Consider the following 57296-nt stretch of genomic DNA (forward strand, 5'->3'; position numbering starts at 1 on the left):
GTCATAGCCATAGCGCACGTCGCGCAGGCCGACCGCGCCCGCCTGTTCCTGCAACTCGCAATCGCCATTGGCCGGGCAGGTCAGGCAATCGAGCGGATGGTCGGAGATGTACAGTTCCATCACGCCGCGCCGAAGCTGCTTCAACCGCTCGCTCTGCGTGCGCACCACCATGCCCTCGGCGATCGGCGTGGTGCAGGAAGCGGGATAGCCACCCCGTCCCTCCACCTCGACCAGGCAGAGGCGGCAGGAACCGAAACTCTCCACATTGTCGGTCGCGCACAGCTTGGGGATCGAGCAGCCGGTCAGCGAGGCCGCCCGCATGATCGACGTTCCCTCCGGCATCGTCACCGGCTGTCCATCGATGGTCAGGGTCACGCTTTTGCCCGTCGCGATGGCGGGGGGCGTTCCATGGTCGGTTTCGCGTGTGTAGCTCATTCCGCAGCTTCCTTGATCGGGGCGGGGGCGCCGAAATCCTCAGGGAAATAGTCAAGCGCGCTCAGCACCGGATAGGGCGTGAAACCGCCCAGCGCGCAGAGCGAGCCATATTTCATCGTGTCGCACAGGTCGCGCAGCAGCCCCGTCTGCGCCTCCAGCCCGACATCGATCCGGTCAGGCGTCCGGGAGTTGAGCGCCTTTTGAAGATATCCCTCCCAGCCGCGGTCCGGCGGCGACGCGGCGGCACCATCGCGCGCCGCAATGATCCGGTCCATCACTTCGATCCCGCGCGTCGATCCGATCCGGCAGGGCGTGCATTTGCCGCAGCTTTCGACCGAGCAGAACTCCATGGCGAAACGGGCCATATGGGCCATGTCGACGCTATCGTCGAACACCGTGATCCCGGCATGGCCGATCAGCCCGCCCGCCTGGGCAAAAGCCTCATAGTCGAATGGCAGGTGGAACATGCTGGCCGGGAAGTAGGCGCCCAGGGGTCCGCCGACCTGCACGGCGCGAACGGGCCTTCCACTCGCCGTGCCGCCGCCGATGCCGTTCACCAGTTCGCCAAGGGTGATGCCGAAGCCAATCTCATAGAGGCCGCCATGCTTCACATTACCCGCAAGCTGCACGGCGATGGTGCCCCGCGACCGGCCGAAGCCGACCGCCGCATAGGCCTCTGCCCCCTCCGTCACGATGAAGGGGACGGCGGCGAGGCTGAGCACATTGTTGATCACCGTCGGCTGACCGAACAGCCCGGCCAGCGCCGGAAGTGGCGGCTTTGCCCTCACCTGCCCCCGCTTGCCCTCCAAGCTGTCGAGCAGCGCAGTCTCCTCCCCGCAGACATAGGCGCCGGCGCCGACGCGCACTTCGAGCGTGAAGGGCGCGATCCGATCGGCCGACAGCGCGATCGCATCCTGCATGGTGGCAATGGCGAAGGGATATTCGCTGCGGATATAGATATAGCCCCGGCTCGCCTGCACGGCATGACCCGCAATCGCCATGGCTTCGATCAGGCAGAAGGGGTCGCCCTCCATCAGCATCCGGTCGGCAAAGGTGCCGCTGTCGCCCTCATCGGCGTTGCAGACGATGAACTTGGTGTCGGACGCCGCATCCAGAACGGTCTGCCATTTGATCCCGGTGGGAAAGCCCGCGCCGCCCCGTCCGCGCAGCCCGGATGCCTTGACCATGTCCACCACCGCCTGGGACGGCATCGCCCGCGCCGCGTCCAGACCGCGCCAGCCGCCCAGAGCGGCATAGTCGGCCAGGCTGAGCGGATCGATGATGCCGCAGCGCGCGAAGGTGAAGCGCTGCTGTCCGGCGAAGAAAGGCAGGGCCGCCAGCTCACCCAGCCGGGAGGCATGGCTGCCATCCAGCACGGCCGCCACCTCTTCGGGCCCTACGGGGCCGAAGCCGATCCGCTTCCCCTCGCTCTCCACCTCGACCAGCGGTTCGATGGAGAAGAAGCCTCGGCTGCCGGTGCGCACCACATCGCATCCAGCCGCTTCGAAGGCGCGCGCGACTTCGTCAGCGCCCAGGGCGACCGAGGCCATGTCCCGGCTGATGTAGACGCGCGTCATGCCGCGATCTCCTGCGCGATCCGGTCAAGCGCGGCGGCGTCGATCCGGGCGACGGGCCTGCCGTCGACCAGGGCATTGGGTCCGATGGCGCACAGGCCCAGGCAATAGACAGGTTCCAGCGTCACCTGACCGTCGCGCCGCGTTTCGCCCATGGCGACGCCCAGCCGATCGGCCGCCGCCCTTTCCATCGCTGCGCCGCCGCGGGCCTGGCAGCTTTCGGCGCGGCAGAGCTTCACCACATGGCGGCCGGCCGGGGTGCGGCGGAAATCATGGTAGAAGGTCACGACTCCATGAACGTCCGCGCGAGAGAGGTTGAGTGCGGCGGCGATGGCGGGAATGGCCGCGTCATCGACAAAGCCTATCTCTTCCTGCAGCATGTGCAGCAGCGGCAGCAGGCGGTCGCGGGTGCGGCCATGAACCTGCGTCCATTCCTCTATCAGCCTTGTCGTCTCTTCCTGCTGCATCTTCCTCGCCTTTCCGGGGCGCCATGCTGCGCCCTGGAAGAGGCTGCGTCAAATTGAAGAGGATCATGTTTGATAGAAATTATCTATCAAACTCCTGGAAGGGTGCTCATGGATCAGCATCGGGCTGGACCGAGGGATGGGCGGCCACGAAGGGAGCCAGGGCCCGCGCCTTCTCTCCTGCCGCGACGAGCGCGGGAAAGGGCGACAGGTCGACCTTGAACCGCTCCGCCGAATAGAGCTGCGGCACCAGATAGCAGTCCGCCAGTCCCGGCCGGTCGCCAAATGCGAAACCCCGGCCGTGGCGCGCCACCCATATTTCCAGCGCGGCGAAACCCTCGGTGATCCAGCGGGCCATCCACCTGTCGATCGCGCCCTGATCCGCGCCGAGATCGGCCTTGAGGGCCTTCAGCACGCGCAGATTGTTGAGGGGATGGATGTCGCAGCCGATCAGCGCCGCCATGGAGCGCACGATCGCCCGCTGGTCCCGGTCGGACGGCAGCAGGGGCGGCCGGGGCCAGCGTTCCTCGATCCATTCCAATATCGCCGGGCTCTGCGCGAGGATGAGGCCGTCCGCCTCGATCACCGGGACCAGCCCCTGGGGCGACAGCGCCTGATAGCCCGCATCCCGCTGGGCGCCGACGCGCAGGTCATGGGCCACCTGGTCATAGGCCACGGCCTTCAGGTTGAGCGCGATCCGTACGCGATAGGCGGCGCTGGACCGCCAATAGCCATGGAGCGTCAGCGCGCTCATCGCGCAGGCCCGACCAGGGCGCGGCATTCGCCAAAGCCGATGGATATATGGCCCGGCGCCCGCGCCACCGCGGTCAGCGCCAGTTCGTCGCCATCCTCCAGGAAGGCGCGTTCCTCGCCGGTCGGCAGGGTGATCCGCACCTTGCCGCCTTCGGTCAGTTCCATGAGGCTGCCATAGCTGTCCGGGGTCGGGCCGGAAAGCGTGCCGGTGCCCAGCAGGTCGCCGGGATTGAGATTGCAGCCGTTGGAGGCGTGGTGGGCGACGATCTGCTGCGCGGTCCAGTACATGGACGAGGCAGGCCCGCGCGAAAGTCGCATCGGCGCCATGCCGGCCGCCCGCATCCTTGCGCTCGACAGATGGACCTCCAGGTCGAGGGCCAGCGCGCCGCCGGCCTGATCGGCCTCGTCCCACAAATAGGGCAAAGGCCGGGGATCGCCCTGCGGCCGGGGAGGCTGGGCGATGCGGAAGGGGGCCATCGCCTCCGCCGTCACCACCCAGGGGGAGATGGTCGAGTGGAAATTCTTGGCAAGGAACGGACCCAGCGGCACATATTCCCAGGCCTGGAAGTCGCGCGCCGACCAGTCGTTGAGCAGGCAGAAGCCGGCAATATGGTCCGCCGCCTCAGCGATCGGCACGGTTTCGCCCAGCGCATTGCCGGCGCCGATCCAGATGCCCAGTTCCAGTTCATAGTCGAGCCTTTGGCTGGGTCCGACGACAGGCACGTCGGCATCGGGGGCCTTGCGCTGGCCCTGGGGGCGGATCACCGGCACGCCGGACGGGCGGATGGAGGATGCCCGTCCATGATAGCCGATCGGCACATATTTATAATTGGGCAGCAAGGGATTGTCGGGGCGGAACAGCCTGCCGATATTGGTCGCGTGGTGAATGCCGACATAGAAATCGGTATAATCGCCGATCGCGGCGGGCAGATGCAGCGCGCAATCCGTCGCCCGGTGCAGCAGGGGTTCGACCGCCTGCCGCTGTTCCTCATCGCTGAAAAGCGCGCTCAACCAGCGACGCAGCGCCAGCCGGTCCGCCGCCGGGAGCGCCATCAGGGCGTTGAGGGTGGTTCCGCCCAGCACGGCGGCGGCCGAGGCGGGAAGCAGGCCCGCCTCGGCAGCGACACGCAGGTCGAATATCCGGTCCCCTATCGCCACGCCCGCCCGCGCTTCCCCGCCGGGGGGCGAGAAAATGCCGTAGGGCAGGTTCTGCACCGGGAAGTCGGTATGGCCATTGGCCCCCTCCACCCAGCTCGACCGGGCAGGATCATGGGTTTCATCGATCTGCGGAAAGCTCATGCCCCCTCCTCTTCTGTCGAACCATCCCCCTGCGGCAGTTGCGCCTTGGCAAAGCCGGACCAGCAATCGTCATAATCCAGTTGACCGAGGGGCGTTTCCATCGCGAAACGGGTCGGGCGGAAAGGGAAGCGGCTTTCGAACATGAAGGCCATGGTGTCGCTGATCCGGTGCGGCTTCAACTGCGCGGCGAGCGCGCCTTCATAGCTGGCCCTGTCCGGACCATGCCCGGCCATGCAATTGTGCAGCGAGGCGCCGCCGGGCGCGAAACCGCCCGCCTTCGCATCATAGGCGCCGTGGACCAGCCCCATGAACTCGCTCATCACATTGCGGTGAAACCATGGCGGGCGGAATGTATCTTCCGCCACCATCCAGCGCGGCGGGAAGATCACGAAGTCGCAATTGGCGGTTCCGGCGCGATCGCTGGGGGAGGTCAGCACGGTGAAGATCGACGGATCGGGATGGTCGTAGCTGACCGTGTTCATCGTGTTGAACCGCCGCAGATCGTAGCGGCAGGGGGCGAGATTGCCGTGCCAGGCCACCACGTCGAAGGGAGAATGGTCCTGCGTCGTGGCCCACAGGCTTCCGCCGTATTTCTGGACGATTTCATGAGGGCTATCGTCATCCTCATAGCAGGCGACGGGCGTTTCGAAATCGCGGGCGTTGGCAAGGCCGTTGGCGCCGATCGGGCCGAGATCGGGCAGGCGAAACAAGGCCCCGTAATTTTCGCAGACATAGCCGCGCGCCGTCCCGTCGGGCAGGTCCACGCTGAACCGGACGCCACGGGGGATCAGCGCGACCTGTTCCGGCGCGACCTCCATCACGCCCAATTCGGTGGTGAGGCGCAGCCTGCCCTGCTGCGGCACGATCAGCATTTCGCCGTCGGCATTGGTGAAGGCGCGCTTTTCCATCGGGCGGTTGGCGGCGTAGAGATGGACGGCCAGCCCCTCGCCCGCCGCCGGATCACCCGCGCCGCAATAGCTGACCAGCCCGTCGAGGAAATCGACCGGATGTCCGGGCAGCGGCATCGGATCCCAGCGCAGGCGGTTGGGCGTGGGCGGCACTTCATCGAAGGGGCCGCTGCGCAGCAGCGTATCGCGGGCATAGGGCCGATAGGGCGGATGGTTGGCCGCCGGCCGCAGGCGGTAGAGCCAGCTTCGCCGGTTCTCGCCACGCGGGGCGGTGAAGGCGGTGCCCGAAAATTGCTCGGCAAAAAGGCCATAGGGCGCATGTTGCGGCGAGTTGCGGCCCACCGGCAGCGCGCCGGGCACGGCCTCCGTCGCGAAATGATTGCCGAAGCCGGACATCATGCCTGTCATGCCGGCGGCGTCCTGCCCGGCGTTCCGTGCCATCCCATCCTGCCTCACTTGACCGAACTCCTGGCCGATTCCCCGGCCGCTATCTGGTATCAATTGTTACCATCATAGCGCTTTGCCAGGGAAGTATCAAATGTTACCAGATGGCAATGACCGGGAAAACGCTGCGCCTTGACGATTTCATCCCCTATCGCCTGTCCTTCACGGCGGCGTTGCTGAGCGACAGCATCGCACAAAGCTATGAACGGCTGTTCGGCATCAGCATCGCCGAATGGCGTGTCATCGCCTGGGTGGCGGAGCGGGGGACGATCACGCAGCAGCAGATCTGCGCGCAGAGCCGCATGGACAAGGTGACGGTCAGCCGGGCCGCCATCGCGCTCATCGAACGCGGGATTGTCCAGCGCCTGCCCCATGCGCAGGACCGGCGATCGCATCTGCTGGCGCTGACGGAGGAAGGGCAGCGTCTGCATGGCGCCATCGCCCCCAAGGCACTGGAACTGGAAGGCCGGGTCTTTTCGCATTTCAGCGCCGAGGAAGTGGAGACGTTCGTCGCCATGTTGCGGCGGATCGATGGGATCGTGCTGGGTGATGCGGGATGAGGAGCGGAGGGGGAGATGCTCCTTAAATCCCGTCGATCCGCCCCGAAATGTCCCGCGCCACGGCCAGTACCGCCTGGGCTAGCGGCCCCAGCGGCGCACGGTCCGAGACGATCACGCCGATGCGGCTGCCGTCCTCCGCGTCGGGCAGGGCGAAGGTGCGTACCCAGTCCAGCCCGTCCAGCAGCATCGCATGGCTGTCGGGCACGATCGAGCAGAGCCGCCCCTGCCGGACCAGCGCGAACAGGGCGACATAACTGTCCGCCGTTACCACCGGACGCAGCGCGAGGCCCCGCTCGCCCAGGCGCGCGTCCAATATGCGCCGGTTCTGCATGCCCTGGTGCAGCAGGCACAGCGGCAGGGCGGCCACATCCTCCCATTCGGGCGGATGCTTTTCATCCAGCACGCCCCGCGCCGCCACGAGCATGTAGCGTTCGACATAAAGCGGAGCGGCCAGCATGTGGGAGGGCGGCTCGAAATCCAGATAGGTGAGGCCCGCATCCAGTTCGAAGGCGGACAATTCCCGCTCGATCTGGCGCGAGGTCAGCGCCCGCACCGAGATGTTGAGGCCAGGATGCCGTTCCAGCAGCGACTCGACCAGCGGGCCGACGGCCGGCATCGCCGCGGGGATCGCGCCCAGCCGCAATTCGCCCTGCAACGGCCCCTTGGCGACGGCAGCCGCCTGCATCAGATTGTCGGTCGCCGCGACAAGCTGCTGCGCCCAGGGGAGGATCGCCCGGCCTTCCTCCGTCAGGCCCGCATAGCGGCGGTTGCGCAGGATCAGCCTTTTGCCCAGTTGCGCCTCCAGCGCGGAAATGCCGGCGGAAAGCGTGGGTTGCGACACATGGCATGCGGCCGCCGCCCGCGCGAAATGCCCCTCCCTCTCCAGAGCCAGGAAATATTGAAGGAGACGGGTCTGCATGCGTTTTACTCGCTGTTTTCCGGCTGATAGGACAAAGTGGCGCGCGGTAGAAGCCGGGTCTGGACGATGGGCGCCATCCGCACTATATACCGCTCGGTATGGAAACACAGACTCAGACAGCGAGGGGAAGGCCGAGGGAGTTCGATCCCGAACAGGCGCTTAGCGCTGCACTCACCGTTTTCTGGCGGCGCGGCTATGAAGGCGCGTCCATGGCCGAGCTGACCGAGGCGATGGGCATCACCAAGCCCAGCCTCTACGCCTGTTTCGGCAACAAGGAGTCGCTGTTCCGCAAGGCGCTCGACCTCTATGAGCGCGACAAGCTGTGCTACATCAGGTCGGCGCTGGACGAACCCACGGCGAAGGGCGTGGTCGAGCGGCTGCTGCGCGGTTCGCTGGCGATCCAGACCGGGGCGACCGATCCGCATGGCTGCCTGGGCGTGATCAGCGCGGTCGCCTGCGCCACCCAGGCCGAGTCGATCCGCGACGAGGTCATTGCGCGGCGCGCCTCATCCGACGCGGCCCTGGTCGCCCGGCTGGAACGGGCGCGCAAGGAAGGCGACTTCCCCGAGACGATCGAGCCGCAGGCGCTGGCCACCTATCTCACCGCCGTGATGCAGGGCATGGCCGTGCATGCCAGCGCCGGAATGTCGCGGGAGCTGCTGGAGCAGCTTGTGGAGACGACCCTGGCCGTCTGGCCGGGCAAGTGACGGAAAAGCAAGCCTTTCGGAATTAGATACCGAAAAATTACCAATCGGTATAAAAGTCCCTTGACCCTGCTGCTGCAGTGCATTATATACCATTCAGTATTGAATGGACCTGCCACCGCAAAGGGGTCATAGGATGCGGACATTTCTGAAACTCTGTCGTCGCTGACGACCTGACGCGTGCAGCCCACCGGGGCAGCGCGACCTGACCATCATTTCATCGTTCGACGCGTGGCCCGACGGTCGCGCGGCGGAGAGGTTTTTTTCCACGTTCGGCCGGGATGGCTTGCAGCGGACGACGACTTGTCGGCCCGGACATCCCGCCCTTGCGTCCTTTACAGGGGAATTGCCATGGCATTTCTGCAACTTGCCACGCTTGGCGAAGATGGCGGGACGATCGGTGCGGCAGCGGCGTCGAATGCCGGTTTCGCACCCGTCGAATGGCAGATCATCCAGCTTGCGCGGCGGGACGGGCTGGCGTCGCTGCGCGCGCCGAACCGTTGGGACCGGCTGATAAGCTGGATCTTTGGAGAGCGGGCCAATCCGCGCCTTGCCAACGGGCGGCTGGAAAGCCTGCGCCGCCTGGCGGTCGACGCCTGGCATCGCGGCTATACGGTGCGCCCGTCCTTCCTGAAGGCGTTTCTCAAGGCTGGCTTCAGCGAAGGCCAGCTTGAGACGCTGCTCGCCAATATCAGCGCGCAAAGACGCGCCGCCTTTTGATCAGGGCGCCTGCCGCCCCAAGGTTCCCGGAGTTGACACTATGAACATGCACAGCCCCATCGACATCGACACCCGGTCGGCAAGCCCCCTTGTCCGCTGGCGAAAGCGTCATGTTTCGCTGGGCGTCATCGCGCTGGCCCTGGTCGGGGGCGTGACGTGGAAGCTGCTCGACAGGCCGGAGGCGCAGGCCGCCGCCACCCCGCTGGTCACCGTGGGCATATCCGCCCCGCTGACCCGCGCGGTGACGCAATGGGACGAATATGTCGGTCGCTTCGCCCCCAGCCAGACGGTGGAGATCCGCCCGCGCGTCTCGGGGTCGGTGACCGCCATTCATTTCAGGGACGGCGACTATGTGAAGGCCGGGCAACTGCTCTTCACCATCGACCAGCGGCCCTTCCTGGCGGCCCTGGCGGAGGCGAAGGCCAGCACCGCCAGCGCCCGCAGCGCGCTGCTGCTGGCGCAGAATGACTATAGCCGCGTCCAGCGCCTGACCGGGGACGAGGCGGTTTCGGCCAGCGAGGTGGATTCGCTGAGGTCCCGCCTGCAGGCGGCGCAGGCCGCGCTGGCGGGCGCGCAGGCGCGCGAGCGGCAGCGGGCGCTGGACGTAGAGTTCACGCAGGTCCGCGCGCCGATTTCGGGGCGCGTTTCGGACCGGCGGGTGGATATCGGCAATCTCGTCTCGGCGGGCGAAGGCACCGGCGCGACGCTGCTGACGACGGTCAACAAGCTGGACCCCATCTACTTCAACTTCGACGCGTCGGAGGCGCTTTACCTGAAGTCGCAGCGTGACAAAGGCGCGGGCGGCGCGGTCGAGGTCCGGTTGCAGGACGAAGCCGACTACCGGCACAAGGGCCGGCTCGACTTCACCGACAATGGGCTGGACCCGCGTTCGGGGACGATCCGGGTGCGCGCCGTGTTCGACAATGCGGACATGTTCCTGACGCCGGGGATGTTCGGCAATATGCGGCTGGCCAATGGCGGCAAGGTCAATGCCCTGCTGGTGCCTGACGAGGCCATCCAATCCGATCAGGCGCGCAAGACCGTGCTGGTGGTCGGGCGGGACGACAGCGTCGCGGCCAAGCCGGTGGAACTGGGGCCCGTGGTCGACGGGCTGCGTATCATCCGGTCGGGGCTGACGCCCGGCGACCGGGTCATCGTGTCGAACATCCAGGCGGCCATGCCCGGCGCGAAGGTCGCGACCAGGCCGGTGGTCATCACGGCCAGCCCGGCGCCGGTTGCGCCGACGGATAGCGCCGCGCCGATAGCTGCCCAGGCAACCTTCGCGCGATAGCCCCCGGAACAGCGTGCTCCTGCCTTCGCAGGGGCACCGAGACTATAGCCGATCCGTCCCCCCGGATCGCAAACCCCTTTTCACGCCATCGAGGAATTCGTCCGATGCGCCTCTCCCGTTTCTTCATCGACCGGCCGATCTTCGCCGCCGTGATCGCGGTGGTCATCACCGTGATCGGCGGACTCGCCTTTGTCGGCCTGCCCGTTTCGCAATATCCCGACATCGTGCCGCCCACGGTCACGGTTTCGGCCCAATATCCCGGCGCCTCCGCCGAAACCGTCGCGTCGACCGTTGCCGCGCCGATCGAGCAGGAGATCAACGGCGTCGACGACATGCTTTACCAGAGCAGCCAGTCGACCGGCGACGGCAAGGTCACGATCACCGTCACCTTCAAGGTCGGCACCGACCTGGACGCCGCGCAGGTGCTGGTCCAGAACCGCGTCGCCGTCGCCATTCCGCGCCTGCCGGAAGAGGTGCAGCGGCTGGGCGTCGTCACGCGCAAGACGACGCCGGAATTCCTGATGGTCGTCAACCTGCAGTCGCCCGACGGGACGTTCGACCGCAATTATATCTCCAACTATGCGCTGACGCAGGTGCGCGACCGGCTGGCGCGGCTGGACGGCGTGGGCGATGTGCAGCTTTTCGGATCGCGCGACTATGCCATGCGCATCTGGATCGACCCCGATCGCGCCGCCGCGCTCAACCTGACGGCGGGCGAGATCGTGCAGGCCCTGCGCGCCCAGAATGTGCAGGTCTCCGCCGGGGCCATCGGCCAGCCCCCCTATGACGCCGGTTCGCATGGGAGTGAAGCCTTCCAGCTTGGCGTCGAGATGCAGGGCCGCCTGACCGAGCCACAGCAATTTGCCGACATCGTCATCCGCAGCGATGCGGACGGCCGCCAGGTGCGCGTGGGCGACGTCGCCCGCGTCGAGCTGGGCGCGCAGGATTATGGCATCAACACCTATCTGTCGAACAAGCCCACCGTCGTCATCGCGGCGATGCAGCGTCCCGGCTCCAACGCGCTGGACGCGGCGGAGAAGGTGAAGGCGGAGATGGAGCAGCTGTCCAGGCGCTTCCCCAAGGGGCTGGAATACAGCGTCATCTACAATCCGACCGAATTCATCAGCCAGTCCATCGACGCCGTCTATCACACGCTGTTCGAAGCCGTGATCCTAGTCGTCATCGTCATCCTGGTCTTCCTCCAGAACTGGCGCGCCGCGGTCATCCCGATCATCGCCATTCCGGTTTCGCTGATCGGGACGGCGGCGGTCCTGGCCGCCCTGGGCTATTCGCTGAACAACCTCTCCCTGTTCGGGCTGGTGCTGGCCATCGGCATCGTCGTCGACGACGCCATCGTCGTGGTGGAGAATGTGGAACGCAATATCGAGCGGGGCATGTCGCCGCTGGAGGCCGCCCGCATCTCCATGGACGAGGTCTCGACGGCCCTGATCGCCATCGTCCTCGTCCTGTGCGCGGTGTTCGTGCCCACGCTGTTCATCACCGGCATTTCGGGCGCCTTCTACAAGCAGTTCGCCGTCACCATTTCGACCGCGACGATCATTTCGCTGATCCTGTCGCTGACGCTGTCTCCGGCGGCGGCCGCGCTGCTGCTGAAGTCGAAGCATGACGGACATGACCTGCGCGATGCGCCGCGCTGGCGCCGGCTGGCGGCGCGGGCCGCCGACCGCTTCAATCGCGGCTTCGACCGGCTGAGCGCGGGCTATGGGCGGCTGACCCGCTTCCTCGTCGCGCGGCCCAAAAAGATGCTGCTGACCTATTCGGGGCTGATCGCCGCCACCATCGCCCTGTTCTGGGTGACGCCCGGCGGCTTCATCCCGGCGCAGGACCAGGGCTATTTCCTGGCGGTGGTGCAGCTTCCCTCCGGCGCGTCGCTGGAGCGCACCGACAAGGTGACGCGGGACGTCGCGGCGAGGATCCTGCCCATCAAGGGGCTGCGCGGCGCGGTGATGTTCGCCGGGTTCCACGGGCCGTCCCAGACGCAGGCGCCCAACAGCGCCGCCATCTACTTCCCGTTCAAGACCTTCGCCGAGCGGAAGGCGGAAGGCGTCACCTATGCCGGGATCATGGAGCAGGCGAGCAAGGCAGTCGCCGGTTATGACAAGGCCCGCATCCTGTTGCTGCCGCCGCCGACCATCACCGGCCTGGTGCCGCCGGGCGGTTTCCGCATGATGATCCAGGACCGCGAGGATCATGGCTATGCCGAACTGAACAGGCAGGCGCAGGACTTCATCGCCAAGGCCAACCAGACCCCCGGACTCAAGATGGTCTACACCCTGTTCGACGTCGGCACGCCCCGCATCTATGCCGATGTGGATCGCCGCAAGGCCGACCTGCTGGGCGTACCGCCGGAACGCGTGTTCGAAGCGATGCAGGTCTATCTGGGTTCGGCCTTCGTCAACGACTTCAACCTGCTGGGCCGCACCTATCGCGTGACGGCGCAGGCCGATGCCGGCCATCGCGACACGGTGGCGGACATCGCCAACCTGAAGACCCGGTCGAACAGCGGGCAGATGGTGCCGATCGGTTCGGTCTCGACCTTCAGGGACAAGACCGGCCCCTATCGCGTGGTCCGCTACAACCTGCTTCCCGCGGTGGAGATCGACGGCGATACGGCGCCCGGCTACAGCAGCGGCCAGTCGCTGACGACGATGGAGAAGCTCGCCTCCACCACCCTTCCCGCCGGTTATGGCAGGGAGTGGACGGGCGTCGCCTATCAGCAGGTGATCGCCGGCAACACCGCCGGGATCGTCTTCGCCATGGCGGTCTTCTTCGTCTTCCTGGTGCTGGCGGCGCAATATGAAAGCCTGACCCTGCCGCTGTCGATCATCCTGATCGTGCCGATGTGCCTGTTCGCGGCCATGCTGGGCGTGAACCTGCGCGGGATGGACAACAACATCCTGACGCAGATCGGGCTGGTCGTGCTGATCGCGCTGGCGGCGAAGAACGCCATCCTGGTGGTCGAGTTCGCAAAGCAGGCCGAGGAGGAACAGGGGCTGTCACCCGTCGACGCCGCGGTGCAGGCCGCCCAGACCCGCCTGCGGCCGATCCTGATGACCAGCTTCGCCTTCATCCTGGGCGCGGTGCCGCTGGTGATCGCGAGCGGGGCCGGCGCGGAACTGCGGCAGGCCTTGGGTACGGCGGTCTTCTTCGGCATGACCGGCGTGACGGCGTTCGGCCTGCTCTTCACCCCCACTTTCTATGTCGTGTGCCGCGCATTGGGCGACCGCTTTTCCCGCAAGGGCAAGGGTCAGGCCCCCGCCGCGCTGCAACCCGCCGAATAAGGAACGGCACGATGATCAAGACTCTCCTCCCCCTCCTGCTGGGCGCGTCCGCCCTGACGGCCTGCGCCGCGGGGCCGGACTACAAGGCGCCGGCAACACCCACCGCCGCTGCGGGCGCGTTCATCGGCGCGACCGGCCCGGCAGTCAGCACGGCGCAGGCCGACGACCATTGGTGGCGGCTCTACAGCGATCCGGTGCTGGACGGGCTGGTGCAGGATGCGCTGAAGGCCAACACCGACATCCGCGTGGCGGTCGCCCGGCTGGAAAAGGCCCGCGCCCAGTTGCGCGGCGCCCGTTCCGACAGATTGCCGCAGACGAGGTTGAGCGGTTCGCCCAGCTATGGCCGGGCGTCGGCCGCACAGACGCTGCCTGGTGCGGACCGCGAAAACTGGACCATCGATGCGGGGCTGAACGTCGCCTATGAGGTCGATCTGTTCGGGCGCGTGAAGCGCAGCATCGAGGCAGCCAGGGGCGACGTCAACGCGGCGTCGGCCGATGCCGACGCCGTGCGCGTGGCGGTGGTCGCCGACACGGTGCGCGCCTATGTCGACGCCACCAGCTCGGCGGAGCGCATCGCCGTGGCGCAGCGCACGGTCGCCCTGCTCGACAACAGCATCCGCATCACCAACGCCCGGTTCGAGGTCGGCCGGTCGGACCGGCTGGACGTGATCCGCGTGACGGCGCTGCGCGACCAGCAGGCGGCGATCATCCCCAGCCTGATCGCGGACCGGGACGGCGCGCTGTTCCGGCTGGCGACGCTGACGGGCCGGGCGCCGCAGCAATTGCCCGCCCCCATCCGCGACCAGGAGAAGACGCCCGACCTCAGCCAGCCCATCCCGGTCGGCGACGGCCGCGCATTGCTGGCCCGCCGGCCGGACGTGCGCGCGGCGGAACAGAGGCTGGCCGCCGATACCGCACGGATCGGCGTGGCGACGGCGGATCTCTATCCGCGCATCACGCTGGGCGGATCGATCGGCACGACGGCCATTGGCGGCGGCGATATTCTGGGCGGCGGCCCCTTTCGCTGGCTACTGGGGCCGCTGATCAACTGGGCCTTTCCCAACCAGGAAGCCAATCGCGCCCGGATCGCGGCGGCCAGGGCCGATGCCGACGGATCGCTGGCGAGCTTTGACGGGACAGTCCTGCAGGCGCTGGAGGAAACGGAAACGGCGCTGTCGGTCTATGCCCATGCGCTGGAGCGCCGCGATACGTTGAAGGCGGCGCGGGAGGCGGCGGACAGGGCCGCGCGCATCAGCCTCGCCCGGCAGCGGGAGGGGCAGATCGACTTTCTGACCGTGCTGGATGCGCAGCGGACGCTGGCGGCGGCGGAAGGCGACCTTGCGGCGGCCAACCGCGCCGTGGCCTTCGCGCAGGTCGACCTGTTCAGGGCATTGGGCGGAGGGTGGACGACGGGCTGACCGTTTGGGACTTGGCGCGGAACGCTCTATGCCGACTCCACCCGCCAATAGGTCGCATAGCGTTCATGCGCGATGCGGTGATAGGGGATGAGCCGGACCGGCGTGCCGTCCTTCGCCGCGATGGTGAATTCCAGCGGGGCTGCGCCGGGCCTGATCTGTTGCGCCAGCGCCTTCGGATCGCCCGCAAGGGTCGGCACGGCGACGTCGCCCCCATTATATTCGCCATATTTTCGTTCGTTGACGATGATGTCGGCGCCCGGGGCCAGGCCCTGCCTGCCAAGCGCGCCCGCCAGGACGATCGGTCCATAGGTGAAGGCGATGATGTCCGGCGCGGCGGGTGCGCTTTCGACCGCAGCTTCCATGGCGAGGCGCAGCTCCACCCGGTCGCCGTCCTGCCACAGGCGGTCGACCTCGACATAGCTGCCGGGCGTCGAGGAGCGCAGCACCTCCTGTCCGTTGACCGACACCGTGGCGGTGCGGCTCCAGCGGGGATGGCGCAGGCGCAGCGCGATCTGCGCTGGGGCGCGGAGTTTCCATTGCAGGCTGGTCACGGGTGCGTCGGGGAAGGCGGTGCGCTGGACCAGGTCCGCGCCCTTTTCCCGCCACAGCACCGAGGATGGCAGGAACAGATTGACATAGAGCGCGCGGTCATCGTGAAAATAGATGGAATCCCGGTATTTCACGTGATTTTCCATGCCGGTCCCGGTACAGCACCAGAAGCTGTCCTCCGGCGTGTGGTAGAGCTTCATATAGCCGGGCCGTGCGCCCTGGAAATAGGTCGTCATGCCGCTGTCCGGATCCTGCGAGGCGAGGATGCCGTTATAGAGCGTGCGTTCATGATAATCGGCGTAATCCGCCTGCGGATCCTGCATGAAGAGCAGCCGCGCCAGTTTCAGCATATTGTGCTGGCAGCAGGTTTCCGATCCCTTGGCCGAGAAGACGTGCCGGTCGAAATCCGCCATGGCGAAGAAATGTTCATTGTCGCCATGGCCGCCCGTCGCGAAGGAACGGGTGTGGGCGACCGTGCGGAAGAAGAAGGCGGCCGCCCTGGCGTAGCGATCATCGCCGGTTACTTCATAGACGCGCTGGAAGCCGACGACCTTGGGCACATTGGTGTTGGCGTGCATGCCGTCCAGCAGGTCGCGGCCCTCCGCCAGGGGTTCCATCACCGCCTGGTGGGAGAAGCGCCGGGAGAGATGCCGATATTCCTCCCTGCCGGTCATGGCGAAAAGGTCGGCATAGATTTCGTTCATGCCGCCATGTTCGGTGGCCAGCATCGCTTCGAACTGCGCGGCGGAAAGCGGGCGGGTGGCGGCCACGCCCCAGTCGGCCAGCCGGATCAGCACGTCGCGCGCCGCTGCGCTGTCGGCCAGCAGCGCGCCGTCGCGAAGGCCCGCATAGACCTTGTGCAGCGTGTACCAGGGAACGCCGGTGATCCTTTCCCCGCGGATGTGCGCAGCCACCAGCGCCGGGCCGTCGGGAAAGGCACAGACCAGCCCCGATCCCGCCGCCTTCTGACAGGCCGCCAGTTCGCCCGCTATATAGTCGACGCGCTGCCTGAAACGCCGGTCCTTGGTGGAGCGATAGGCAAGCGCGCAGGCGGAAAGATAATGGCCCAGCGTGTGGCCGTGGCAGTTTATGTCAGCCCAGGTCGGTTCCGATTCCCATCCGCCATAGACCGGCGCCTTTGGCTTCAGCCCCGCATTGACGCGGAAATTATGCAGCATCCGGTCGGGCCGGAGCCGCAGCAGATAGGCCTCCGTCATGCGCTGGGCGTGGAGGAACGGCCCCTCCCCCAGGGCCACGTCCGCCATGTCGAAGGCTTTGAGCCGGGGCGGCCGCGCCACGCTGTCCGCCGCACCCGCCTGCGCCGCGAAGGATGGCTGCACGCCGCCGAAGCCGGCGGCGATCGCGGCCGCACCCGCGCCGCCGAGCAGCCCCCGACGCGTGGGTTGGATGCTGGGCAGTTGGTGGGACACGCGCTTCTCTCCTGGCCGGGCATGGGTCGCCATGCCGCTGCCGAGATTTGGTAGCGCTATACTCCGACAAAATACAAGGCCGATGATCGGCAGGGCGGTGACGACGGCGCCGGCCGGACCAGCCGTCGCGGCACGATCCGGCGGCGGTCAGGATGCGATCGCGGCGTGCCGGAAAAGATGGGATCGCTCCTTCTCCATCCACTCCGCTGTCTGGGACGCGCCCTCCGTCTGTCGATCGAATGTGAAATCAGGCAGGTGGATGTCGATGGCGAAGCGCAACCGGCAGCGCCTGCCGCCCACCCGCCGCGAGAGCAGGACGCTTCCGTCCGGCTGAAGCGCGAACGTCCCCGACGCGATCTGCCGGCCGATCCTGCCGCCTTGCGTACTGTGCGTGATGGTCCGGCCGTCCAGCGCCACCGACACCTCATAGCTTTCGATCTCTTCCGGCGTGAGCAGCCGGTCCGTCAGCGCCTGGCCCAGACCGGCGGCATTGCGCAGGGCCGCGTCCAGTCGCGGCAATCGGGATTGCGCATAGGCGACATGGTTTCCCGCGATGATCAACCCGCCGTCCATCGGCAGGTCCTGCCCCATATCCTCGTCATGCAGGCTCAGGAGCCGCAGGCCAAGGAGAGGGCCGCGAAAGGATTGTTGCCGCCAATCCTCGACATAGGCACCCGATGGGGCGAATTCGAGCACGCTGTTGCCCATGAAGCGCAGCTCCGCCGGTTCCGGCCACTGGTTGCGCGGCTGGTAGCTTCTGGCGATCGACCAGGACATTTGCTGCCTTTCCTCATCCCACAGCGTGTCGCCGACCCAGCCCTGCCGGTCGGACACCGATGTGGCGGCGCCGTCGGGCAGCCGCAGGTCGAGCGTGAAGCTGCGCGACTGGAACCAGTAGACCACGGTCGCCTCATCCGTCACGCCGGTGCAGAAGGTGATGCTCTTGCGCCGGAAAGCCCCCAGCAGGCGGCGCGGAAAGGCCGGCTGGGCCGGAACCACCGGGGGCAGCGCATCGGGCAGGTCGGCCAGCCTCATGCGCCCGGCTTTCCCGGACGCCGCCCGAAGGAATCGAGCGGCATGGCGTTGGCCAGCACCAGTTCCCCCTTCGCGATCCGGCGCTTGAGATAGGCGAAGGTCTGCGCCGTCTGGTTGAACAGATGTTCACCACCCCTGAGCGGCGGATAGCGGGGTGTTTCGCCCGGCACCAGCGGGGCCACGACATAGTCATAGTCGCAGGCGTGGAAGAAGGGGAAGGAGTAGCGCTGCTGCGCCACTTTCTTCACGCGATGGGTCGTCGCGACATAGCGCCCGTTGGACAGGATCTCCATCATGTCGCCAATGTTCATGATCATCGCGCCGTCCATCAGCGGCACGTCCACCCAGTCGCCGTTCCGGTCGAGAATCTGCAGGCCCCCCGCCGTGGCGAAGAGCAGGGTGAAGCATTCATAGTCGGTATGGGCGCCTATGCCCGGCCTGTCCTGCGCGCTGGAATCGAACGGATAGTGGATGAGCCGCAACTGGCTGGGCGGGTTCCGGCGATGCGCGTCGAAATGATCCTCCTCCAGCCCCAGCGCCAGCGCGAAGGCGCGGAAGATCTGGCCGCCAATGTCCGACAGGTGCCGGTAATATGCCGACACGTCCTCGCGAAATCCGGGCATTTCGGGCCAGTTGTTCGGGCCCAGCAGCGGCCGGCGATCGTCAGGCCGCAGATAGTCGCGGTTGATGTCATAGGCTTCCTTGAGATCGCTGGTGCCCGTGCCGAACTGCTCCTCCCCCACGGGCACATAGCCGCTGTGGTTCTGCGAATGGCCGATATAGCTGGCCATCTTCGCCTCATGGTCCAGCGCGAAATACGCCTTGGCCCGCGCGACAAGGCGGCGAAACAGCGCCCAGTCCAGCTGCGCCCCGCCAATATAGAGAAAGCCCGCATCGGTGCAGGCGCAGTCCAGCGCGCGGGCTACGTCAAGCCTGTCCTCGCGGGAAGCGCTTGCCAGCCTGGATATGTCGACAAAGGGAAGGACAGCCATGGCGCAATGCTAGGCGAAGCGGGGCATAGGCATAGATGGGACGATTCGATGATTTCCATTGATTTGATCTATGACCACGTCATTCTGGCGAAGGAGGCGGAACATGAGTGATCGATCGATCCTAGTCGACAAGAGGTTCGCAAGCCGTGTCGACTGGAACCTGATGCGCACCTTCGTCGACATCGTCCGCGCCGGCGGGATCGGTGCGGCGGCGCGGCAGCTCAACCGGCAGCAGCCGAGCATCAGCGCCGCGCTCAAGCGGCTGGAGGATCATGTCGGCGTGACGCTGCTCCACCGCACGGCGACCGGCGTGGAGATGACGGCGGCCGGCAAGGCGATGATGGCGCTTTGCGAGGACATGCTCGAATCGGCGCAGATGATGCCGCACCAGATCGCCCAGGCGACCAAGCGGGTCGAGGGCATCGTTCGCATCCAGATCATATCCGGTCTGGTTTCGCCGGAATTCGACGAGGCGATCGCAAGCCTGCACCGGCGCAACCCGGCCATCCACATCGAGATCCGGGTGTCGCCCTGGCGTCAGGTGCTCGACGCGCTGGAACAGGGGGAGGTCGAGATCGGCGTCGGCTATGACAGCAGCGTTCGCGGCAGCCTGATGTACGAGCCGCTGCTGGTGGAGCGCCAACAGCTCTATTGTTCCCGCTACAGCCCCTATTTCGGATATCGGCTGAACCGCCTCCACGACCTCAGGGACGAGGGATTCGTCCTTACCGGAGACGATGAGATCGAGTTGATCACCCATCTGCGCCGCCGATACCGGCTGGGAACGAAGGTGAACGGCCTGGCCGAGGACATCAACGAGGCGAAGCGGCTGATCGTCCAGGGGGTCGGCATCGGCTTCCTGCCGGTGCTGGCGGCCGAGGATGATGTGGCGCGCGAAAGGCTGTGGCCGATCCTGGATGTGGATGCCGAGCCGTCCTACGACATCTTCCTCCTGTCCCGTTCCGAACGCGCCCGCGACACGGCCACGCAGCTTTTCTGGGACGAGGTGATCCGCAGGTTGCGGGCAAAGACCAGGACATAGATCTGATCTATGCATTGCATCAAAACTTTGCGTCTGCCCGATTGACGCAGCGCAGCACAGCCTTCCCATCCGAATGAAAGCCACGCCTGTCCGACGGAATCGCCTGTCGGCGCAAGCGGGCGGGAAACGGCCGGGGAACGGGAAGCGCGATGAAGGACAGGATCTTCAACTCCATGCCGCCCGCGATGATCGCTGCGGTGTTGCTGTTCTGGGCCTATGGTCCGAAGGCCTTGCTGGATCACCCGTGGACGTTCGTGGTGATGTCGCCCCTCATCACCATCATCGTCCTGCTCCTGGAGCTGGTCCATGAACGCCATTCGGGCTGGCGGATGAACAGGCAGGAATTCTTCACTGACCTGTTCTACAATATTCTGAGCGCAACCGTCATATCCTGGGTTTCGACGAAGCTTGCCGAAGATCCGCTCAAGGCGGCCAAGGCTTCGCTGGGCATCACCACGGAATGGGCCATGCACATGCCATGGCTGCTGCAGGTGGCGCTGGTGGTGTTCCTGATCGAATTCGGCCAATATTGGATGCATCGGTTGATGCACAACAGCACGCCCTTCTGGCTGACGCATGCCCCGCATCACCACCTGACCCAGTTGAACGCCGCGAAGGGCGCGGTGGGCAACCCCATAGAGCTGGTGCTGATCAGCCTGAGCGTGGTGGCGCTGTTCGACCTCGACAACAGCGCCGTGTTCGCGGCGATCAACGTGCTGGGGGTGATCTCCACCTTCGCCCACGCCAATGTCCGCGCCGATCCGCCGATCTGGTACGCCTTCTTCTTCACGACGATCCGCCACCACAGCCTGCACCATTCGACGGATTATGAAAGCACGCGCTGCAATTACGGCAATTCGCTGATCCTGCTGGACCGCATCTTCGGCACCTATCGGGAAGGCGAGTCCGCGCTGGTCGGCCAGGATGACCGCCGCCGCCTGTCGATCTGGGAACAGACCCTATTCCCCTTCCAGCCCCTGATCGACAGGGCCCGGGCCGGCAAGGGCGCGGCGCGGGTCCGGGGGAGCATGGCCGACGGCCAGATCGAGGCCGATGCCGCCGTCCAGAACGCCGTGGAAGGCGCGGCACCGGCATGACGACGATGTTCGCCCGGCAGGTCAGCGCCGCGCGAAACGCGCTGATGCGGGGCGACATCCAGGCGACGCGCCAGATTGCCGCCACAATGGTGGCGAACAATCCCACGGAGGCCGAAGGCCATTTCCTGCTTGGCGTCGCGGAGTCGAATGCCGGGCACATCCAGGCCGGGCTCCGCCATCTGGATCAGGCGGTGGCGATCGACCCCAGGGGGGAATATCGCGCGCAGCTCGCCAGGCTGCTGATCATGACCCGCCGGGACGGCGATGCCGCAGCGACGCTACGGGAGGCCGAAGCGGCGCCGCCCGCCGATGCGTTCAGCCGCGATACCATCGGTTGCGTCTATGCCCGGCTGGGGAACCATGCCGCCGCGCTGGCGCATTTCAACGAAGCGGTCCGGCTGGAGCCGCAGAACGGCAATTATCGCTACAATCAGGCCGTCACGCTCAACTTCCTGGGCCGGGCGGAAGAGGCCGATGCCGCGCTGGAGGCGCTGATCGCCCTCGCGCCCGGCGATGCCCGCGCCCACCATCTGCTGGCCGGCATCCGCAAGCAGACGCCGGCATGCAATCATGTCGAGCGGCTGGAACGGACGCTGGGCGGCACCGGCGACGGTCGAGGGCGGCTGCTGCTCAGCTATGCGCTGGCGAAGGAGCTGGAGGACATCGGGCGGCCGGACGACGCGCTGGCGCGGCTTTGCGTCGCGAACGCCGAACATCGCCGGACCTTGCCCTATGCCTTCGCGCGTGACGCCGCGCTGTTCGACGCGATCGAGGCAGCCTGGCCGCTGCCGCAGGCGATCGGGCCATCCACGGCCGATCCGATCTTCATCATCGGCATGCCGCGCACCGGCACGACGCTGGTCGACCGCATCCTCTCCTCCCATCCGCAGGTCGAAAGCGCGGGCGAACTGCAGGCCATGCCGCTGACCGTGAAGAAGGCTGGCGGCACGCGCACGTCCACGGTGATGGATGCGGAAACGATCGCAGCCGCGGCGCAGGCCGACATGGGGGCGATCGGGCGCGACTATCTGGAACGGGCCAGCCACCATCGGCGCGACGCAACCCTTCGGTTCATCGACAAGTTTCCCGGCAATTTCTTCTACGCCGGTTTCATTGCGCGGGCGCTGCCCTCGGCCAGGATCATCTGCCTGCGCCGCGATCCCATGGATACGGTGCTCAGCAATTTCCGGAACCTGTTTGCCGTCGGCTCTCCCTATTATGACTATAGCTACGACCTTCTGGATACCGCCGCTTATCATGTCCGCTTCGATCGGCTGATGGCCCGGTGGCGCCAGGCCCTGCCCGGCCAGCTGATCGAGCTGCGCTACGAGGATCTCGTTGCCGATCTGGAGGGTGAGACGCGCCGGCTTCTTGCCCATTGCGGGCTGGACTGGTCGGAGGATTGCCTGTCCTTCCACAGCAATAATGCCCCGGTTTCCACCCCTAGCGCCGCCCAGGTGCGACAGCCGATCTACACCGGATCGGTCGGGCGGTGGAAACGGCATGCGGCGGTGCTGGAGCCGGTGCGCCGCTATTTCGAGCAGGCCGGGATCGACATCCCATGAAGCAAGGGACGCCAATGCCATGACCCCTTTCGGCAAATTGATGCTGGGCGCGGTGCTTGCCGCTGCCGCAACGCCCGCCCTGGCGACCGGAGAGGCGGGCACCCGGCTGGTCCATTGCCGATCCGGCAGTTGCCTGCTGGTGTCGGGTCGCCGTGAGGATGCGGAAGCGCCGGTCATGATCAACGGCCATGCGGTATCGGTGGACGGCGCGCGCAAATGGCGGGTGCGGCTGCCTGTCGATACTGTCCGCCAATGGTCGCTTCCCCATGCCCGGACGATCACGGTTGCCGTTGGCGGTGGCGAGAGCGAGGTCCGCCTGCCAACAGGCCTGTTGGGCCGGAGTGAAAGGCTGACGATGCTGGTCGTTCACGCCAAGTAATAAAACACTTCGCCGTCAGTAATAAAATAACGATTTGAAGTCTTGTATTGAAAGTTTCATCTCCCGGAACTATGTGATCCGCAGTCGCCGGAGAGCGGCATTGGTTCAAGACACAGGAGATGATGATGAAGATTGGCCTTGCCGCCCTTGCCGCTGTCGCATGCGCCATCCCGGCGATTGCCAGCGCCGCCGACAATCCCTTTGCGCAGGATCAGGCGATATTGGACCTGAGGGGTCTGGACCTGTCGTCCGCGCAGGGACAGCAGCGTCTTGCCATCCGCATGGAGCAGGCGGCCAATGCGGTCTGCGGTGACCGGCTGGCTGGCATCCACCTCGCCCTGGAAGCCAAGGCCCGCGCCTGCCGCGCATCCGTGGTGGCCGATATCCACGCCCAGGTCGAAGCGCAACTGGCAATGACTCCGGCGCCGGTGCGCGTCGCGGCGCTCCGCTAGAGCATTTCCACCATGAGCGGAAACGCTCTGGTCTTTTGATACCGCATTTTCAAGTGATCGGAACCGATCGCTGGTCAAGAAATCGCGGCAAACAAGGAAACCAGAGCGGCGATCTGATTCAATCAGATCGAAATCCAGAAGGACGGTCTGGAAATGCGCCTTTGACGTATTTCCAGACAAACGCCGGAAGAACAAGCGCGCGACATGATCAGGGCAGCGCCCCGGTCATTTCGCCAGCCTGGCCGGATGGGGCCACCAGCTCAGCGTATGCACGTCATGCGCCGATGTCCAAAGGCCCTTGCGGGTATAGCGCAGCGCGCCGCTGCCTTCGACCTTGCCGACGCGAGCCTTGATCGCCAGCGTTTCGGGATCAATCGCCACGAAGGTCTGCCCTTCGGTCGTGCGCAGCCATATGACGCCGCCGCCCGTGTCGATATCGCCATATTGCAGCACTTCGCCCACCTTGACGCGGCCGGTCACCTCGCCGCTGACCGGATCGACGCGGGCGACCGTCCCGTCGCCCTGTTCCTGAACCCAGACGGCGCCTTCGCCGGCCGCCAGAAAACCCGGCTGCTTGCCCAGCGCCGTGGTCTTGACCACGCTGTTGGTCGCCGGGTCGATGCGCTGGATCGTCGCGCCGTCGCTGCTCACTGCCCAGACCGAGCCGAAGCCGGAGGCGAGATAATAGGTTCCCGCATTGACCGGGACGGTCGCCGTCACCTGGTTGCTCGCGGGATCGACGCGAGAGACGACACCCTTCTGGTCGCTGGCGACCCAGATCGATCCGGCTTCGGCGACGATGTTGAGTTCGCCCTTCGGATTGGCGATGCCGGTGGCTATGGTCGCCGTCTTTTCGGCGGTGGCGGTGTCGATCCGGACCAGTGCATTTTGCGCGCAATCGGCCACCCATAAGGATCCGGCCAATATCGCCATGGCGCCGCAGGGGCGCCCCATGGCGACTTCCGCCTTCTTGCCCTTGCGGGTCCAGCGTTCGACGCGGCCGGCGTTGGTCACCCAGACGCCGTCGCCATCGACCGCCAGGAAATCAGCAAAGCCCGGCACCTGGATCACCTGCTCGGCGCTTGCGGGGGAAGCGAACAGGAAGGTGGCGCAGCTTACCGTCAGCGCGGCGGCCAGCGCGGATTTCCTGGCCAGCGATCGGCGCCGATCGCCGGGAAATCGCCCCATGATGCGGAGCTTCGGCATCGCTAGGCCCTTCCGTCCATATAGGCGCGCCAGCCGCCCAGCGCCGTAATGTCCTCCGCGCCCGTCAGCGCGCGCGGCTCTGCGACAAAGCCCTTGACGCTGCTGCCGTCCGCCAGCGTCACCGTGCCGATTGCCAGCGGCGCAGGCACTTCGGCCACGAAACTTCCGAACTCCGCCACACCCAGCTCGTAAACCTCAAGCGCGATCGGGCCGCCATCCTCGCTGTGCACGAGCGCCGGCTTGGGCGGGACGCTGTTCGCCATGGCATAGAGCCGGTAGGTCGGCGCCGTTTCAAAGGCGCCGACGAACTTCGCCTCGCGCGATGTCAGTTGCCAGTGAAGCGGCATGTCCTTGAGATGAGCGCCCACGACGGCGAGTTTCACGGTCTGCATTTTGCCCTCCAGATCAAGCGGGGGTGGGGAAGGAAGATCAGCCTTGGCGAGATAGGCGTCCGCCGCGTCGAGCAGGGCGCGGTCGCTGTCGGCGGGGCCGATCAGGGTGATGCCAAACCCGGTGCCATTGGCCCTGATGCCGGCTGGAACAGCCACGGCAGCCATGTCGAGCAGGTTCACGAAATTGGTGTAATAGCCAAGCGCGCTGTTGAGCGCGACCGGCGCGGCGAGCAGTTCGGCAACGCGGAAGGTGGTGCCTGTGGTCGGGAAGGCCATCAGGTCGATATCGGCCCATTGCTGGTCGGAATGCCGCTTGAGTTCGGCCAGGCGATAGATGCCGTTGAACAATTCCACCGCGCCAATCGTCAGCCCGGGTTCCACGACCTCCCGCACGGTGGGGTCGATCGCGTCGGGATCGTCGGCGAGCAGCGTCGCCATGGCCGCGGCCCGCTCCGCCACCCAGGGTCCGCCGTAGAGAAGTTGCGCCGCTTCGAGGAGCGGTGCGATGTCGATCTCCACAATATCGGCCAGCCCTGCCAGCCGCTGCAATGCGCGATCGTACAGATATTCGGATTCCACGTCGCCGAACCAGGCGCGCTGGTCCCGGCGGGGCACGCCGATGGTCCTGCACCGGCGCGGGAGGTCCGACAGCGGCTTCGAATAGGGGTCCGCCGGATCGAAGCCGGCAATGATCCCGTCGAGCAAGCCGGCGTCAGCGGTATCGCCGGTGAAGACGGTGATGCAATCCAGCGTGCGGCAGGCGGGCACCAGTCCGCGATTGCTCCATCTCCCCTTGCTCGGCTTGAACCCGACCAGATGCTGGAAGGCGGCGGGCACGCGGCCCGAACCGGCCGTGTCCGTCCCCAGCGCGAAGGGGACCAGCCCGGCCGCCACCGCCACCGAGGAACCCGAACTGGACCCGCCACTGACATAGGCGAGATCATAGGCGTTGCGCGGACTGCCATAGGGGCTGCGCGTGCCGTTGAGGCCGGTGGCGAACTGGTCGAGATTGGTCTTGCCGACGCAGATCGCGCCGGCCGCGGCCAGGCGTTCGACGACCGTCGCCGACCGTCCCGGACGATAGGCGAAGGCCGGGCAGGCGGCGGTCGTGTCGAACCCGGCGGCGTCGATATTGTCCTTGACCGCGAACGGAACGCCGGCCAGCGGCAGGTCCTCTCCTGCGGCGAGGCGGGCGTCGATAGCCCGCGCGGCCGCGATCAGGTCGTCGGGCCTTGCCCGGCTGATCCAGATCTGCGGCTGCACGGCGTCATAGGCGGCGATCCGGGCAACCGTCTCCTCCATCACGGCAACCGCACTGGCATGGCCCGCCCTGATGTCTCCCGCGATTGTCGCAGCGCTGCGCCGGTCGAATGCGGTCATGCCCCGGCCCTCAACGCCAGCACCGGTGCGCCGGGCTGCAATGCCTGCCGCTCCTGCACATAGACGGCCGCGACCGTGCCGGTGATGGGGCTCTGCACCGCGCATTCCATCTTCATGGCCTCGATGACGGCAATCGTATCGCCCGCCTTCACTTCGTCGCCAACCGCAACCAGCAATTTCCAGATACTGCCGCCAAAGGGCGTTTCGACCAGATCGGCCCCCTCCGGCACGTCGATCGCGTCCGGCTCGGCCGCGTCGGCCTCCGTCAGGCTGGTGATGCGGTCGAACTCGCCGCTGCGCTGCCATTCGGCACGCTCCTCGTCGAAGGCGTCCTGCCGGTGCGCCTCGAAGGCGGCGATGGCATCGGCATTTTCAGCCAGGAAGGCGCGATAGTCGGCCAGCCGGAACTCCGACGGCTCGATCCGGATGGAACGCCGCCCGCTCGGGAAATCGCGGCGCCATTCGGCCAGTTCCTCCGCGCTGACCGGATAGAATCGGATCTGATCGAAGAAGCGCAGCAGCCAGGGCTTCCCCTCGACAAAGACATCGGTCTGGCGATGCGTGTTCCACACCTGGATGGTCCGGCCGAACAGTTGATAGCCGCCCGGTCCTTCCATCCCGTAGATGCACATATAGGCGCCGCCGATGCCCACGACATTGGGCGGCGTCCAGGTGCGGGCGGGGTTGTATTTGGTGGTGACGAGCCGGTGCCGCGGATCGACCGGGGTCGCGACCGGCGCGCCCAGATAGACGTCGCCCAGCCCCAGGACGAGGTAATTCGCCTCGAAGATCAGTTGCTCCACCGCCGCCGCGTCGGGAAGGCCGTTGACGCGACGGATGAATTCGATGTTGTCCGGGCACCAGGGCGCGTCGGCGCGCACGCCGCCCATATATTTCTCGATCGTCTCGATCGTCGCCGGATCGCGCCAGCTGAGCGGCATATGGACCACGCGAGAAGGAATGGTGAAATCCTCAAGGTCGCCCAGGCGCTCCTCCGCAGAGATCAGCGCTGCCAGCGCGGCACGCTGATCCAGTTGTTCGCCGTCGAAATGCAGTTGCAGCGAACGGATGCCCGGAACGACATCGATTATGCCGGGCAGGGCGATCCGTTCCAGCTCCGTCATCAGTGCGTGGACCCGGATCCGCAATTCGATGTCGAGTATGATGGGACCATATTCGACCAGGATGTTGCGATCACCCTGCTGGCGATAGACAGTCCGTGGACGGCCGGGCTGCTCCGGCATCTCTGCAAGGATGGGCGAGAGCATTTCGATCGGCCGCACCGGCGCGGCATCCTCCACCGATCCGGAGGCGAGCAGCCGCCGCTGCAACGCATCCGCCACGGCCGCATCGTCGATGTTGACGGGGGCGAAACGCAGCTTGTCGCCCGGCGCAAGCTGGCCGATTTTCCACCGATCGGCCGCGATCACCACGAAGGGGCAGACGAAACCCCCAAGCGAAGGGCCGTCAGGGCCCAGGATGATCGGCATGTCGCCGGTAAAGTCGACGGCGCCGATGGCATAGGGATTGTCGTGAATGTTGGATGGGTGCAACCCGGCCTCGCCGCCGTCGGCGCGGGCCCATTGCGGCTTGGGTCCGATCAGGCGGACGCCGGTGCGATTGCTGTTGTAATGGACCTGCCATTCGGCGGCGATGATGGCCTCTATATCGGCATCGGTGAAGAAATCCGGCGCGCCGTGGGGACCATAGAGGACGCGCAACGTCCATTGCGTCGAAAGAACCGGCAGGTCGGCGGAAGCAAGTGGTGCGCCTGTTCGATCGCGCGCGAAGTGCAGGGTATCGCCAGCCAGCAGCCGGCGAGCGGCATGCCCGCCGAACTGGCCGAGTTCGAAGGTGCTGCGGCTGCCGAGATAAGGCGCGATGTCGAGACCGCCGGCGACCAGGATATAGGCCCGCAGGCCGCCGCCGGACGCGCGGCCAAGGGCAAGCGTCTGGCCGGCCACCACGTCGATCGCGACGCCCCGTGCCACGGCCTGGCCATCCAGCGTCGCCCCGAAATCAGCGCCCATGAGGCAGATGCGCGCCGGCGCGGTGAAGTCCAGCGTCGGGCCGGTCACCGTGACTTCCAGTCCGGCGGTCCCTTCGGGATTGCCCAGCAGCCGGTTGCCCATGCGGAAGGACTGATCGTCCATCGGCCCCGAAGGAGGGACGCCGACCGCCCATAATTTCTGCCGGCCCGGCCAGTCCTGAACGGTGGTGGCGGTGCCGCCGCTGATCACGCGGATGCTGCTGGGATGGGAAACGACGCCGTCAAGAGCGCGGGTGGACACCTCGCCGCTGACGAAGGCGTCGGACCGGACCACATCGCGCAGCCAGCGCAGATTTGTCTCTATGCCATCGACGCGGCTCTGGTCGAGCGCGGCCTGCATCTTTGCGATCGCCTCATCACGCGTCGGGGCATGGACGATCAGCTTGGCCAGCATCGGATCGTACCAGATGCTGACGTCGCTGCCTGCCATGCACCAGGTTTCGGCGCGGATGTCGGGGGGGAACTGAACCGCCGTCAGCGTTCCGGAAGTCGGACGATAGTCGAGCGTCGGATCTTCGGCATAGAGCCGCACCTCCACCGAATGGCCGCGCGGCTGGGGCGGCGGCGCGTCGAGAAAGGCGAAGTCGCCCGCGCCGCCGCGGATCATCCATTCGACCAGATCAATGCCCATCACCTCTTCGGTGACGCCATGTTCGACCTGCAGGCGCGTGTTCATCTCAAGAAAGAAGAATTGCTGGCGTTCGGCGTCGTAGAGGAATTCCACCGTCCCGGCGGAGCGGTAGACGGCGGCCTGGCCCAGGCGGGTGGCGGCGGCGATCAACTCGCGGCGGACGGCGGGCGGCAACAGGGGCGCGGGCGATTCCTCTACCACCTTCTGGTTGCGGCGCTGGAGCGAACAGTCGCGCTCTCCCAGCGGCATGACGCGGCCTTCGCCATCGCCGAAAAGCTGGACTTCAATGTGCCGCGCCCTGCGGATATAGCGTTCAAGGAATATGCCCGCGTCGCCGAAATTGCTCTGGCCCTGGCGCGCCACGGCGGCAAAGCCCTCCCGAACGTCGCTTTCCTCCTCGCAGATGCGCATGCCGATGCCGCCGCCGCCGGCCGTTGCCTTCAGGATGACGGGGAACCCGATATCCCGCGCCGCCGCCACGGCCTCCTCCTCATCGGTCAGCAGGCCGGTGCCCGGCGCCAGCGGCACGCCATGGGCCGCCGCCAGGGCGCGCGCGCTGTGCTTCAGGCCAAAGGTGCGGATATTGTCGGTCGTCGGGCCGATGAAGACGATGCCGGCTGCGGCGCAGGCTTCGGCAAACTCCACATTTTCGGCAAGGAAGCCATAGCCCGGATGGATCGCGCCGGCGCCCGTGGCGCGGGCGGCGCTCAATATGGCATCGATGTCGAGATAGCTGTCCGACGCCCGCGCCGGGCCGATGCAGACCGCCTCGTCCGCCTGCGCGACGTGCAGGGAATTTTCGTCCGCTTCGGAATAGACCGCGACCGAGCGCAGGCCCATGCGCCGCAAGGTGCGAATGATGCGCGTGGCGATAGCGCCGCGATTGGCGATGAGGACCGTATCGAAGCTCATGCGGTCACGATCATGCGGACGGGGGTTGGGTTGAAGCCGTTGCAGGGATTGTTGATCTGCGGGCAGTTCGACACGACGACGATCACGTCCATTTCCGCCTTCAGGTCCACGGTCAGGCCGGGCGCGGAGATCCCGTCGACGATGCCGAGCGAACCGTCTTCCTCGACCGGCACGTTCATGAAGAAGTTGATGTTGGAAACGATGTCGCGCTTGCCGCGCCCTTCCAGCAGATTGGCCTCCAGGAAGTTTTCCACGCAGGCATGTTCGGCCTTGGTGTGGTGGCCGTAGCGCAGCGTGTTGGATTCGCACGAACAGGCGCCGCCGATGGTATCGTGATAGTCGACCGACGTCGCCGCGATGGTCATCATCGCGCGCCCCTCATTGGATCGCAGCACCGTGCCCTCGCGCAGGAACAGATTGCCCTGCGCGGCCACGGTATCCTGCGCGCTGTACCGTTCAGCGTCGTCCGCCGCCGAATAGAGGAGGAAGTCGACGGCCTGATTGCCTTCCAGGTCGACGATGCGCAGCGTCTGGCCGGCATAGACATGATGCAGCCACGGCGCCCGTGCGGGCACCACGACATCATGGACAATGGCCCCCGAAAGGCCCGTCAAATGGGGATCAAAGCTCATGCGGAAACCCGTTCTTTCCTGGGCATTTTTCCAGTTGGCCCCTGATGGTCGACAATCCGGAAGATGCGGGATCAAAAGACAGAGCGTTTTCGCTCAAAGGCAAAGGCGCTCTAGCGGCGATAATAATCTTCGACATTCAGGAAGGCGCGCAGTCCCTCCGGCGTGGCATTGCGGATGACGTCGTCCTCCGGCGTCACGGGGCCGCGCCAGGCGCTGACCCGCAGCGGCGTCACGGTCCACCGCTCCCGCGGGTCCAGGACATGGGGGCAGTTGGCGATGACCAGGGTCACGTCCATCTCGGCGCGCAGCACGACGCTGCGGCCGGCGGGAAAGGGTCCGATCAGCGGCGTGATCGCGCCATCCACCTCGATCTTCGCGCCCTTGAACAGCGTCACGCAGGGATGGACGTCGCGCCGCTGCAACCCGTGCTTCGCCGCGCCCAGCAGGAAACGGTCGCGTCCGTTGGGACAAGGCCCGCTATTGGCGCCATTGCCGTAGCGGGCGGCATTGGTCGCGGCGTTGGAAGTCCCGCAGAAGCTGTCATGCGTGCCCGCGCTGTCCTCCAGAAAGCTCATGAGCACCCTGCCCATGTCCGACAGCAGCAGCTTGCCCTGGCCCAGATAGGCGTTCCATTGCACCTTCACCGTATCGGCCACGTTGAGCCGCTCGGTCGGCATGTCCGCGTTGAACAGCAGCATCGATGCGCAGGCATCGCCCCTGAGGTCGATCAGGCGCAGGCGCGCGCCGCGCGGCAGGCGGCGCGTGGCATAACCGCCGGCCGCGATCGTTTCTTCCCACAACAGGTCCTGGGCAGGCACGCCGGCCGGAAGGTCATCCGCCGCCGGCGGCAACAGCGGCATCGCCTCCACCACCGTCCCCGCCATGCTGCGGGCGTGATCACGGGCGGCCAAGGGATTGGCGAGAGATCCGGTCATGCGGCATTCCCCTTCTGGCTGCCGTTTTCCTGCTCATAGAGCGGCGGCAGCAGCGCGGTGGTCGTGACGAGCTGAAGCTGGTGGACCCCCCGGACCCGGCGCAGCGCGTCGCACAATTCCTTCAACAGGGACGCAGGCCCCTGCACCAGCAGCACTTCAAGCGACTGGTCCCCTTCCAGGAACACATGCTGGGACGAGATCACCTCCTTGAGATAATCCGCCTGCGTCTGGGCAAGCTGATGCCGCACCCGCCCCCGATCGCCGCGATAGACGATCGTGATGGTACCCGCGAGCATCTCGTCCGGGCGGGTGAAGGCCTCATGCTCGGCCAGCGCGTGGCGGATCAGTTCGGCAATGAGCTGGGACCGCGACGGCAGCCCGCGTTCCTCCACCATGGCGTCGAGTTGCCGGAACAGATCGCCCGGCAGGCTCATGCTGAGCCGCGCCAGAGTTCCGGTGTCGCTACTCATGATCCGTCCTTTCCTCTTCATTCCGTTCGCTCTCGTCCGGAGCGTCGGATTCTTCGCTCGCCGCCGGTTCTGACCGGTCGCGCAGCGGCAGGTCGTAAACCGCGGTCGCGCCGAACCGATGGGGCGCGTGCGGGTCATGGCGGCGCTTGTCGAGCGCAAGCACCCGCGTGCCGAGCGAAAAGGCTTCCCTGATGTCGTGGGTCACCATGATGATCGTCAGCGAATAATCCCGCCAAAGCCGCGTGATCAGCACATGCATGTCCGCGCGGATGCCGGGATCCAGGGCGCCGAACGGCTCGTCGAGAAGCAGGATGCGAGGCTGTTTGATGAGGGCCTGGGCGATGGCAAGACGTTGCTGCATGCCGCCCGACATCTGCGCGGGATAGAGATGCATCGAATCGCGCAGGCCGACCGCGTCCAGCATCTCCTCCGCCTCCGCCCTGGCTGCGCGGCGCGCATGGCCGAACAGCCGGCCCGCGAAGGGAGCCTTGGCGCATTCCAGCCCGAAGATCGTGTTCTGCAGGGCGGAAAGGTGCGGGAACACCGAATAGCGCTGGAACACGACGCCGCGATCGGGCCCGCATTCCGGCGTCAGCGGCGTTCCGTCCAGCAATATGGTCCCGCGGCTGGGCACTTCCTGGCCCAGGACGACGCGCAGCAGGCTGCTCTTTCCGGCGCCGGAGGGCCCTATGATCGAAACGAAGGAACCCGTTTCGATGTCGAGGTTCACCTTCTCCAGGACGATCTTGTCGCCATATTCGACCCAGATGTCGCGAAGGGACAGCAGCGCGCTCAATGCCGCTCTCCATGTGCCCAGGGGTAAAGCCATTGGCTGGCGAGGGTCAGCGCCACGTCCATCAGGATCGCAAGGATCGCGATCCAGGCGACATAGGGTATGATCACGTCCATCGAGAGATAGCGGCGGACCAGGAATATCCGGTAGCCAAGACCCACGTCAGACGCGATCGCCTCCGCTGAGATCAGGAACACCCAGGCCGGACCAAGCGACAGGCGGACCGCGTGCAGCAGGCGCGGCATGGCCTGCGGCAGGGCGATGCGGATCATGATCTGCCAGGAACTGGCACCCAGCGTCTGCGCCTTGATGATCTGCTCCCGCGGGAGGGCTGCCACATGGGCGGCGATGTCGCGCATCATGACCGGCGCGATGCCGATCACGATGAGCGCAACCTTCGCCGTCTCCCCCAGGCCCAGCGCGATGAACAATATCGGCAGCAGCGCAATGGGGGGGATGACCGCGACCGCCGTCACCAGGGGTCCGAAGGTCGCGCGCACCGGCGGCAGGACGCCGAGCACAAGCCCCGCCACCAGCGCCGAGAGCGTGGCGATGCCCAGGCCCAGCCCTAGGCGCTGAAGGCTGGCCAGCGTGTCGGCCCAGAAGACAAGCTGGCCGGTCAGCGGGTCCGGCTGAAAGAGCAGCGCGGCCATCGCCGTTGCCATGCTCCCGGGAAGCGGCAGGATCTTGTCCAGCGGATTGGCGGCATGGCGCTGCGCCGCGATGAACAGGTAAAGCAGCACTAGCAGCAGGATCGGCAACGAACCCCAGAAGATCCGTTCGCTTCGGCGCGCATGTCGATTCACCCAACGCATCGTCTCATCACCTTCGGCAGGATCGAATGAACGCGATCAGAGTTTTCCGTCCGCCGCCAGCTTCATGAAGCTGTCGTCGAACCGCAGCGTCACCCGCTGCGGATCGCCAAGCGTCTTTCCGCCGGGAAAGGCGATGCCCACGGCGTCGGCCGACGACGCACCCTTGAACAGCCCCTTGGAAAAGCTGAAGTCGCGAACCTGGGTCATGGTCTTGACCAGCGCCGGAGCGACGGTCGCGGCCACCGCTGCCTTGGGATCGGCATAGAGATGCGTGGTCGACAACTGGCCGTCGAAACTTTCCGGCGTGGCGCCCGACAATTTGGCCATGGCGGCGCGCGCCGCCTTCCCCTGCGCGTCCTGCCGCTGCATCAACGCGACGGTTTCATACCAGATGCCTGTCAGCGCCTTGCCGAGATTGGGGTTCGCCTTGAGCGTCGCGGTATCGACGGCGAGCAGGTCCAGTATTTCGCCCGGGATCTGGGCCGAGCTGAACACCTGCTTCACGCCCGGCTGCGCCTTCATGACCGAAAGCTGCGGATTCCAGGCCACCGCCGCATTGGCCGCTGGGCTGCCAAAGGCGCCCACTATGTCCGCGTCGGACGTGTTCACCGTCCGGACGTCGGTGGGCTTCAGGCCCGCCGTCTGGAGCCCGCGCGCCAGCAGATAATGCGACACGGAAAGCTCGACCAGATACACCTGCCGCCCCTTGATCGCGGCGAGCTGATCCGCGCCCTTCAGCAGGATGCCATCATTGCCGTTCGAATAATCGCCCACGATGATCGCGCTCGTATCCTTTCCGCCGGCAGCGGGAATGGTGAGCGCATCCATGTTCGTGACGGTCACGCCGTCGAACTTGCCCGCAGTATATTGATTGATCGATTCCACATAGTCGTTGACCTGCACGACATTGATCTTGATGCCGTATTTATCGGCCCACTTCTTCACGATGCCCGCCTGTTGCGCATAGGGCCACGGCATCCATCCGGCGTAGATTGACCAGCCGATGCTGAATTCTTTCCGCTGCCCGGTCGCGGGATCGGGCGCCTGTGAACAGGAGGCGAGCATGAGAGCCCCGGCGAGCGCTGCGATCATGCCTGCCTTGCCAACCGTCCTGATCATGATTCGATCCCCTTTCGCAATGCAGCATCGCCTTGCTGCATGGCCTTGTCCATAGAAAATATTACGACATTCATAAAATGTAATAACGTCGAAACCAGACATGGGCCGGCCCCGCGCTGTCGGAAAATCGTCACCGTGCGAGGACACCGTCGAGATCCTTCTCTCATCCTGCTGCATTAAGCGGATTATCAGACGATTCGGAACAGGTTCGCCACCGGGGCGATTCGCCGGGTCGAAGCCTTTCCATCCTTGGGCGGCACACGGGTCTGACGAGGTGTTGCGAGAGATGCCATCTTGTCGGACAAGATGCTCATCCCGCCAAAATCCGCCATTTAATGCAATGCAACACATTCCGTCCTTCATACTGAGCAGGTGCGGAATTATTACGCTTGACGCGATAGGTAATATCCATACCGTGTCCTGTGTCGTTCATGCGAGCGGCGGAACGGGAAAGGGCGATCTGCCGCAAAGTGAGGGCATGTGGATCGAACAGGGGTCAGCGATGCAGCAGTGCCAGGCGAGATACCGGCTGTCGCCCGCATAGCGCGCGCGGCATTCAAGCGCGGGACTCCATGTGATTTGCGCGATGTTCGGAAACTTATCGTCACCTTTCCGCTTCGCCATGACAGGCTGTTCAGAAACGGCTGCAGTGTAAGCCATTATAAAAATGATCGGTCCTGCGGCGGGCAAATTATGTGACAAGACGCCGGCTCGTCCAGAGCGTCAAGAGGAAGGATGTCACTCAAGGCTCAACGGCAAGGGGGTCGGAGAGACTATGAAATTGCTACGCAATACGCTAATGGGCGCGACCATTTTGATGGGCGTCGGCACCAATACGGTTTTCGCGCAGGATGCCGCGGAAAATGACGGATCGAGCGGCGACCGCAACGAGATCGTGGTCACGGCCACCCGCCGCGCAGCCACCATCCAGGACGTTCCGATCAACATCAGCGCCGTGGGCGCGGAGCAGATTGCCAAGCAGCGGATCGACGATGTGCGCGATCTCGCTGACTTCACGCCCGGCATGACCATTTCCGACACTGGCCCCGGTTCAACCGGCACGATCGTGCTGCGCGGCCTCAACGCGTCGGACACGGACAGCTCGGGCAATTCCTATGACGATGCGATCGGCGTATATCTGGGCGAGGTTCCGCTCTATTACGACTTCAAGATGCTGGACATCGCGCGGGTGGAAACGCTGCTGGGCCCGCAGGGCACGCTTTACGGCCTGGGCACCCTGGCGGGCGCGATCCGCAACATCCCGAACCGGCCCAACCTGACGACCTTCGGAAGCGAGGCGCATGGCCGCCTTTATGGCAAGGATCATAGCGGCAATACCGGCTTCCAGCTGGACGGGGTCATCAACATACCGATCTTCCAGGATCATGTCGCCTTCCGGTCGGCGACAGGCTATTATTACGATCCCGGCTTCATCGATTCCCCCCTGCTGTTGCAGCAGCCTGGCGTGTCCCTGCCGCAACCGAGCGGTCCTGACGCCGTCACCCCCGCGGATTATGCCGCGAATCTGAAAAGGCGGGACGACGTCAACTTCGAAAAGACCTTCACCACGCGCAACCAGTTGCTGGTGCAGTTCAGCGAGGATCTGCAGGCCAATTTCACTTATGCCTATCAGCAGACCAGGACCGACGGCGGCCAATATAACAGCAATGGCGTTCTGGGGACGGGCCGATATGAAAATGCCGCCCGTTATCTCGAACCTGTGAAGCGTCGGGCGCACCTTGGCAGCATGGAAATCAACGCGAACCTGGCGGACTTCGCCGATCTCGTCGCGACGACTGCCTATACCGACGTCAGGAACCAGAGGCGGAGCGACAATACCGACCTGCTGCTCGACCTCGATTATGGCTATGAGACGTTTCCGGCCTTCTCCAGCTGGAACGAGTCCGTCGATCGACGCAAGCAGTTCAACCAGGAGGTCCGCTTCGTTTCACGGCATGGCGGGCCGTTCAGCTGGGTGCTGGGTGGATTCTTCAACCGTCAGAAGCTGCATCGCGACTATATCGAGCATGTGCCGAACCATCCCTGGGTGGAATTCGGAACGCAGCCCAATCCTGACGAGGTCGAATATGCGTCCTATGTGAAGTCGAAGGTCACGGAGAAGGCGGTCTTCGGCGAGGGCACCTTCAGGGTGACGCCGAACTGGCAGCTTACCGCGGGTGCCCGTTATTTCGGATACACGTCCAAGATCTCGGGCGCGCTTGTGGTGCCGCTGATCGGCGATCCGGTCAGCCCCTATGACATGCCGCCGGCCGGGGGCCCGGCGAAGAAAAGCGGCTGGGTGTGGAAATTCAACAGCTCCTATAATTTCACGCCCGACATCATGCTCTACGCCACTTACAGCAAGGGCTATCGCATCGGCGGCCCGAACAGCGTCGCCCCCTGTCCCAAGCCGCTGCCCAACGATCCGGACGGCGACGGAATCAACAATACCCAGTTGCCCTGTGGCCATCCGAACGAAGTCCAATATGACCCGGATACCACCAAGAATGCGGAGATCGGCATCCGCACCCAATGGTTCGACCGCAAGCTGACGTTCAATTTCAACGTTTTCCATATCAAATGGGATGGTATTCAGCTTGATTCGGCCACGGTTAACGGAATTGTCGGCATCACGGTGAACGGCGGCAAGGCAAAGTCGGAAGGCTTTGAAACCTCTTTCCAGGTAAAGCCTGTCGACGGCCTGTCGATCCAGGGCACCTATTCCTACACGAATGCCAAATTGACCCAGAATGTGCCGGACAACATACCCGTCAACGATCCGGCGGGAACCTATCCCAGCGTTCCGATCAAGCTCGACGCGCTATCCGGCGACCGCCTGCCCGGTTCGGCGAAGAACAGCGGCAGCCTGGGCGCGACCTACACCCTGCCGTTCAAGGAGGGCAACATCGTCGCAGACTGGACGGCGACCTATCGCGGCAGCGTCGTGACGCGGCTCGGCTGGGATCGCGCCTTTGGCGACAAGCTGCCGGGCTATGTGCTCCATCGCGCCTCGCTGGCCTATGAAACCGAAAGATACAGCCTGGGCATCTTTGCCAACAACATCTTCGACAAATATGCGGTGTCTTCGGTCGCCAACGACCGATCCCGCGTCGGCCTGAACGATGGAGTGGTCCTGCGTTACTACAAGCGGGCAGTCATCAGCCCACGAACCTTCGGTATTGAAGCACGGTTCAAATATTGAATCACATCCGGGAACGGGGAGAATCCTATGAAGGATTTCTCCCCGATTTCCATATATCGATCATTTTTAAGTCGATCTCCTGTGCCCGATGTTACCCAGGATCCGACATCTACGGGAAGATTTCTTTCCTTCCCATGATAATTTTCCCGAAGATATTGCAAGGAAAGGGTGGCAGGACATGACAGCGCGCGGCATTGCGGTCGTTCGATCGGCCAGGCTGGCCGGGATCATGCTGGCGATCATGGTCCCTTGCGGCCAGCCATCCCTGTCGGCCAAGGGAGCTGCGGCGCCCCGGCTGTTTGCCGAGAGTTGGATCGACGGGACGTTGCCGCAGGAACCGGAAGTCCAGGTGCAGGCGCTGGACAACGACAGTTTCGTCATCCGCCAGTCGGTGAAGACCAATTTCGAGGCGCCCTTTCTCTACCTGCTCTTCGGTCGCGACAAGGCGCTGCTGATCGACACGGGCGCGGAGGGCGGCCGCATCCGACCCGCGGTGGACCGGCTGGTCGCGCAATGGTCGGCGGCGCATGGACGCCCCATGGTCCCGCTGGTCGTGGCGCACAGCCACAGCCATGGCGATCATGTCGCCGGCGACAGCGCCTTTCGCGAACGGCCCGACACAACCGTCATCGGGCTTGAGCCCCAGGACGTGGCCCGGTTCTTCGGCATTGCGCGCTGGCCCGACAGCCTGGCCACATTCGACCTTGGCGGCCGCGCGCTCACCATCATTCCGACTCCAGGCCACCAGGCCGCGGCGATCATGGTCTATGATCCAAGGCTGAAGATCCTGCTGTCAGGCGACACGCTTTATCCCGGCCGTCTCTATGTGCCCGTCAATTTCCTGCCTGACGATCGCGCCAGCGTCGATCGGGTGGCGGCGTTCGCGGCCCGGCATCCCGTCCGCGCCGTGCTGGGCGCGCATATCGAAATGACGCGGTCGCCCGGCCGGGATTATCCCCACGAAGCAAAGGCGCATCCTGACGAACATCTGCTGGAATTGCCGGCAGCAAGCATCACGGAGCTTCAGACCGGGCTCAAGGCCGCCCTGAATGTACCGGAGCAGCCGCAGGTGCATGACGATTTCATCATATATCCGGTCGCCCCACGTCCCAATTGAGGATGCATGGCCGGAGCGTTTTCGCTAGAGCGCGTTGCGTTAAATCCGAGTCATGCAGCGCGCGCTATGCTTTTGATGTCGCATCGTGCGCAAAACCGGTTCTCACTTTTGCGTACGATGCTCCAGGCGGACGGAAAGACGCTATGCGCCGAGCAGGCTCTTTCGAAACAGCGATCTGACCAGCCTGCCTTCCAGAACGCGCCCGACGACATAGAGGCAGGCGAAGATCGCGGCGAAGATATAGGCGGCCCTGGGGGAAGGCTTCTTGTCATCCTCCTCCGACTTCGCCTTGTCCTTCTTCGGCTTTTCGGGCGCGGGCGCACCCAGAAACTTGTCGATCGGATGCAGCTGCAGGATCGCATCCTTTTTCTCGGGCTTTTTCGCCGTCGCATGGGCGGTTGCCTTCTCGATCTTCCCGGCAGCGATGGTCAATTGGGCAAAGCCCAGGAAAAGCAGGGGCGCCAGAAAGCAGAACAGCAAGGCCCGGCTGCTGAGATGATAGTGCAGCACAAGTCCCGCCGCACCCTTCCTGATCTGAAGCACGCCGCCGTCGAAGATCGACATCCTGTCCTGCGCCCCCTGCCCCTTTTTGCGGAAGGTCAGGGTATCGTCCGTCCGGTCGTGGCTGGTGCCCGCTTCGCGGAACAGGGGGTCAAGCCTGCCAAAGGCGTCGTCACGCGATTGCCCCGGCGCGAGCGGCAGGCTGCCCCGGACGTGCCAGAGCCAATCGATGAAGCGACGGTTCACAGGATGTCCCCTTGCAGGCACCGGGTGTCGATCATTCGGCCGGCTGGGCGATCACCGGGGCGGAACGCGCCTTGCCAAAACGCTCTTTCAGCGATTTCCAGCCCTCGGTGAAGGGATAGGTCATCGTTTCGGCGATCGACATCTTGCGCCCGCCCTCCATGCCCAGCAGTTCCGCCTCGCCATCCACGCAGGTGCCGAAAAGGCGGTCGATGACGATCCAGGTGCTCGCATAGTTGCTGCGCGTGGCTTCATAATCCTGCGAATGGTGCATGCTGTGATGTTCCGTCGTATTGAACAGGAAACGCCACCAGCGTGGCGAGTTGAAGCGGACATTGATATGCTGGTAGGTGCCGACGGCCAGGCCCAATGTACCCGCGAGCAGGGCGGCGCGGGGCAGGAAGTCGAAGAAACCGCCTATGCCGAGGCCGATCAGGAACAGTTCAACCGGATTGCCGACCGCGCCCTTGTTGATGTTCAACTGGGTGATGTAATGATGCGGCGCATGGGTCAGCCACAGCGGATACCAGTTGTGCATCCCGCGATGCATCCAATATTGGCCGAAATCGAAGATGAACGAGATCAGCAACGCCTGCAGCAGCAGGGGCAGGCCCGTGAACCAGGCCAGCTTGTCCCAGTCGAAATCATGCTGCACCGCTTCGATCACGACATCGCTGCCGATATAGCGTTCCACCAGGTTCAGCAGCGTATAGCCAAGCCCCACATAGAAAAGATCGCTGGCGAGTTCCTTCCATGTCAGGCGCCAGCTTGCGTGGCGCGGGTTCACCCACTCAAGCGCGAGCAACAGGATTCTGACGCCGATGCCGATACCGATGGCGGTCGATGCCTTGGCGATGGAATTGGGCGCATAATACCAGAAGGCGATCAGCGCGAACAGCAAGCTGGGCTGGAACCAGGTGAAGACGAACCGCTTCAACGGTCCTCCTTCCACGCGCGGTATGTTTTCCCACCCCACGACGACGGGCGCCTGCGCGCCTATGATCCTTTTACCTACCCGAACTCCGTCCATACCGTCCTCACATCGCTGCCCGGCCGTTGCGGGTCCTGTACGGCGCGCTCCAGGACGAGGACCATGTCCCGCCCCCGTGCGCATGACGTCGATGCAGGTTCGCGAAACCGCCCCCATCACGCCAGAGGTCATTCCGCTATATATCCCATAGATGGGGTCTATGCCTTTGGCCGCGCCCGGCTATTCCTGCTGATGCCGCCTGGATGATGGACCAGGAGCGCTGACCGGCTGAATCGCGCCTCGATCCGCTTCAACCTTCTGTGCCGACCACAAGCCTGAAACCGGCGCCGCGCGCTGTTGGGAGCAGGTGGAGTTCGCCATGATAGGCGTCGAGCAGCGACCGGGCGATGGCGAGGCCAAGGCCCGTCCCGCCTTCTCCCCTCCGGGTGGTGAAGAAAAGGTCGAAGATGCGGCTCCAGTCCCCTGGCGGTATGCCGGGCCCATCATCGGCAAAGTCGATCCATGCCACGCCCTCACGCAAGGCGACGTCGATGTCCAGGCGCGACGCCCCCGCCTGCCGCGCATTTTCCGCAAGCGTCGTCAGCACGGCTTCCAGCGCCCCGGCGTCCACTTTCAGCGGCGGCAGGTCCTGCGGCAGACGGAGGTTGATGACGAAATCCTCTGCGGACAATGCATCCGCCACCGACGCCAGCAGTGGCGCGGCATCGGTTCGCGCATCGCTTTCGCCCACCAGCACGTCGGCGCGTGCCAGTTCCATCAGCCGCCGCACCAGCCGCGCCAGCCGCTGGGCATCGGCCGCCATATTGGTGAGGAAGCGTTGGCGATCGGCGGGCGCCATGTCGGCCCCATGATCCTGCAACAGTTCGATCGCGCCGGAGATGCCGGCCAGCGGCGTCTTGAATTCATGGCTGACCGAAGAGGCAAAGTCGCGCAGATAGCGGGATCGCTTTTCGATACCCTGGGCCATCTGCTCGAAATCCCGATAGAGGGCCCGGATTTCCACTACCTGCAGGGAGGGATGACGCGGCGCGACGCGGCGGCCCAATGCCAGATCGCGTGTGGCGCGGCTCAGGCTTTCGATCGGGCGGACTATGGCGCGCGACAATATGGCCGACAGCAGCACCAGCATCAGGAAAATCGCCACCACGCCGAGCACGATCTTGCCGCGGTCCTCATATAGCCCCAGGGAAAGGGCGCGCGGCGAGCGCGACACCAGCAGCACGCCCGTCACTTGCCCATCGACGCTGATGGGTCGGGCATGGTGCAGGCGGATGCCCGCCGCCCGGCTCAGCCATTCCAGCGGATAATGGGTGGCGATGCCTTCATTCTTCCGCAGCACGGTCACGGCCCTGCCGCCGAGCGCGGCCCTGATCTCCGGCAGGGCAGCCAGGCTCCGTCCGCCTTCCGGGCCGTTCAGGACTATGCCGTGCCGATCCAGCATCAGGATCGAGGACAAGGTCGTCACCTTGGTTTCGGCAAAGGCGGGCATCATCCGCTTCGCAAGCGCAAGGGCGGCGCGATCAGGGCCGACACGCGTCGCCGCCGCCCGGGGGCGCGGCGGCAGGATCGGGGAAGAACGCAGGTCCACCTCCGTCATCCGGTCATGATAGCGCACCGGCGAGGCAGCCGCGGCGTGATCGGCGCCCATGCCGCTCCCCACGACCGCCGCGCTCGCCGCCAGCGCCGCGCCCTGCGCCACCAGTTCCGCCTCGGTCCGTCGCACCAGGGCATTTTCATAGACCCGCAGGAAGATCGCCCCCAATCCCGGCAGCGCCGCCACGAACAGCAGGGTGCCGAGCAGGATCGTGCGCAACCGCAAGACCGGCCAATGCCGGGCGATCCAAGCCTTCAACGCCGCGCTCATGCAGGCGGCGCCGTCCCGTTGCATCCGCCCAGCCGATAGCCGATGCCGGGGCGCGTCTCTATGATGTCGATGCCGCCGACATCGGCAAATTTGCGGCGCAGGTTGCGGACATGGCTGTCCACCGTCCGATCGGTCAAGGCAAAGCCTGGCCCACGAAACCGATCGATGATCTGGTCGCGGGAGAAGATGCGGGAGGGCATGGCCAGCAGGGTGCGCAATATGGTGAATTCCGTCACCGTCAGGCTCACCTCCTCCGTGCCCCAATGCGCCGACCAGCTTTCGGTATCCAGGGCAAGCCGCCCATGGCGGATCGTGCCAATCACCTCCGCCGCCGGCGGCCGGGCCGAGGTGCGGCGCAGGATCGCCATGGACCGTGCCACCACCTCCCGCGGGGAAAAGGGCTTTACCACATAGTCGTCGCCGCCAAGCTCTATGCCCAGCACCCGGTCGATCTCATCATCGCGGGAGGACAGGAAGAAAATCGGCACGTCATTATGCGCCCGCAGCCGGCGACAGACCTCCAGCCCGTCCATGCGCGGCATGTTGATGTCGAGGATGACGAGGTCGGGCGCGTGCCGTTCGACCTCCGCCAGCGCAGCCTCTCCATCGGCGGCCTCGATCGTCCCGAGCCCCGCCTTGCCGAAGGCGAAGACGAGCAGTTGGCGGATATGGGGATCATCGTCGACGATCAGGATCGTGCTGGGCATGGGGCATAGGATCATCTCCCCGTCTCCGCTGTCAACGCGCGATCCGTCTGCGGACCAACATTCCCATTGGGTGCAGCCGCCGCCGCGGGCGGAATCAGCGCGCCAGAGCAATCCCTCGCTCCCGCCTCGACGGCGACGGACCCGATCGCCGCCGTCATGGTCCGCGCCATTTCCAGCCGCCGCTGCCCAAGCAGGGTCCAGCGCTGGCCAATTTCCCGCGCCAGCCTGGCATGAAGGTCCATCCTCACCGCCCTCACCCGCTCGCGAAAATCAGGTCGCAGGTCGGTCCGTTGCTCCAGCGACAGCAAAGGCAACAGCGCGGAATCGCCCAACTGGCGCAGGTAGCAGAGGTCCAGCGCTACGCCTTGTCCACCGACATCCCGCGCATGACGCACATTCCATTGGGCCGCCACCGCCCCCAGATCGACAAAGCAGATCACGCCCAGCACCAGCCCGGTGGCCGCCAGATTGACGTTGATGAGCCATGCCGCGCTTCGCGCCCGCAGCAGCCGCCAGCAGATCGCGGCGAGGCCGAAGGCGACGAGCGCCATCCAGACCAGCGCGGCGATCCGGAGCCGGGTAAGCGAATAGGCTTCGATATAGTCCGCCGTGCGCAGCATGGACGATGCGACCAGAAAGACATTCTGTCCGATCCAGAACATCACCAGGCTGCGGACCACCCGATTCTGCGCCGTTTCCGATCCGGGCCGTAGCGTCACGAGCACGAACAGCGCCGCAAGCAGTGCGGTCGCGACCAGCGGATAGGCACCGCGATGGGCATAGCCGGCCATGGTCATGCCCGCGGGCATCGGCGCCCAGCCCCAGAGCCAGGCGACATCCATCAGGTTCTGAAGCGCGAAGATCAGGTTGAAGACCACCAACGACAGCGTGACCGAAGCGACCGACACGCCCGGCAGGCGCCGGTCGTTCCAGCCATCAAATGCCGGCAGCAGGCGCCGGGGCAGGCGCGGCCGCAGCAAGGCCCAGGCCATCGCGAACAACACCCCCCAAAAGGCCAGCCTGACGATCAATTCAGGCGACAGGTCCGGCAGCAGCAGCGAGGAGAAAAATTGCTCGAACAACGGATTGGCCGCGGAAAAGAGAAGGAGGATCACCGTGCTGCCGATCACCGGCAAGGCCAGCGTCCCCAGCGCCGCATGCAGGCTCCAGGCCCCTGCGCGTCCCGCCGCGCGCAGCTTCAAGATGCGCTTCAGATCGATCAGCGGCCCGAACGGCGCGCGCAAGCCAAACCAGATCAGCCGCTGGAACCAGCGCCAGCCATCGTCGAAGCGCGCCGTTGCCGGTATCAAAGCCGCCAACCCGGCCGCCACCCAGAACAGGGTCCAGGCCAACAGGCTTGCGTCGTAGAACAGGGCAAAGGCGAACAGCCCCGCCGCCGCCATCGCCAGCAAGGCCCCGCCTTCGCGCCGCAGCACGGGCCGCCCCGCCAGCAGAGCGCCCAGCACGGCCAGCGCGAAAAAGCCGAGATAGCCGCCATATAGATGCTGTTGGTAGAACAGCCAGTCCCCGGTCCCTACGATCAGCAAGGCAGGCGCCAGCTTCCAGCGAAAGCGGGCAAAGAGGGGCCATGATGCGGCCAGGGACGGCCGCGCGGCGGAGTAGCGCATCAGTCTTTCTCCCTGAATGTCCGTGCCAGAATGCCGCTGCCCCAAGCAGATCGGTGAGAACCGCCGATCAATAATCGGCGCAGTTCCGGTGCAGAAAATGTGCAGGCCACCGCGAGAAGGACGGAATTCCGCCGAAAAGATACGAACCCCGGCCTCGACACTCATTGATGCGTGCCGTTCACCATCGATTCGTCGCTTGCAAGCCTCGCTTTGCCGCCCCTATTTCTCTCTATCGAAACAGTGGAGAAACGCGCATGCGATCACATCTGGCGATCACCCTCACCCTTCTGCCCGGCCTCCTGCTCGCGGGCTGCGGCCAGGCTCCCGGCGGTTCCGTCGCCTATGAAGCCGCCAACGATGTCGGTCCGGCCGCAAGCAACGAGCGCTATGACGGTCATCCTGTCAGCCCGATCCACCAGGTCGCGGCCGAGCCGGTCTCAACCTTCGCGGTCGATGTGGATACGGGCGCCTACGCCAATGTCCGCCGCATGTTGCTGGGCGGCCAGGCCGTTCCTGCGGAAGCCGTGCGCACGGAGGAGATGATCAACTATTTCCGCTATGATTATCCGCTGCCCGATGACCGCTCGGCGCCGTTCAGCGTTACGACGGAGGTTTCGACGACACCGTGGAATGCCGGCACGCGACTGTTGCGCATCGGCCTGCGCGGCTATGACGTCGCCCGGTCGCAACGGCCGCCCGCCAATCTGGTGTTCATGGTCGATGTGTCCGGTTCGATGCAGGACGCCGACAAGCTGCCTCTGGTCAAGCAGTCGCTTTCCATATTGGCGGACGCGCTGCGGCCGGACGACAGCATATCCATCATCACCTATGCCGGGTTCGTCGAAACCTTGGTCGAGGGCAGCCACGATCCGGCGGAGATCAAGGCCGCGCTGGACGGATTGGACGCGAATGGTTCGACCGCTGGCGGCCCGGCCCTGGCACGTGCCTATGACCTGGCCCGCGCCCACTTCATTCCGGGGGGCATCAACCGCATCATCATGGCGACCGATGGCGACTTCAACGTCGGCCTGTCCGATCAGCATGGCCTGGAAGAGATGGTGAAGCGCAACAGGGACGACGGCGTAACGCTCACCACCCTGGGCTTCGGGCAGGGCAATTACAATGATGCGATGATGGAGGCGGTGGCCGACCTGGGCAATGGCAATCACGCTTACATAGACAGCGCGATGGAAGCGCGCAAAGTGCTGGACGATGAACTGTCCTCCACCCTCTTCACCATCGCGAAGGATGTGAAGGTACAGGTGGAGTTCAACCCGGCCCTGGTCAGCCAATATCGCCTGATCGGCTATGAGAATCGCGGCCTTGCCGAACAGGACTTCGCCGATGATCGCGTCGACGCGGGCGAGATCGGCGCCGGTCATCAGGTGACGGCGCTGTACGAGATCGTCCCGGCCGGCGAAGCGGGTTGGGTCGCTCCGCGCAGATATGCCGGCAATCGCGCGCCTTTCCCTCCCGCGGCGGACAACAGCGAGTTCGCCACCGTCCGCCTGCGCTACAAATTGCCCGAAGAGACGCATAGCCGGCTGATAGAGCGGCCGGTTGCCGCCTCACTCCTTGCCGACGCCAACAGGCCGCGGGGCGACATGGCCTTTGCCGTGGCGGTCGCCGCCTTCGGACAAAGGCTGCGCGGCGACACGCGGCTGGGCGACTACAGCTATGCCGACATCGCCCGGCTCGCCGGCGGCCAGAATGACTATTGGCGGCAGGAATTCGTCCAGCTTGCGCGGTCGGCCGGCCGGGACGGCGATGCATGGCTGCGGTGAATTTTCCGCCGCCCGGCAGCAACCCTCCCGGCGTCAACCGGCGCCCGCCGTCCACTCCAGAAGAACGCGCCGGTTGAGGGGCTCTTTCGCCGGACCGTCGGATGATCGGGCCGGGGATCGCTCCCCGGCTCCGGAAATTTGCAGCTTCGACAGCGGCACGCCCATCGCCACCAGATGCCTGGCGACATTGTCCGCGCGCATCAGGCTCAACCGATCATTATAGGCGTCAGGCCCTGCACTGTCGGTGAAGCCCGTGACGGAGAGCATCCCGCCGTCAGGGCCTGCTTCGGTCATGAAGGCGGCCAGGTCGCGCTGCGCTTCTTCACTGAGAGCGGCCTTGTCGAAATCGAAATGGACAGTGAGCGACCGGGGCCGGACCGCCGGAACCGGAGGTGGCAGCGGTCCGGCGGCGGCCTGCGGTTGCGCGGGAGGATAGACCATGTCGCGACACGACGCGTCGCTCCAGGCGATGCGTTCCAGCCGCATCCGCCGATCCCAGCGCAATTGCAGGCGGCAGATCCGATATTCCGTCCCCTGCCCGGTGTAGAAGTCCAGAATATAGTTCCACCGCCGCGCGCCCAGCAGGCCCTCATGAAAATGCGGGACGCCCAGCAGGGCATAGACCTGCCGCTTCGTCATGCCGGGCGTCAGCAGGCGCGGCGCCTGCGGCGGCAGGAAGACGCCCTCGCGCCGCGTCGCGCTGCCCGCGTCGGGAAATTCCGACAGGGGCGCAACTTCCGGCAGGAACTGGGGCTCCGCCGCATGGCCGGGCCATGGATGCAGGGCCAGCGCCAGCAGGGCGATCCACCGCCGATCAGAAAGCAATGCCCATGCCCGCATTGGCGCCTCCCTGATTGCGGCTGTTATAGGCTGCGGAAGCCCGGATGATGAAGCGGCCATTGTCCGACACCTTCGATATTCCCATGGCGATCGCATGTTCCCCCTGCCAGGTGCTGACGCCGACGCCCAGCGTACCGCCACCCGCCTCCGACAATTGGGGTATGCCGGCAATCGCCATGGCGGCGGCGGTACCCCCCTCCGCGTCGCGCCGCAGGTCGCGCAGACCGGCATTGATCAGGTTGAAGCGGATGTCGGTATAGGCGTTGGCGCTGTCGACCGCCCCTGCCATCCCGCCCTGAAGCTGGCGCAGGTTCACCGCATCGGTCGGCGCGATGCCGTCGGCCACATGGACGATCTGCCGTTCGGCCCCCGCGCTGCCCACCGATACCGTATTGGCCCGGTCCGCGACGGAAGCATAGCCCAGCGCGACGCTGCCCGGCGCGATCGCCTGGGCCTGCGTCCCCAGCGCGAGGCTGCCGCTGCCGGAGGCGACCGCGCCCGCGCCGGCGGCCATGCTGTCCGCGCCGCTGGCGACCGGCGTGGCGTAGCCGGAACTGTTATTGACCTGTAGATAGCCTGCGCGCCCTTGCTGAAGCTCGGTGATCGCGGTCAGATTATAGGCCAGTTGCACATTGGTCGCATGAAGCTGCGCACCGTTGACCGCCTGTGTCGAGGTTTCGCTCAACTCACCGGCGGCAACGCCGCTGATCGTCTGGTCGATACCGCCGCGCGCCGCATTATAGGCCTGGATCGACGGATCATAGGGCAGCGCGTCCTGCGGTGCAGTCCCGCCTCCGCCAGTTCCGCCGCCCCCGCCTCCACCGCCGGTCCCTCCGCCGCCGCTACCCAGTTGCGACAGGTTGACCGCGTCGGTCGGGGCGCTGGCGGCCGCGACATTGGTTATGGTCGTGCCGCCCGCGCCGCCCAGCACGACGGTGGCCTTGCTGCTGTCCTGATATTTGACGGCAAGGTCGTTCAGCACCGCCAGGTCATAGCTCAACTGGGTGATGGCCGCGCTGTTCTGCGCCACCAGATTGTTGGTCGCCTGCAACTGGGAACCGTTGATCGCGTCGCTGCTGGTGCTGTTCACCGCCCCCGCGCCAACATTGGTGATGCGCGTGCCGCCCGAACCCTGCAACGTCACCTGCGTCCTGGTGCCGTCATCATATTGCACCGCATTGCCGGCAAGCGTTCCGAGCGCATCGTTCACCGCCTGCAATTGCGCGACATTGACGGCGTCGCCGGGATCGGCGCCGCCCGCCAGCCCCGTCAGGCGGCGGCCGCCGATATTGACTTCCGCGCTGGCCGTGCCGCCGATCAGGAAGGCGGGCAGGTTCAGCGTCATGCCGTTCGCCAGCGATCCCGAACCCAGCGCCACGCTGCCCGCATGGGTGGCGGACGCGCCCGCGCCGATCGCGATCGCCCCATAGGCGCCCGTGGCCGTGCTGGCGAGATTGCCGATGGCGATGGCGTCCAGCTCGCCCGCGCTGGCTTCGGACCCCGGCGTGCCCAGTCCGGTGATCTTGTTGCCGCCAAAGGAGATGCCCTTGGGCGTGGTCAGGCTGAAACTGTCGGACGTGGTTTCGCATGTCGGGTCCGACAGCAGGTCGACGGCATTGCCGTTCACGTCCAGAACGTTGAGGGTGATCGGCGCGCCTGCCGCCGCGTTGGCCAGGGCGGCGTTGATGCCCAGATCAACCGTCCCGAAGGTCAGGGTGCTGAGGGTCGATTCAACCGGCGCCAGCACCGGCGTGATGACATCGCCGATCGTGTCGGTCAGCACTGATTTCGGCAGGCTGACGCCCGAACAGGCGCTGACCACATTGGCATGGGCGGTCATCCCTGGCGCCAGGCCGGCGATCAGGCTGGCGCCCGCCAGCCAAGCCCAGCGGCCCTTCCCCCGGCTGATGCTTCCGGCAGTCCCGGTTCGATGCCATTTCGCCCCTCGGTCCATAGATCCGCCCCCTGAAGGCAGGCCTGATCGCCCCGGTGACGGCTCGATCAGGCTTTGCGATGTCCCCAGGTCAGAATGGAGGCGTCGCCGCTAAGGCCGCGCGAAGGCGAAAGGACAGGATTTTACGCAAAATTCGTATCTGCGCATTATGCTGGAACCATCTTGCCCGTCTGGCCCTTCTGCATTTTCCGAAGGCGGATAGGCGAGTCGAGGAAATATCTGATCGACAAAGACAAAATCGTTACGATTCCGTTTTGATGATTTACACCCCGTCGAACATATAATACCGATATCGACAGGGATGGAGGCAAAGGGGAGCCAGTCCGTGGACGATCTGCCGCCCGGCCAAGTGGTCACCGCCACGGCGTTGATTCGGCATTTTGCCGTGCATTCGCGCCAGGCCATGACCGAACCCGTCCATATCATGAACCATGGGCATGTCGGGCTGACGCTCATCGCGACGGACCTGTTCCATCGGCTGGCGGGCGATCAATCCACCGGCCCCGACCAGGGCGCGCAGCTGGAAATCCTGCTCGACATGATTCCGACCCAGGTCCTGCTGACCGACCGGGATCTGAAGCCGGTGCGGGTCAACCTCGCCGCCCGCCGACGGCTGGGCATCAGCGAGAAGCATGTCGGCAAGCTGTTCCTGCCGCAGATGCTGGAGAGTTCGGACGCGCACTTCCTGTTGCGCGCGCTGGAAAGGGTCCATGACACCGGCGTGCCGGAGACGTTCGAACATAATGTCGCGGGACCGCCGCCGCTGGTCTATCGCGTGCAGGCCGCGGCCTTTCCGGGCGGATTCATCGTGCTGGTCGACGAGATTGCCGATCGGGTGACGCTGCGCGCGCAGGATGCGCAGATCGCGGCCTATGAGGATCTGATCGACGGGTTGCCCGGCCTTGCCCGCGGCGCATTCAACGTCCGGTCGGTCATCACCGACATCTCACCCGCACTTGCGGCGCTGGTCGGGACCGAGAAAGGCCGGCTGGCCGGCACCCGCTTCGCGACGCTGTTCGATGCTTCCGCGCGCGGCGCGATCAACGATGCGGTCGAGGAACTTCTCACCCACGGCAAGCCGTTCGGCATGAGGGCGAGGCTGCTGGGCGGCCATGGCGAAAGCCAGCTCGTCCAGGTCAAGGCCGTGCCGCTTCTGTCTGCCTCCGGCCAGAGGGAGGGCGTCTTCATGATCGGCCCCGTGGCGGCGGACGCGGGCAGCTGAAGCCGAGGGTTCAATATGTGATCGTGACGATCAGGCTGTCGGCATAGGCCCCCGCCTGGGGCCACTGGCCCGCGGCTATTCGGCCATAGACGGGGACGGTCTGGCTGAACGACAGCAATCCGTTCAATGACGCGGTCACGGTGCTGGTCCCCGACGATCCATTTCCCCAAATGGTGGTCCGGCTGGCGGTGGTGTAGAGATTATAGTTGAGCCGCGCACTGCCCTGCGCCATCTGGCGGACCAGGGCATCGCCCGACAGGCCGGGGCTGATCGCTATATCAATGGTGCCGGCCAGCGAGATCACCCCCGTGCAGCTCAGCGTCACGCTGCCCGCACCATCCCTGGGCGCGGAGGCGGTGGGATCATAGCCGCCGAAGCTGATCCCCGTCGTCGATGCCGAACAACTGCAAAGCGTGCAGGCCCAGGCCGGGCTCGCCAGCCCCAGGCCAGCCGAAATGGCGAGCGTCCATCCGATCAGCTTCATCATTTCCCCTCCTGATAGGGCAGGCACGCAAGAGGCGCCGATCGCGAGATACCGGCGTCGGCCCGCCTCGCCGGAACGGTCGCGCGGCACGCGATGGCCGGCCCCGCCAGCAGGATTTCCTGCCCCTCCTGCGCGTCGGCCAGGTAGATTTCGCCATCATGCCCCGAAATGCCCGACGACGCACCCCCCAGCGTTACGGTCAGCCCCGCCGGAACGGGAAGGCCGCTGCCGTCCACCAGCCGCAATGTCAGCGGCCGGGCGGCCGGGCCGCCGAAGCTGACCCTCACCGCCTGCCTGTACCCCGGCACCACCACCTGCTCGGCCGCGGTCACAAGGGTATCGATCGGCAAGGCGTCCAGATCAATGGCGATGCGGTTGGCGGCATAGGGTTGCAGGCCCGCGACGATCGCCGACCTGCCCGACCCGGCCCGACCCGCGACAGGCCGGTTCTCGAAGAAGACCGTCACGTCCTGATCGGCCGACACGTCCACCACCGCGAAGGCATAGTCGAGTTGCGGCGCGGCGACGATCTGCCCCCCCACCCGCAGCAGCGCGCCATGGGCCTGGAAACGCACGCCCTCCATTCCCCCCATATGCGATGCGGAAAGGTCGAGATCGCCGGCCGCGGTGCGCCATGTCACGCCGCCTTCCACCTGCGTCGGCGCGTCGGACCCGCGCGACGCCAGCATGCGATAGCCCCACCCCTGGTCGGGCGGCGGGCTTTGGTTGAAACTGGCGGCGGTACGCCCGCCATCCGCGAACAGGCCGACACTTGAACGCGCGCCGAGCGGCAGGGTGAGCGACCCGAAAAGACTGCTGGTCCGGCTTTCCGAGAGGCGCGTCCGCCGCGCGCCCAGCGTAATCCAGGCCGGACCCAGGCCAGCGGCATAGGAAAGCGAACCCATGGAGAAACGGTCTCCATCGCTCCGGCTTTCCAGATAATGGGCATTGATGCTGCCGCGGCGGCCCAGGTTGATGCTGCCCGCGACCGCCAGTTCCCGACGTCCCGCGGCGGCCCGCTCATCCTCTCCGACCTGCGTGAAATGCGCATCTTCCTCCATATAGCTCGCCGTCACCGAATAATGCGGGGTGATCCGCTGGACCTGCGCCCGCCACATCAGGCCGTCGCCGTCGCGGCTGTGCGACGCGGCGGCCGATAGCGACAATTCGCCCCAGGAGGACAGGAGCGCGCCAAGTCCCAGCCCAGCCATCTGCACCTTTTCGCTCGCCTCGCCCCGTCCAGCCAGCGTCATTCCCGCCGCCAGTCCATGACGCCAGAAACCCGCGGCGAACGGCGCGCCATAGGAAAAGCTGCTTTCCCCGAAATTCCTGCGCAGAAACCCCGCTTCCAGCGAAAAATCGTCCAGCCCCTCGCGCAGGAGCCGGGGGCTGGCATAGAAGCTCTGCGTGACGACACGGGCGGTGCCGGTCGCGTCGCGGATGGTCATCGTCACCTCGCCCGCGCCGTTGAAGAGCGGCTGATAATCGATCCGGAAATCGCCGGGCTGGACCGCCATGCTCTGGCGACTGCTGGCCGCCGCCAGATCAACGACCGAGGGCAGCGCCGCAGAGCCCGAAAGCCGGGGCAGCGGATAGGTCACGGCCTCGGGCGTCAGCGAGAAGTCGGTGCCCAGCCGCAGCCCGGCGAAACGGACCGGCCGGTTCCAGTCGGCCCCCCGCGTCATGGTGTCGCCAAGCACCAGCCGCAAACGCCGATCGGGAAAGTCGCGGATGACATTGCTGTCGAGACGCACCGCAGCCGGACCATCCACGCCCTGCTGCACCAGCGCCGTCGTACCGGCGACGCCCCAGGCGCCCGACAGGCCGGCGTCCAGCAGCAGGGAAGCGGCCCAGTCCCGCCCCCAGCGCGCGACCGACAGGTCATAGCCGACATATTGCAGCGGCACCGGCGCCATGACCGGTCGGCCGCGCTGTTCGGCACCGACATGGGTGGGGGAAAAGAGCGAGGGCGCGGCATCGATCAGCAAGGTGCCGCCCGAACTGTCGAGTTGCGCCGAAAGGCCGTCCATGCCGTCCAGCAGGGCGTAATCCGTTCCTTCCACCTCGATGCGCTGCAGCGGCACGGCCCTTTGCAGGCCCCATTGGCGCAGCATGTCCTGGCGGACGAACAGCCTGCCCCGGTCCAGCACGACAAGGCCGGTATCGCTGATCGGTTGGCCGTTGATGATGACGCCCACGGGCACCGGGCGTTGGCTGTCGCCGGGCCTGCCCATGACGGCGAGCGTCATGGGAAGATCGGACGCGGCGGACGGCTGCGCCAGCGGCAGGCAAAGCGGGATGAGCGCCCTGCCCAGCATCGAAAGCCCCTGCCTTGCGCCAAGCCATGCCGGAGCGGGCGACATCCGCTGCGCGCCTTCACTGCCCGGACGCTGCGGGGCGGGCGGTGAGCGGTCCCTGGGTCGTCTCCACCTGGACGGTGGCGACCGCGCGGCCGTCCGGCGGCTGGACCGGAAGGTCGATGCGCCCGCCCGCCAGCAGGTAGAAGCCCCTGTCGACGCGCGCGATCGCGTCCCCGCCCGCGGCGGCGCGAAGGGTCATGCCGGTTACCTGGACATGCCGGTCGCCCTGGTTGAACAGGCTGAGCGTCCATCCTCCGTCGGCGACCTTCGCGGTGGACCAGCGGAGCGAAGGCGCTGCACCGGGGGGTGCGCGGAATATGGGCATGCTGATGCGCAGCAATGCCCGCACCGTGCCCGGCACGGTCGTAGCCGTCGGCAGTTCATCGATGATCAGGCGGTAACTTTCCTCGCGCGGTCCAGTGCGCGCCGGCAGGCTGCATCGCACGAGCCTGCTCGCTCCGCCGGGGATGCTGACGATGGAGGGATTGACGACCGGGCCGTCAACGGGGTCGAGCTGGTCCGCGCCGTTTGCATCCTTGCGCCAGCCAAAGCCCCTGATCTGGACCGTCGCAGGGGTCGCGTCATCATTGGAAATGGTAAGCGAGCAGAACTGCTTGTCGGCGGCCATTTCGATCCGCACCGGCAGAATGCGCAGCGTCGCGGCGTCCACCGCCTGCGCCATCCCGAAAAGCGCGCAAAGTCCTATCGCCGCCAGAACCCGCGCGGGTCCGGCACCATGGCATGATCCTGTCATGACGAAATCCGCCTTCAATAGCTGACGGTTACGGTCACCGTATCAGCGTAATTCCCCGCAGCCACGCTCTGCCCGACCGGAATGCGGCCGTAAACAGTGAAGGCCGATGGCAGGATGGTCGACGCGGTCTGCGACACCGTGTCCGATCCAACCGAATTTCCCCAATTGGTGCTGCGTCCCGTATTGCTGTACAATCCGTAGTCCAGGGGAGTGGCACCATTGAGCATCTGGCGCGTGGACACTGTCGCTCCACCGGTACTTCCGGCATTCAAACCTATATTGAATACTGTTCCCGGCGTACAAGTCACTGTTATGGTACTGGTCGTATCCTTCGGCGTTGCCGATGTCGGATCGTAACTTCCAAACGCCATGTCCGTGGCCGAGACAAGACAGGCATTCAACACTGTCGCGGAAACACCCATTGTCGTAGTGGCGTCTGTCGCCGCTGCCTTGCCTGGCACGAGAGCCAGCAGGATAAACGCATAATATTTGCGCATGACGATCCCCCTCCGCTGAAGTCGATACGCCTTAATCTGCATCAACATTGCATCCAGAAGGTTAGAAAAGCGTTAGCGAAACCATGCATATGCCCGGAGAAGAAGGAAATTTGACGCCCAAGGAGCTGATTTTTAAAGGATATATACCCTTTGGAGTAGCCATTTTTGATATCTTCCCGAATTGGCGCAAACCGGATATTCGCATCCTCTATCCTTTACAGTCTTCGGTGACTCCGGAATACAAAAACATGATCTGAAAAGAATTTTCAGATCTGAAATATTCTTCGCCATTCACCCATTGCCTGTCCGCTTCAACTGTTTTCAGTTCGTCATTATCAGTTCTCAATGCGCGATGATTGTTCTGCCATTGCCCCGGCAAGGCACCCGATGATGCGCGTCGTGGAGGCATTTCGACGCAGCATCCACCCGCAATCACCACTACCCCTGCCTTGTCGATCGGAACCATCCTCCTCATGCGGGCGAAACGATCTGCCCCTTGTCCTTGCGTTCCTGATTGCCTGGACGCGATCTTTTGTTCAGTCTGGGCCGGATGAAGACAGAAGATGATCGGCAGGAATTCCCATGGGCCAGAATTTGACCTTCCCGCGAAAGCATCCGGTCGCCGCCACGCTGCTCCTGCTGTCGCTGTCGGGGATCGGCCTGGGCGGCGCGCTCTGGGCCTGCGCCGACTCCTCCTGTTCGCCGGGCTGGCAACTGGCTTCGCCCGATTATGATTGCGGCGGGCGGGCGGCGATCAGTCCGGGCAATGATACGCGGATCAACATCCTGCTGCTGATGCGCAGCCTGAAACCCGTGAACAGCGATCGCGCCGGGGCCGACGGCGATGTGAACAATCCGCAGTTCGGCCGTACCTTCATGACATGGCCCGGCCTGCGCGCGGCCTTCTGGCCACAAGCGGGGGAGAAGGACCAGGAAAGCAGCGCCATGGGCAATGGCGATGCCGCCGGCTGCGCGGTTTCCCCGGATGGCGTGGCCGCGTTCAACGCCGCGCTTGCGGTCGAAACGGACCTGCCGGCAGCCGAAAAGGCCGAGCTGACCGGGCTGCGCGCCAGGACCGGCTGCGATGCCGCCCATTGGGACGATGCGCCGATCTCGACCAGGCTCGGCCGCGAATATCTGTCCTATCTGAAGGCGGCCGACGCCTTCCACAAGGGCGACTGGCAAAGCGCGCGGCAGGGCTTTGCTTCGCTGACGCGCAGCCGCAGCAAATGGGTCGCGGAAACCGCCCAATATATGCCGATCCGCATCGGCCTGCGCGCGGCGGTGGCCAAGGCGGTGGACGAGTATGGCGATTTTGCCGGGCCGGAAAAGGTCGATGCGGCGGCGGTCAAGCAGGCAGGCGACGCCATCGGCGCCTATCTCAAGGCCTATCCCAAGGGCCGCTATGCCACGTCGGCACAAGGCTTGACGCGCCGCGTCGCATGGCTGAGCGGAGACATGGCGGCGCTTGTCCAGAGCTACGAAAAGCTGGTGGCCACGATGCCCGGCGACGATGAAGCGGCAGCCGACCTGGCCGAGGAAATCGATATCAAGCTGCTGGAGCGCCCGGATGCGGGCAGGATCATCGGCAGTCAGAACGGCGTACCGCTCTTGCTGGCGGTCGCCGATCTCAAGCAGATGCGGGGGCAGAATACCGATCCCGCTCCTCTTTCCGCGAGCGAATTGACGGCGCAGAAGAGGCAGTTTGCGGCCCATCCTGATCTTTATGGACTGCTTCAGGCCAGCCGGGCCTATTATGGTGGAGACGATCCGAAGGCGATATTGGCGTTGCTGCCGGATGCGGCGCGCAGCAGCGGCTTCACGCCCCTCGCCTTCAGCCGGCAGGTCCTGCGCGGCATGGCCCTCGGCCGGACGCGCGATCCCAATGAAGCGGGTTTCTGGCGCGACCTTCTGAAGGGAGCAAGCCCGCTTTATGAGCGGCCCCTGGTTGAAATGGGGCTGGCCATTCGCTGGCAGCGCGACGGACGGGTGGAGCAGGTCTTCGCCCCCGGATCGCCGATCACGGACAGCATGACCCGGACGATCCTGCTGCAAACCCTGGCGCCGCCCGCCATCCTGCGCATGACGGCCAGGGATGGCACCCGTCCCGCGCGCGAGCGGGACGTGGCCCGTTTCACCCTGCTCTACAAGGATCTGACAAGGGGTGCCTTTGGCGATTTCGGCAACGATCTGACGCTGGTGCCCGCCAATGCGGGGAGCGAAGGCGGGCTATGGGACTTTTCCCAGCAGGACAGGATCCCGACCGGGCTGTTCCGAACCGGGCAATGGTCCGACGGCTTTCCTTGCCCCAGCATAGCGCAGACCGCCGCGACACTGGCGAAATCGCCCGGCGATGCAAAGGCGCGGCTGTGCCTGGGCGATTTCTACCGGCTGAACGGTTTCGACGGGTTCGGCCTGTTCAATGCGAGCGAGGACAGGTCCATGCTCGGCAGCGGGCCGGACGGATTTTCCGGCCGTTCC

At 65.4% G+C, this 57296-nt stretch carries 47 protein-coding genes (2 of these 47 running past the window's edge); 16 read left to right on the forward strand and 31 right to left on the reverse strand.

The genetic code is table 11. From position 1 onward, the window contains the following. The 6 genes from fdhF to hmgA all read right to left on the reverse strand — a co-directional run. Nucleotides 1-435: the 5' portion of a formate dehydrogenase subunit alpha gene (gene fdhF / locus MRBLMA1_RS13770; protein WP_133652774.1), read on the reverse strand. The gene continues 2412 nt to the left of window position 1, outside the view; only the first 435 of its 2847 coding nucleotides appear in the window; its start codon is at nt 433-435; its stop codon lies off the left edge, out of view. Continuing rightward, the gene (locus tag MRBLMA1_RS13775; protein WP_363737386.1) at nt 432-2012 is read right to left on the reverse strand and encodes an NADH-ubiquinone oxidoreductase-F iron-sulfur binding region domain-containing protein; all 1581 of its coding nucleotides are present in this window, start codon (nt 2010-2012) and stop codon (nt 432-434) included. Before MRBLMA1_RS13775 ends, fdhF begins: the two co-directional genes overlap by 4 nt. Next, on the reverse strand, nt 2009-2476 hold the full coding sequence (locus tag MRBLMA1_RS13780; RefSeq protein WP_363737387.1) for a formate dehydrogenase subunit gamma: 468 nt from the start codon (nt 2474-2476) through the stop codon (nt 2009-2011). The genes MRBLMA1_RS13775 and MRBLMA1_RS13780 overlap by 4 nt, the downstream gene beginning before the upstream one ends. A 106-nt stretch (nt 2477-2582) precedes the next feature. Further along, a complete protein-coding gene (maiA, locus tag MRBLMA1_RS13785) occupies nt 2583-3227 on the reverse strand; it encodes a maleylacetoacetate isomerase (protein WP_363737388.1) in 645 nt (214 codons plus the stop codon). Next, entirely contained in the window at nt 3224-4525 is a 1302-nt protein-coding gene (gene fahA, locus MRBLMA1_RS13790; protein WP_363737389.1) for a fumarylacetoacetase, read from the reverse strand. The genes maiA and fahA overlap by 4 nt, the downstream gene beginning before the upstream one ends. Next, entirely contained in the window at nt 4522-5829 is a 1308-nt protein-coding gene (hmgA, locus tag MRBLMA1_RS13795; protein WP_363737450.1) for a homogentisate 1,2-dioxygenase, read from the reverse strand. Before hmgA ends, fahA begins: the two co-directional genes overlap by 4 nt. Before the next feature lie 158 nt (nt 5830-5987). Here hmgA and MRBLMA1_RS13800 point away from each other — a divergent pair, with 158 nt between their 5' ends. Then, a complete protein-coding gene (locus MRBLMA1_RS13800) occupies nt 5988-6437 on the forward strand; it encodes a MarR family winged helix-turn-helix transcriptional regulator (protein WP_363737390.1) in 450 nt (149 codons plus the stop codon). A 22-nt stretch (nt 6438-6459) separates the two neighbouring features. Here MRBLMA1_RS13800 and MRBLMA1_RS13805 read toward each other — a convergent pair whose 3' ends face one another. Continuing rightward, a complete protein-coding gene (locus MRBLMA1_RS13805; RefSeq protein WP_363737391.1) occupies nt 6460-7356 on the reverse strand; it encodes a LysR family transcriptional regulator in 897 nt (298 codons plus the stop codon). 98 nt (nt 7357-7454) lie between these two features. On the opposite strand from MRBLMA1_RS13805, the gene MRBLMA1_RS13810 reads away from it, so the two are divergent. The 5 genes from MRBLMA1_RS13810 (at nt 7455) to MRBLMA1_RS13830 (ending at nt 14791) form a co-directional block, all read left to right on the forward strand. Continuing rightward, nucleotides 7455-8063 carry a TetR/AcrR family transcriptional regulator gene (locus tag MRBLMA1_RS13810; protein ID WP_133652767.1) on the forward strand — a complete coding sequence of 203 codons (609 nt, stop codon included), beginning with the start codon at nt 7455-7457 and terminating at the stop codon, nt 8061-8063. Between the two features lie 348 nt (nt 8064-8411). Then, nucleotides 8412-8780 carry a hypothetical protein gene (locus MRBLMA1_RS13815; RefSeq protein WP_363737392.1) on the forward strand — a complete coding sequence of 123 codons (369 nt, stop codon included), beginning with the start codon at nt 8412-8414 and terminating at the stop codon, nt 8778-8780. A 40-nt stretch (nt 8781-8820) separates the two neighbouring features. Further along, complete coding sequence (locus tag MRBLMA1_RS13820) at nt 8821-10071, forward strand: efflux RND transporter periplasmic adaptor subunit (RefSeq protein ID WP_363737393.1); 1251 nt, start codon at nt 8821-8823, stop codon at nt 10069-10071. 104 nt (nt 10072-10175) lie between these two features. After that, a complete protein-coding gene (locus tag MRBLMA1_RS13825; protein WP_363737394.1) occupies nt 10176-13373 on the forward strand; it encodes an efflux RND transporter permease subunit in 3198 nt (1065 codons plus the stop codon). Nucleotides 13374-13384: 11 nt separating this feature from the next. Beyond that, nucleotides 13385-14791, forward strand: a complete 1407-nt coding sequence (locus MRBLMA1_RS13830) for a TolC family protein (RefSeq protein WP_363737395.1) — start codon at nt 13385-13387, stop codon at nt 14789-14791. 26 nt (nt 14792-14817) lie between these two features. Here the strand turns inward: MRBLMA1_RS13830 and MRBLMA1_RS13835 are convergent, their stop codons facing one another. The 3 genes from MRBLMA1_RS13835 to MRBLMA1_RS13845 form a co-directional block, all read right to left on the reverse strand. Continuing rightward, nucleotides 14818-16605 (reverse strand): beta-L-arabinofuranosidase domain-containing protein, encoded by a 1788-nt coding sequence (locus MRBLMA1_RS13835; RefSeq protein WP_363737451.1) that lies wholly within the window; start codon nt 16603-16605, stop codon nt 14818-14820. Nucleotides 16606-16917: 312 nt separating this feature from the next. Next, on the reverse strand, nt 16918-17805 hold the full coding sequence (locus MRBLMA1_RS13840) for a hypothetical protein (protein ID WP_363737396.1): 888 nt from the start codon (nt 17803-17805) through the stop codon (nt 16918-16920). After that, on the reverse strand, nt 17802-18797 hold the full coding sequence (locus MRBLMA1_RS13845; RefSeq protein WP_363737397.1) for an isopenicillin N synthase family dioxygenase: 996 nt from the start codon (nt 18795-18797) through the stop codon (nt 17802-17804). Before MRBLMA1_RS13845 ends, MRBLMA1_RS13840 begins: the two co-directional genes overlap by 4 nt. Before the next feature lie 103 nt (nt 18798-18900). On the opposite strand from MRBLMA1_RS13845, the gene MRBLMA1_RS13850 reads away from it, so the two are divergent. The 5 genes from MRBLMA1_RS13850 to MRBLMA1_RS13870 all read left to right on the forward strand — a co-directional run bounded on the left by MRBLMA1_RS13850 (nt 18901) and on the right by MRBLMA1_RS13870 (nt 23332). Further along, nucleotides 18901-19839 (forward strand): LysR family transcriptional regulator, encoded by a 939-nt coding sequence (locus MRBLMA1_RS13850; RefSeq protein ID WP_363737398.1) that lies wholly within the window; start codon nt 18901-18903, stop codon nt 19837-19839. Nucleotides 19840-19988: 149 nt separating this feature from the next. Further along, nucleotides 19989-20936, forward strand: a complete 948-nt coding sequence (locus tag MRBLMA1_RS13855; RefSeq protein ID WP_363737399.1) for a sterol desaturase family protein — start codon at nt 19989-19991, stop codon at nt 20934-20936. Further along, nucleotides 20933-22501 (forward strand): tetratricopeptide repeat-containing sulfotransferase family protein, encoded by a 1569-nt coding sequence (locus MRBLMA1_RS13860; RefSeq protein ID WP_363737400.1) that lies wholly within the window; start codon nt 20933-20935, stop codon nt 22499-22501. Before MRBLMA1_RS13855 ends, MRBLMA1_RS13860 begins: the two co-directional genes overlap by 4 nt. 19 nt (nt 22502-22520) lie before the next feature. Beyond that, nucleotides 22521-22880: a hypothetical protein gene (locus tag MRBLMA1_RS13865; RefSeq protein ID WP_363737401.1), complete on the forward strand. Its 360-nt coding sequence runs from the start codon at nt 22521-22523 to the stop codon at nt 22878-22880. A 119-nt stretch (nt 22881-22999) separates the two neighbouring features. Next, nucleotides 23000-23332: a UrcA family protein gene (locus tag MRBLMA1_RS13870; RefSeq protein WP_363737402.1), complete on the forward strand. Its 333-nt coding sequence runs from the start codon at nt 23000-23002 to the stop codon at nt 23330-23332. 225 nt (nt 23333-23557) lie between these two features. Here MRBLMA1_RS13870 and MRBLMA1_RS13875 read toward each other — a convergent pair whose 3' ends face one another. From MRBLMA1_RS13875 to MRBLMA1_RS13915, 9 genes are all read right to left on the reverse strand, one after another. Then, complete coding sequence (locus MRBLMA1_RS13875; protein WP_363737403.1) at nt 23558-24538, reverse strand: DUF6923 family protein; 981 nt, start codon at nt 24536-24538, stop codon at nt 23558-23560. 2 nt (nt 24539-24540) lie between these two features. After that, entirely contained in the window at nt 24541-26310 is a 1770-nt protein-coding gene (gene atzF, locus MRBLMA1_RS13880; protein ID WP_363737404.1) for an allophanate hydrolase, read from the reverse strand. Next, nucleotides 26307-29903 carry an urea carboxylase gene (gene uca, locus MRBLMA1_RS13885; protein ID WP_363737405.1) on the reverse strand — a complete coding sequence of 1199 codons (3597 nt, stop codon included), beginning with the start codon at nt 29901-29903 and terminating at the stop codon, nt 26307-26309. Before uca ends, atzF begins: the two co-directional genes overlap by 4 nt. Then, entirely contained in the window at nt 29900-30535 is a 636-nt protein-coding gene (locus MRBLMA1_RS13890; protein ID WP_363737406.1) for an urea amidolyase associated protein UAAP2, read from the reverse strand. Before MRBLMA1_RS13890 ends, uca begins: the two co-directional genes overlap by 4 nt. Nucleotides 30536-30645: 110 nt before the next feature. Continuing rightward, nucleotides 30646-31470 carry an urea amidolyase associated protein UAAP1 gene (locus tag MRBLMA1_RS13895; protein WP_363737407.1) on the reverse strand — a complete coding sequence of 275 codons (825 nt, stop codon included), beginning with the start codon at nt 31468-31470 and terminating at the stop codon, nt 30646-30648. After that, nucleotides 31467-31940 (reverse strand): CopG family ribbon-helix-helix protein, encoded by a 474-nt coding sequence (locus MRBLMA1_RS13900; protein ID WP_133652750.1) that lies wholly within the window; start codon nt 31938-31940, stop codon nt 31467-31469. Before MRBLMA1_RS13900 ends, MRBLMA1_RS13895 begins: the two co-directional genes overlap by 4 nt. Then, nucleotides 31933-32736 carry an ATP-binding cassette domain-containing protein gene (locus tag MRBLMA1_RS13905; protein ID WP_363737408.1) on the reverse strand — a complete coding sequence of 268 codons (804 nt, stop codon included), beginning with the start codon at nt 32734-32736 and terminating at the stop codon, nt 31933-31935. The genes MRBLMA1_RS13900 and MRBLMA1_RS13905 overlap by 8 nt, the downstream gene beginning before the upstream one ends. Beyond that, complete coding sequence (locus tag MRBLMA1_RS13910; RefSeq protein WP_363737409.1) at nt 32733-33548, reverse strand: ABC transporter permease; 816 nt, start codon at nt 33546-33548, stop codon at nt 32733-32735. The genes MRBLMA1_RS13905 and MRBLMA1_RS13910 overlap by 4 nt, the downstream gene beginning before the upstream one ends. 36 nt (nt 33549-33584) lie before the next feature. Further along, nucleotides 33585-34667 (reverse strand): putative urea ABC transporter substrate-binding protein, encoded by a 1083-nt coding sequence (locus MRBLMA1_RS13915; RefSeq protein WP_363737410.1) that lies wholly within the window; start codon nt 34665-34667, stop codon nt 33585-33587. A gap of 775 nt (nt 34668-35442) precedes the next feature. On the opposite strand from MRBLMA1_RS13915, the gene MRBLMA1_RS13920 reads away from it, so the two are divergent. Continuing rightward, nucleotides 35443-37869 (forward strand): TonB-dependent receptor, encoded by a 2427-nt coding sequence (locus MRBLMA1_RS13920; RefSeq protein ID WP_363737411.1) that lies wholly within the window; start codon nt 35443-35445, stop codon nt 37867-37869. A gap of 178 nt (nt 37870-38047) precedes the next feature. Beyond that, nucleotides 38048-38986: an MBL fold metallo-hydrolase gene (locus tag MRBLMA1_RS13925; protein WP_363737412.1), complete on the forward strand. Its 939-nt coding sequence runs from the start codon at nt 38048-38050 to the stop codon at nt 38984-38986. Nucleotides 38987-39127: 141 nt separating this feature from the next. On the opposite strand, the gene MRBLMA1_RS13930 is transcribed toward MRBLMA1_RS13925, so the two are convergent. The 5 genes from MRBLMA1_RS13930 to MRBLMA1_RS13950 form a co-directional block, all read right to left on the reverse strand. Next, nucleotides 39128-39733 (reverse strand): hypothetical protein, encoded by a 606-nt coding sequence (locus MRBLMA1_RS13930; protein ID WP_363737413.1) that lies wholly within the window; start codon nt 39731-39733, stop codon nt 39128-39130. Nucleotides 39734-39764: 31 nt separating this feature from the next. After that, nucleotides 39765-40760 (reverse strand): sterol desaturase family protein, encoded by a 996-nt coding sequence (locus MRBLMA1_RS13935; protein WP_363737414.1) that lies wholly within the window; start codon nt 40758-40760, stop codon nt 39765-39767. A 250-nt stretch (nt 40761-41010) separates the two neighbouring features. Next, nucleotides 41011-42585 (reverse strand): sensor histidine kinase, encoded by a 1575-nt coding sequence (locus MRBLMA1_RS13940; protein ID WP_363737415.1) that lies wholly within the window; start codon nt 42583-42585, stop codon nt 41011-41013. Then, nucleotides 42582-43292 carry a response regulator transcription factor gene (locus MRBLMA1_RS13945; protein ID WP_363737416.1) on the reverse strand — a complete coding sequence of 237 codons (711 nt, stop codon included), beginning with the start codon at nt 43290-43292 and terminating at the stop codon, nt 42582-42584. The genes MRBLMA1_RS13940 and MRBLMA1_RS13945 overlap by 4 nt, the downstream gene beginning before the upstream one ends. 11 nt (nt 43293-43303) lie before the next feature. After that, nucleotides 43304-44920 carry a DUF4153 domain-containing protein gene (locus MRBLMA1_RS13950; RefSeq protein WP_363737417.1) on the reverse strand — a complete coding sequence of 539 codons (1617 nt, stop codon included), beginning with the start codon at nt 44918-44920 and terminating at the stop codon, nt 43304-43306. 254 nt (nt 44921-45174) lie between these two features. Here MRBLMA1_RS13950 and MRBLMA1_RS13955 point away from each other — a divergent pair, with 254 nt between their 5' ends. Further along, nucleotides 45175-46704: a vWA domain-containing protein gene (locus tag MRBLMA1_RS13955; protein ID WP_363737418.1), complete on the forward strand. Its 1530-nt coding sequence runs from the start codon at nt 45175-45177 to the stop codon at nt 46702-46704. A 33-nt stretch (nt 46705-46737) separates the two neighbouring features. On the opposite strand, the gene MRBLMA1_RS13960 is transcribed toward MRBLMA1_RS13955, so the two are convergent. Together MRBLMA1_RS13960 and MRBLMA1_RS13965 are read right to left on the reverse strand one after the other, a co-directional pair. Beyond that, the gene (locus MRBLMA1_RS13960) at nt 46738-47544 is read right to left on the reverse strand and encodes an OmpA family protein (protein WP_363737419.1); all 807 of its coding nucleotides are present in this window, start codon (nt 47542-47544) and stop codon (nt 46738-46740) included. After that, nucleotides 47519-49498 carry a YadA family autotransporter adhesin gene (locus MRBLMA1_RS13965; RefSeq protein ID WP_363737420.1) on the reverse strand — a complete coding sequence of 660 codons (1980 nt, stop codon included), beginning with the start codon at nt 49496-49498 and terminating at the stop codon, nt 47519-47521. The genes MRBLMA1_RS13960 and MRBLMA1_RS13965 overlap by 26 nt, the downstream gene beginning before the upstream one ends. Nucleotides 49499-49823: 325 nt before the next feature. Between MRBLMA1_RS13965 and MRBLMA1_RS13970 the strand changes: the two genes are divergently transcribed. Further along, complete coding sequence (locus tag MRBLMA1_RS13970; protein WP_363737421.1) at nt 49824-50720, forward strand: PAS domain-containing protein; 897 nt, start codon at nt 49824-49826, stop codon at nt 50718-50720. Between the two features lie 10 nt (nt 50721-50730). On the opposite strand, the gene MRBLMA1_RS13975 is transcribed toward MRBLMA1_RS13970, so the two are convergent. The 5 genes from MRBLMA1_RS13975 to MRBLMA1_RS13995 form a co-directional block, all read right to left on the reverse strand. Beyond that, the gene (locus tag MRBLMA1_RS13975; protein ID WP_363737422.1) at nt 50731-51207 is read right to left on the reverse strand and encodes a Csu type fimbrial protein; all 477 of its coding nucleotides are present in this window, start codon (nt 51205-51207) and stop codon (nt 50731-50733) included. Continuing rightward, entirely contained in the window at nt 51204-53567 is a 2364-nt protein-coding gene (locus MRBLMA1_RS13980) for a fimbria/pilus outer membrane usher protein (RefSeq protein ID WP_363737423.1), read from the reverse strand. Before MRBLMA1_RS13980 ends, MRBLMA1_RS13975 begins: the two co-directional genes overlap by 4 nt. Nucleotides 53568-53580: 13 nt before the next feature. Further along, the gene (locus MRBLMA1_RS13985) at nt 53581-54318 is read right to left on the reverse strand and encodes a fimbrial biogenesis chaperone (RefSeq protein WP_363737424.1); all 738 of its coding nucleotides are present in this window, start codon (nt 54316-54318) and stop codon (nt 53581-53583) included. Between the two features lie 14 nt (nt 54319-54332). Then, nucleotides 54333-54815 carry a Csu type fimbrial protein gene (locus MRBLMA1_RS13990; RefSeq protein ID WP_363737425.1) on the reverse strand — a complete coding sequence of 161 codons (483 nt, stop codon included), beginning with the start codon at nt 54813-54815 and terminating at the stop codon, nt 54333-54335. A gap of 208 nt (nt 54816-55023) precedes the next feature. Further along, nucleotides 55024-55281, reverse strand: coding sequence for a hypothetical protein (locus MRBLMA1_RS13995; RefSeq protein WP_363737426.1), 258 nt, complete (start codon nt 55279-55281; stop codon nt 55024-55026). Between the two features lie 116 nt (nt 55282-55397). Between MRBLMA1_RS13995 and MRBLMA1_RS14000 the strand changes: the two genes are divergently transcribed. Continuing rightward, on the forward strand, nt 55398-57296 hold the 5' portion of the coding sequence (locus MRBLMA1_RS14000; protein WP_363737427.1) for a hypothetical protein. Its footprint extends 255 nt past the window's final position; 1899 of the gene's 2154 nt are visible here — the first part of the coding sequence; its start codon is at nt 55398-55400; the stop codon falls past the right edge of the window.

This window comes from Sphingobium sp. LMA1-1-1.1 (genome assembly GCF_040676365.1).
Taxonomy (GTDB): domain Bacteria; phylum Pseudomonadota; class Alphaproteobacteria; order Sphingomonadales; family Sphingomonadaceae; genus Sphingobium.

Bases quoted from the DNA above. Each gene is read 5' to 3' on its own strand.
- MRBLMA1_RS13775 (WP_363737386.1), bottom strand. From the start codon at position 2,012: ATGACGCGCGTCTACATCAGCCGGGACATGGCCTCGGTCGCCCTGGGC.
- MRBLMA1_RS13780 (WP_363737387.1), bottom strand. From the start codon at position 2,476: ATGCAGCAGGAAGAGACGACAAGGCTGATAGAGGAATGGACGCAGGTT.
- maiA (WP_363737388.1), bottom strand. From the start codon at position 3,227: ATGAGCGCGCTGACGCTCCATGGCTATTGGCGGTCCAGCGCCGCCTAT.
- fahA (WP_363737389.1), bottom strand. From the start codon at position 4,525: ATGAGCTTTCCGCAGATCGATGAAACCCATGATCCTGCCCGGTCGAGC.
- hmgA (WP_363737450.1), bottom strand. From the start codon at position 5,829: ATGTCCGGCTTCGGCAATCATTTCGCGACGGAGGCCGTGCCCGGCGCG.
- MRBLMA1_RS13800 (WP_363737390.1), top strand. From the start codon at position 5,988: ATGACCGGGAAAACGCTGCGCCTTGACGATTTCATCCCCTATCGCCTG.
- MRBLMA1_RS13805 (WP_363737391.1), bottom strand. From the start codon at position 7,356: ATGCAGACCCGTCTCCTTCAATATTTCCTGGCTCTGGAGAGGGAGGGG.
- MRBLMA1_RS13810 (WP_133652767.1), top strand. From the start codon at position 7,455: ATGGAAACACAGACTCAGACAGCGAGGGGAAGGCCGAGGGAGTTCGAT.
- MRBLMA1_RS13815 (WP_363737392.1), top strand. From the start codon at position 8,412: ATGGCATTTCTGCAACTTGCCACGCTTGGCGAAGATGGCGGGACGATC.
- MRBLMA1_RS13820 (WP_363737393.1), top strand. From the start codon at position 8,821: ATGAACATGCACAGCCCCATCGACATCGACACCCGGTCGGCAAGCCCC.
- MRBLMA1_RS13825 (WP_363737394.1), top strand. From the start codon at position 10,176: ATGCGCCTCTCCCGTTTCTTCATCGACCGGCCGATCTTCGCCGCCGTG.
- MRBLMA1_RS13830 (WP_363737395.1), top strand. From the start codon at position 13,385: ATGATCAAGACTCTCCTCCCCCTCCTGCTGGGCGCGTCCGCCCTGACG.
- MRBLMA1_RS13835 (WP_363737451.1), bottom strand. From the start codon at position 16,605: ATGGCGGACGTGGCCCTGGGGGAGGGGCCGTTCCTCCACGCCCAGCGC.
- MRBLMA1_RS13840 (WP_363737396.1), bottom strand. From the start codon at position 17,805: ATGAGGCTGGCCGACCTGCCCGATGCGCTGCCCCCGGTGGTTCCGGCC.
- MRBLMA1_RS13845 (WP_363737397.1), bottom strand. From the start codon at position 18,797: ATGGCTGTCCTTCCCTTTGTCGACATATCCAGGCTGGCAAGCGCTTCC.
- MRBLMA1_RS13850 (WP_363737398.1), top strand. From the start codon at position 18,901: ATGAGTGATCGATCGATCCTAGTCGACAAGAGGTTCGCAAGCCGTGTC.
- MRBLMA1_RS13855 (WP_363737399.1), top strand. From the start codon at position 19,989: ATGAAGGACAGGATCTTCAACTCCATGCCGCCCGCGATGATCGCTGCG.
- MRBLMA1_RS13860 (WP_363737400.1), top strand. From the start codon at position 20,933: ATGACGACGATGTTCGCCCGGCAGGTCAGCGCCGCGCGAAACGCGCTG.
- MRBLMA1_RS13865 (WP_363737401.1), top strand. From the start codon at position 22,521: ATGACCCCTTTCGGCAAATTGATGCTGGGCGCGGTGCTTGCCGCTGCC.
- MRBLMA1_RS13870 (WP_363737402.1), top strand. From the start codon at position 23,000: ATGATGATGAAGATTGGCCTTGCCGCCCTTGCCGCTGTCGCATGCGCC.
- MRBLMA1_RS13875 (WP_363737403.1), bottom strand. From the start codon at position 24,538: ATGCCGAAGCTCCGCATCATGGGGCGATTTCCCGGCGATCGGCGCCGA.
- atzF (WP_363737404.1), bottom strand. From the start codon at position 26,310: ATGACCGCATTCGACCGGCGCAGCGCTGCGACAATCGCGGGAGACATC.
- uca (WP_363737405.1), bottom strand. From the start codon at position 29,903: ATGAGCTTCGATACGGTCCTCATCGCCAATCGCGGCGCTATCGCCACG.
- MRBLMA1_RS13890 (WP_363737406.1), bottom strand. From the start codon at position 30,535: ATGAGCTTTGATCCCCATTTGACGGGCCTTTCGGGGGCCATTGTCCAT.
- MRBLMA1_RS13895 (WP_363737407.1), bottom strand. From the start codon at position 31,470: ATGACCGGATCTCTCGCCAATCCCTTGGCCGCCCGTGATCACGCCCGC.
- MRBLMA1_RS13900 (WP_133652750.1), bottom strand. From the start codon at position 31,940: ATGAGTAGCGACACCGGAACTCTGGCGCGGCTCAGCATGAGCCTGCCG.
- MRBLMA1_RS13910 (WP_363737409.1), bottom strand. From the start codon at position 33,548: ATGCGTTGGGTGAATCGACATGCGCGCCGAAGCGAACGGATCTTCTGG.
- MRBLMA1_RS13915 (WP_363737410.1), bottom strand. From the start codon at position 34,667: ATGATCAGGACGGTTGGCAAGGCAGGCATGATCGCAGCGCTCGCCGGG.
- MRBLMA1_RS13920 (WP_363737411.1), top strand. From the start codon at position 35,443: ATGAAATTGCTACGCAATACGCTAATGGGCGCGACCATTTTGATGGGC.
- MRBLMA1_RS13925 (WP_363737412.1), top strand. From the start codon at position 38,048: ATGACAGCGCGCGGCATTGCGGTCGTTCGATCGGCCAGGCTGGCCGGG.
- MRBLMA1_RS13935 (WP_363737414.1), bottom strand. From the start codon at position 40,760: ATGGACGGAGTTCGGGTAGGTAAAAGGATCATAGGCGCGCAGGCGCCC.
- MRBLMA1_RS13940 (WP_363737415.1), bottom strand. From the start codon at position 42,585: ATGAGCGCGGCGTTGAAGGCTTGGATCGCCCGGCATTGGCCGGTCTTG.
- MRBLMA1_RS13945 (WP_363737416.1), bottom strand. From the start codon at position 43,292: ATGCCCAGCACGATCCTGATCGTCGACGATGATCCCCATATCCGCCAA.
- MRBLMA1_RS13950 (WP_363737417.1), bottom strand. From the start codon at position 44,920: ATGCGCTACTCCGCCGCGCGGCCGTCCCTGGCCGCATCATGGCCCCTC.
- MRBLMA1_RS13955 (WP_363737418.1), top strand. From the start codon at position 45,175: ATGCGATCACATCTGGCGATCACCCTCACCCTTCTGCCCGGCCTCCTG.
- MRBLMA1_RS13960 (WP_363737419.1), bottom strand. From the start codon at position 47,544: ATGCGGGCATGGGCATTGCTTTCTGATCGGCGGTGGATCGCCCTGCTG.
- MRBLMA1_RS13965 (WP_363737420.1), bottom strand. From the start codon at position 49,498: ATGGACCGAGGGGCGAAATGGCATCGAACCGGGACTGCCGGAAGCATC.
- MRBLMA1_RS13975 (WP_363737422.1), bottom strand. From the start codon at position 51,207: ATGATGAAGCTGATCGGATGGACGCTCGCCATTTCGGCTGGCCTGGGG.
- MRBLMA1_RS13980 (WP_363737423.1), bottom strand. From the start codon at position 53,567: ATGTCGCCCGCTCCGGCATGGCTTGGCGCAAGGCAGGGGCTTTCGATG.
- MRBLMA1_RS13985 (WP_363737424.1), bottom strand. From the start codon at position 54,318: ATGACAGGATCATGCCATGGTGCCGGACCCGCGCGGGTTCTGGCGGCG.
- MRBLMA1_RS13990 (WP_363737425.1), bottom strand. From the start codon at position 54,815: ATGCGCAAATATTATGCGTTTATCCTGCTGGCTCTCGTGCCAGGCAAG.
- MRBLMA1_RS13995 (WP_363737426.1), bottom strand. From the start codon at position 55,281: ATGGTTCCGATCGACAAGGCAGGGGTAGTGGTGATTGCGGGTGGATGC.